Raw genomic sequence first — 57,671 nt, forward strand, 5'->3', positions numbered from 1 at the left:
GATTTACTAAACTATAGAAATTGAACGGACTGAAACGTCTGTCCCAGTCCGTTAGAATTATTTAACGATAAAGTTAATACCGATTGCTTGCGTAGGTCTTAGAATTCTGCTCGGATTCTATTTCACGGTTTCAAGCGACATTCACATCTCCCAGTTGTGTCTGCCTATGGCTTGCCGTGGGTTCGGGTATGCCGTGTTGAGCGTGACTTTTCTGACCTGCGCGGAAGAAATCATGAGTTTCCAGCACTTTTTCCAATCCCTTGCCGTTTTCCAAATGCTCCACATGGTCATGGGCGGTGTGATTGGTGCTTCCATTTACACCCGTGGTCTGAAATATTATATTCCCGACAACATGGCACGGTATGGGGCGGCGATAGACAATGTGGCTGCCAATGGAATGTCTATCCCACACTTCATGGAGGCGTTCATGTCGCAAATGACCGAAATCAGCGTCAAGCAAATTTACGGATGGGCTGCTTATGCTTGCATCTTGCTCTTTTTGCTGTTCCTGCTATATGATGCACCGATACGACGAGAACTTAAACAGATACCGAGTTGGCAGAAAATTAGGAAACAAATTATGGATACTTTCCTGACAAAAGATAAAACGATATAGTTTCAATCCGCTACCATTTTAGGGAAGAGACCTCCACATACCCGCCCTGCTCTTTGGCAAAAGAGATGAGCTGGCGGAAGGTCTCGTTGCGCGAAAGGAGGCCGGGGTTGCCTACGAGGAAAAGCTGCTCGCGGGCGCGGGTCAGGGCCACGTTCAGCTTACGGTCGATCACAATGCCTTCCTCTTCAAATACATTCTCGGCAAGGAAATCGAGCTGGTAATGTTGTTTAACCGTAAAGCCATATAGGATCACATCGCGTTCGCTCCCTTGGTACCGCTCGACGGTATCGATCGAAATACCGCGCAACGCCTCGATACCGAACCGTTCTATCTCTGAACGGATTACGGCGATTTGATTGCGATACGGGACAATGATGCCTATCGTCTGCGAGGCGGAGAACGCCTTCCCATTCGCGGTATAAAGCGACCAGATCTCCTTCACCAACGAAGCAATGAGCTTGGCTTCTGCCGAGTTGACCTTCGCCGGCTCCGTATGGGGCAAATAGGGCAAAGCAAAGAACGCCAACCGACGTTGGGATACGATTCGCGCTATCGTCGAAGTCCCTGGGTGGGGGAAAGAGAGCTCCCGCAACTGATGCGCCATCGGCACGGGTTTTAATCGGTGCCCATAAAAGAAAAGATTGGAAAAGAGGCTTACGGCCGGATGCATACGCCCCTGTTTCTCCATGCAAAATACGCGTGAAGGGTCTCCTTTCGAGAGGCGGAGCAGGCGTTCGAACAAGGACTGGCGGCAATTCTCCAACCCGATGGCGCGAAGCAACGGGTCGGCCACCTCCGACTCTTTTTCGCTTTGCTGCACCACCGCCGGGAGCTGCTTATGGTCGCCAATGAGGACAAAGCGGCGGATGGCGTTCTGCCCCTGGTGCTTGGCGCTCAGGATGCCAAGCAGGTGCGGCTCCAGAATTTGGGACGCCTCATCCACAATCGCCAGCGAGAAGGACTTCAAACCGAACAGGGCTATCTGCGAACTGAACGCGGCCGTCGTCCCTACGAAGATACGCATCTCGCGGAGGGCATTCTTTATATCCGAAAGGCGTGCATATCCTTCCATCCGGTTGCGGAGGAGGTAAGGTTTGTAAGCCGTATCACACGAAGCATCCGTCCCAATGCGGATGAAATCCAACTCCGTCCGCACGAGCTTGCTGCAGATCTCGTCCACCGCGCGGTTCGTATAAGAGAGCAAGAGGACAGAAGCTGCCTCGTCGTGCAATTCTTCTTGCAAGATGCTCATCAGCCCGAAGGAGGTCTTGCCTGTGCCTGGCGGACCAATCAAGAGGAAATAATCTTGCGCTTGCTTGGCGCGGAGTGCCAATTCATTAAATTCGGGACTGGCTCCATTCAGACTGTAATCGCCAACCAACCGGAGCGACTCGTCTACACGCGGCGTCCGCCCTCCCAAGAGGCATTGCCTCCTGTCTTCCTTGGCTGAAAGGAAGGCGTAAAGCCCACGATATAATGTTGTATAAGAAGATTCAATAAAGTCGTGCTCGATGGCCCAGCGATACGAGTCCGGCACATGAAACACGGCCTGGTTCTTCTGGGGCGCACGGAGCGAAAGCACGACCTCGTCCGTCCGCAAATCGCTAATACTGCAACGAAGCAACAAAGCGCGGCGCGCGTCGGGTTCTTCAGTCATCGGATAGGCATAGAGCAACACGACATCTCCCACCCGGAAGTTGGGCAGGTCGTTCTCCTCTTCATTGGGGATGAGGAGCGTCACCCGGTCGATGCCCGTGCCCGAGAGCGATTCCAACCCTTTCAGTAGCAGGCGGTCGAAGATATTCCCCGCTTGCCGCTTCTCGTCGAGCGAGGCATTCCAAAGCGAAGCGAAACCGCTGGCCTCTTGCGTCGCGTTGCCGAGCTTGGAAAGGATATGCTCTTTCTCGACAAAGGCAAAGAAGCGGTCGAAATAGGCACGTTCCACCTCCGACGCAGCATGGTACGGACGGAACAGGGCTTGGAGCTGCGGACGGGTATATTCCTCCCACAGCTTGCCCGAGACGTTCTTCACGTTCAATGCCTCCGGCGTCAAGGCGCGGAACACCTTCCCGGCCTCACCCTCGCCATAGCCCAACTCCAAGTGGACAATCTCATTCCGCACCCGGATCGCTTCGAAAAGCAGCTTGGGCGCGGCGCCTTCCTTCAGCAATCCGTCTTCATATTTAGAATATAGCAGGAAGCAAAGGATCTGCTCATTGCGTAATCCATAATTATAATGGAGCAAAGCGAGGTAGAGCAGCATTTGCACGTAATGCTTCTCCACGTGGCGGTTCGTCAGGTATTCCCGTTTGCCCGACTTCTGTTCCATCAGCACATGCTTGTCCAGTTGTAATAAATCCATACGCCCTTGTATGCCCAACATTTCGGAGACAAACGAAGGTTCCAGCACAAGCTGTTCCATATCGATTCCCGGTATCTGGCTGAATTGGGTTTGAATCATGCGATGGAGGTTCATTTGTTGCTTCCGGGCTTCGGTGTGGAAGGTCGGATCCATGTCCGGGCAAGTAACCAGGCTTAACGGATTATGTTGGAAGAAACGTTGCACGCTGGCTTTATAATCCGGTTCGTGTTCCGTTCCGTTATAGATTTCTTCATCTAATAGCTGGCTGGCAAAATTTCCCAATAAAATAGCTTTGGAGTTAGCAGCTGGCTTGATTTTGTTGACTAAATAAGTCAGCGGAGTGACGCCGTAACTCTCAAAGCAAGCCGCAATAGAAGAAATATCCAATAAGGAATCAGGCTCGACGATAATCAATTCCGGATAATATACGCCCTCTTCCAGACGAGGATGCACCAAGTTCAGTTGCGTGTGCTCCGTCAGTAAGGACCCGATATAATCAGTTCGTAAAGGCATAGCAGGCGCAAATGGTTTCAGACTCGATGCCGGTGGTTTTACCATAAATAAAACGTGCGTCCCAGCGGTCTACTACCATCCGGATACATTGGGGTTCGGAGATAGGATGCATTTCGTGGGAAACGTCTCCCGGCAATTCCTCGGCAAGTTCCTTCGGTATTTCGCAGGCATAGACAAAGGCAACGAACGTGACCAGCGCTTTTAAATCATACCGGTACGCTTTGCTTAAAAAAGAATCCTCGAAGCTGGACAATTCGCGGCAACGTGCACGGAAACGATTAATGTCTCGATACATTTCCGTGCTTGCCTCCTTCCGCTTGCAGATGAAATCCATCCGGGCAAACGGGCCGGCAAAACTCATCCCGCCTTCGCGCGTTTGTTCGTTCAATATCTCATTGAATATCCGATATAATTCCGTATAACGCGTCCGTAGGCTTCCTGCTTCGGCAAAATGTACGTCCGCAATTTCCTGCCAATAATTTACCTCACCTTATTTCATGCGCACAAAGATAAAGGAATTATCAGGAGAAAGCAATAGGCGGCGGGATGTGTCCGGCTATTTAAAATACAACTTTCAGCATGACAGGGAAATGGTCAGAAGGGAAATGCCCGTATTGTTGTTCATTCAATACGCCATATTTCTCGACCTCAATGCCATCTGTCACCCACACATAGTCGATGCGATTCTTCATCGGCGCGTCCAGGTGGAAACTACTAAAGGTGCCGACCGTACCATAAGGCGGTTCCTGGGTCATCTCGTAGGAATCTTTCAACAATCCATCGGCAGCAAGGATCGTGATGGGCTCGTCGGTCGGGACGGCGTTAAAGTCTCCCGTCGCAAAGACAATGGCTTTTTCACCAGCTATTTCCTTTATCTTCTTTAATAATAATTTAGAGGATTCGCGACGCGCCACAACTCCTTGATGGTCGTAATGCGAATTAAAGAAATAGAACACCTTGCCGCTCTCCAAATCCTTGAACTTGCCCCACGAACAGATACGGTTGCAACACGTCGCATCCCAACCTTTTCCCGGCACGTCGGGTGTTTCGGAGAACCAGAAGTCGCCTTTCTCCAGCACTTCGAAGCGCTCCTTTTTATAAAAGATAGCCGAATGCTCGCCTGCCTCTTGCCCATCGTCGCGCCCCGCGCCAATGTAAGCGTAGTTACCCAGTTCGAGTATTCCATCCAATTGATGCTTAAAACCTTCCTGCGTACCAAAGATATCGAAATCATGGAAGCGCACCAAACTCTTTACCATCTCCTTACGGTTGGGCCACGCATCGAGGCTATCATACGGCGTATCCATCCGCAAATTGAACGTTGCCACCTGCATCCGGCACTTGGCATCCTTATTCCCTTTTCCATTCATCGTACACGCTCCCAGCAATATAGCACTCAAGATAGCGGCACATAACATACTATAAACACGTTTCATTTGATATAATCTTTAATGGGTTTGACCAAAACTTGCTTTCTTGCTTATGAAAAGTTCCTTTCCTAACGGACTATTCTTCGCGTATCGTCGATGTTTGTACAAATATCGTCGATATTTGTGTATCTTTAGCCTAAAGATAAAGAAACATCGACGATATTTGAAGAAAAGATGCCTATCTCGGAAAGAATCCATCGGCACCTCGGGAAGTTTTCCTGCCGGTGCGATGGATTTTATCTTCTTACCAACCTGGATTTTGCTCCAAATTTTGATTCAACGTAATGGAGTTCTTCGGGATTGGATAATAATACTGGCGGTCGTCGTCGTACCAAATGCGATCGGGATCGTTGTCATACCAGGTGAGGTTTCCTGAGTTCGTACCCGTCAAGCCTTGGCGTGTTTCGCTTCCACCCGCCACGGAAATCGGTGTGCAAGAGGCAGGAAGGCCCGTCGGCGTTTCCCCTTTGTAGAAGATCACATCGGTCGTACCGTCGTGGTCGAGGTCCATTTGTACGTTCAAAGCAGGGACATAAATGCCCGTCCATCGCATCATCATCAGTTCGCCCCGCTTCCAGCGCAAAAGGTCGGTAAAGCGGAAACCTTCCAAAGCTAACTCGACAGAACGCTCACGGCGTACTTCGAGGAGGACAGGGTCGTTAATATCTGGAAAATAGGTTTCTTGCAGATATTTGTCCACCTTCGTCGGTTTGGTGCTCAAGCCTCCCGTAATCCCGGCACGTGCCCGCAAGACACCGATGGTATTTGCCCAATCATCGTCCGTCAAAGTACCCATTTCCGCTTTGGCCTCAGCATAATTCAACAACACTTCGGCATAACGGAAGATTGGAATCGCATTCGTATTGAAAGGACCACCGTCGTAGTAAGGATCGTCCAAGCTATACTTGATAGGTTGGTAGCCTGTGTAAGAATAGCCATTGAAGTTGGGAGCCGTCGGGACACCGTTGCGCGTATAACCCGGCGTGCGGATGGTTTGCGCCAAACGCTTGTCGCGGTTCTGGCATTCATCGTAAAATTCGATTTGCTCATGGTTCGGCTTATCCGTGAAAGGCGTACCGTCTGTCATCAAGAAAAGATTGATGAACGAACGAATCATACTGAAACGCGGGCCATACGTACCCGAAGTCCACCACCAGTTGGCTTCGCCCAAGACGCCTAAGCCTTCATCGGCCACGCTGGCCAGCATGACTTCGCTCGTAACAGGCGAGTTGCTGATGAACAAAGAGCGGAAAGAAGCATCCTCGCCTGCCCCCGTGTAGATGGAATAGCCGCTTTCGTTCATGACCGTCTGCGCAGCGTCGGCGGCTTGTTGCAATAATTCGTTGGCCGTATCCGCCAAGCCCAGCTCCGTATGGTATTTGCGGAACGTACCTTCGAAGAGGCAAACGCGGGACTTAAAGGCGTAAGCCACCCACTTTGTCACCAACGAACCCGTCTCATCGCTTGTCCGCGAGATATGTTGGCACGCAAAATCCAAATCCTCCAACATGTGCTGCACAACTACCGTACGTGGATCACGCGGAGCATAAAGCAATTCATCGTCTACGCCCAATGGATGGTCGATCCAAGGCACATCGCCAAAACGCACCAACTTCTCGTAATAGAAATAAGCGCGGAAGAAACGGGCCAATCCGATGTAATCGTTCCGTACGCTCTCGTCGATAGCGTCGCTCGTACAATTCTCGATAAAATAATTGATGTTGCGTAAATCGCCCCAATCCCAACCCGTGCTGACATCTGGAGAATAAGCGCCCCGACGAATGAAATCATCGTAATTGCCCACGGCACCGTAGTCGCACATAGCATCCTGACGGAAGCCATCGTCGACCGAAGGTAACATATTATAAAAGGAATAAGAATACGTCTCTAAACCTTTTTCATTGCTGAACACGGTTTCTTTATCCACCGAAGCCTGCGGTATTTCGTCCATCGAACAAGCCGAGAAAAGCAGGCAAGCGGACGCAAACGGAATTATCAATTGTCTTTTCATTTGTTCTTTCTTTTATTTACGGATTAAAATGTTACAGATACACCTAAGCTGATGCTCATCATTTGCGGATAACTCTGTCCGTCGCCACTACCATGGTCTACGTTAACGCCACCTTTGTTGTTATCCACATTGGCGCTGGTCAGGTCGGGGTCGGAACCATAGATGTTCGTCACGTCCAAATCCCGCGTATGTTTATAGAGCGGAGACCAACACCACACATTCTCGGCCGAGATGTAAACGCGGGCGTTCTGCATCCGCATCTTATCGACTATGTTCCGAGGCAGATTATATCCGACCTGCAAGTTCTTCAAACGGATATAGGCAACGTTCTGGAGGTAGCGCGTCTGCGTCGTGGTCTTAATAGAGTTATTATAGCCAGAATAACGAGGCAGGTAAGCATCACGGTTATCTTCCGTCCAGTAATTACCCAGATGCCAAGCCGGCAGGTTATTGTATGGACGATTGTATTGTCCCCAGAAGATACATTCATTACTTGGATACCAATCCTGTTTACCTACGCCTTGGAAGAAAGCAGACACGAAGAAGTTATTCCAATCGGCACTCAGATTGACGCTATATGTAAAACGTGGAAGGCTGTTGCCAATAATCTTCTTATCACCATGGTCGTCCAACGTATTGGCTCCATCGTCGATGACACCATCGTCGTTCAAGTCTTGAATCTTCACGTCGCCCACATATGTATTATGCCCTGCCGAAGATTGGATAAGCGTCTGGTCTGCATGATTGTCTATTTCCTCTTGGCTTTGGAAGAGACCTTCCGTCACGTAGCCCCAGATTTCGCCCAGCTCCATGCCTTCGTAATAATCGCTCAGATTCTTGGTCGTATTGTTGTAACGGTCGATGGTAGATTTGTAATCAGCCAATGTACCACGTACTTCGTAATTGAAGGGTTTATCGGCCAATTGGAATTGGTCTCGCCAGGTTAAAGTAATTTCCCATCCGCGTGTCGTCATATCGGCATAGTTTCCTTTCGGAGAACTGGCGCCGAATACATCAGGCAATGTCTGTCCTACCGTATACATATCGGTCGTCTTACGGATATAATAGTCTCCCGTAAAGCGGAGACGTCCGTCCAATGAACCAAAGTCGGCTCCAATATCAGTAGTTGTAGCGGTTTCCCATGTCAAACCATCAGGCATTACTGCTGGTGCACTGGTATATTTGTTCAGCAAACCGTTCAATACGCGGTTCGAAGTCGAGATGCCCAGCAATTCCATATAGCTATACGGATCGACATTACCATTTCCCAGCGAACCATAAGAAGCACGAATCTTCAAGTCAGACATGATCTTCGGATCTACTTTCCAGAATGCTTCTTCTGAAAGACGCCAACCTGCCGAAATAGAAGGAAAGAATGCCCATTGTTGATCCATCGGAAACTTAGATGAACCATCATAACGTCCGTTCACCTCTACCAAATAACGATCTTTGTAAGCATAATTCAATCGGAAAAAACCACCTGCAATGCGCCATTTATTGTAAGCGCCCGACGTCGTAATAGCGTCACCCAATGCTAAGTTGATGTTTTCTGAATCTTCCAGCAGCAAACCATTGCGACGGACGGTCAGCGCATCATACGTGGATTGCTCGTAATTGTATCCCACCATGCCTTTGAAGTAGTGGGCGTCGTTGAATGTATTCTCGTAATCCGCATAGATATTGGTGGCAATGTAGTTGGTCTGTGTCTTGTATTCCTGCAGGTCATTCGTATCTGAACCTAACATAGTGGTCTGTCCTTCCACTGTACTGTAAGGAACTGGGACACGGCGTTGCGTCTGTCCTTCGTCCGTATTACGGAAAGTGAAATCTCCACGGACATGCAATTTGTTCTCAAGAAAAGAAGCGGTGAAGCTGGTTGTATTCCTCAAGACACGGTTGTTCGTATCGATGCCGTTCTTTCCATAAATAAAGTCGCCCAATGTATAAGCAGCCGATTGCGTAAACGTTCCGTCTGGATTGTATATGGGCGAACTGGGATGTCCTTCGTCTGCCAAGTTACGCCAGATGGCGCCGCCTTCACCAATATTAATAGGATTATGGTAATCGTTGTTCGAGAATTCCATGTTGTTCTCGATTTTCAACCAATCGAATACTTGGATAGAACCTTTGGCACGAAGGTTCATGGCCTTATAATTATCTGTATTGTATTTAAACAAACCATCGTATCCATAGAAACGACCCGAAACATAGTAATTCAGTTTCCCATTATTGCCGCTAATAGACAAGTTATGGTCTTGTGCGAATGTGTTTTTCTTATACAATTCACTATACCAGTCAGTGTTCCCATAATAGGTATACTTTCCGTTCGCATCGATTTCCCATTCTTGCGTGATGCCTTGTTCTTTGCGACGTTTGAATTCTTCTAACCAAGCGAGTGAGAACTCCTGCGATTTGTTGATATTCTTCGGATCGGCCGAATAATCATTATACGCATGGTAAGCTTCATAAAAATGACTGGCGTATTCATATCCATCTGTGATAAAATCAGGTACGCTCGTCGGACGTTGCAAGGAAAAGTTTCCAGAATAAGTAATAGAAGTCTTATCCTTGTTCGGTTCTTTGGTCGTAATCAAGACTACACCAAACGTACCGCGTGCTCCATAAATAGCAGCCGATGCCGCATCTTTCAAAACAGATACACTTGCGATATCGTTCGGATTCAACATCGACGGGTCGCCTTCTACTCCGTCAATCAATACCAACGCATTACCACCCTGACCGATGGAAGTCGTACCACGCACATTAAAACTTGCCGTACGATTCGGTTTACCATCGGTCAATTGGATGTTCAAATTCGGGATTGAACCTTGCAAGGCTTGTGTCGCATTTGCCACGGAACGATTGTCGAACACTTCGCTGGTGACTTGTTCTACAGCTCCTGTCAAATTCACCTTCTTTTGTGTACCGTAACCTACTACGACAATCTCGCTCAACGCTTGAGAATCCTCTTTCAACTGGATGTCCAATTTTTCTTTTCCTTCTGTAGGGATTTCCAGCGTCGTATATCCGATATACGAAACGGTCAGTACTGCATCAGAATGAATACGAAGCGAAAAATTTCCGTCCATATCCGTTACAGTCCCGTTCAGTGTTCCTTTCTCTACGATATTTGCTCCAATGACCGGTATTCCGGCTTCGTCCACCACCGTACCCGTCAATACATAAGTACCTTCTTGCTGCACGAAATCCGGAATTTCGATTGGAACAGCGGCCCACACAGAAGGTATTCCTTGCAATGTTCCCGCTACACAAAGTACTCCGGCTGTGCGGAGCAGTTTACTTGATAACCTCATACTAAAACAAAATTAGTTTTTCTATTTAAAAAGTTTCGTCCTTTAGACGCTGCAAAGGAACAACCTTCAAATTATAAGAATATGTAGAAAACATTGCAATCCAAATACAAGCTTGTATCGATTTGATTACATCTAAAAATTCACCTGCATTTAGCAAATCCTATCTTTATTATAATTTTGCTGTAAACAAGTTACCAATAAAATAAAGACAACTCATACCTATATATTAGCTTTTAAGGATTACAACGATTACTTGAGAGATCTGTTTGAAAGATTTTCCTGATAATCCTTCACGATTTTCAGTAATTCCGCACCATAACGTTCAACTCTTTTATCGCCCATACCCGGAACACTTCTTAAATCCTCTTCGTTTTGAGGTAAAAGATTAGCAATGCCTAAAAGGACTTTTGTTTGGAGAATTACATAAGCTGGCACGTCTTTTTCTTTAGCCAGTTCCCATCGCCATGATTTTAAACGGTTAAATAAATCGGGATGCAATATATCGGCTTTTGTTATTTCTAAAGATTTCTTCTTTTCTTTCCCCGTCCAATCTGTTGCAATCGCCTTCGCCTTAGCCGAAAGATAAGCTTCAATAGAGAAACCTTCGCGGGAAGCCTCCAAGGTAGCACGTTTCATGCCCAAGCGTTCTTCCAGGGAGGCGAGAAAGGTATGTAGTTGTTTCCGGTTCTGCTTATTGTCCATATCCAACTCTTTTACTTTCAAAAGAGGCAGACATAGTTCATCCAACTTGGATAAGAAATAAGCGCATCCTTTTCGTATCCGTTCTTGCAAATAGTCATCTTGCAAATAATCGATAGACTGGGCAAATAGCTCTTTTAATTGCTTTTGGAAATTAAGACCTATGCATTCCACCTTTTTTCCAAACGTGTTCCGATACACTTCATTCTGTTTACAAAATTCAGTATACAATGTACCGATATGGCGACAACACGCACTTGTCAGTTGAAAAATAGCTTGATACAGCTCTTTAAAATCAAATAATTCCAACAAGAGATGAAAATAATATCGTTGTTGTTCCGCTTTTAATTGTGCTGGTGTGGGAAGATGGGCTGGCATTTCTTTGGTAAATTGCACAATCCGTTCATCATCTACGAAAAGTTGTGGCGAAATAGGCGCATTCAATACCAAGCCTTCCCACGTACGGCAACGGCTCAACGCTACATAAATTTGTCCATGCGTAAAAGCTTCCGAGACATCGATGATCGCCCGTTCAAATGTCAAACCTTGGCTTTTATGGATGGTGATTGCCCAAGCTAACTTCAACGGATATTGCACAAAAGTACCTACCAGTTTCTCCTCTATCGCTTTTGTGGATGGATTCAACGCATATTTCATGTTCTTCCACATCTCACGCCCGACCTGTATCTCTTTGCCTTCCTTATCCGTTACAATGATTCTCGAAGATGAAATCGAAGTAATCCGCCCTAACTTACCATTATAATAACGCCCTTCGCCTGAGGAGTCATTTTTAACAAACATAACTTGCGCACCCGCTTTGAGCATCAAGTTTTCTTCCGTTGGATAGTTATACGAAGGAAAATCGCCTTTCACCTCGGCTTGGAATAAAAAAGAAGAACCCGGGCATTGGTTTAAACGATCGTTATTTATCTGCTGGGCTTTATAATTATGCGTAGTCAACAAGATAAAATGCTCCGCCTCCGAAGGACGAAAGCCAGGCATATAACGTTCATTTAACTTCTGAAAAGCATCTACATCCAATCGATTCTCCCGCACTTGGTTCAATATCTCTACAAACGAAGCGTCCGATTGCCGATACACTTCGCGCAATTCAACTTGCCAATACATGCTCCGCTTCAGCTCGTGGCTATCAAAAAAGAAAGGCGAAACATAACGTCCGCACAACAATTCCCATTCATCCTCTTTGACCACCGGAGCTAATTGTTGCAAATCGCCAATCATTAGCAATTGAACGCCCCCGAACGGACGCCAATCTTGCCTATATCGTTTCAACGCATCACTTACCGCATCCAACAAATCAGCCCGCACCATGCTCACCTCATCTATCACCAATAAGTCCAAGCTCCTCACAATTTGCATCTTTTCTTTCCCAAAGCGATGAAACTTCTGTTCCGATTTCCTCGAGAAATTTCCCGAAATATAGGGTCCGAAAGGCAATTGGAAAAACGAATGAATCGTTACGCCGCCGGCATTCATCGCCGCTACGCCCGTAGGTGCCAATACAATCATTCGCTTCTGGCAATAATGTTTCAAATTCTTCAAGAAAGTCGTTTTGCCCGTTCCGGCCTTTCCCGTCAGGAAAAGATGGGTGTGGGTGTTCTTCAAGATCTCGAGCGCCAAGCGCATTTGTTCGTCCATTTGTACCATTTCTGCTGGTTCATAGCTAATCTGGCCTTCAAATTGTTCTCTGTTCATAGTCGTATTTATATGATTGGTTTCGGTTACAAAGTTATATCTTTTCTCCGGTTTTATCACTTTATCCCATTGATTTTTTATTTTCAATAGGAGAAAAACTTTCTTTCCCGCCGATAAATTCTTCACGTATCGTCGATATTTCTGTATATTTAGGCTAAAGATATACAAATATCGACGATATTTGTATAAACATCGTCGATACGTGAAGAAACCATCGTTATGTTTGGAAGAATGGATAACGGTGTCCGGAAGAAAACACCTTCTACTTTGAACAAGCCCCCCTACCCTCTTTTCTGGAAAAGACATTCTTCGTATCTTTGCATCATGATACGAAACCCGATAATTACACCGACGGCTGATTTGCAATTGCAATACAATGCGTTAGAGAAAGAATATGCTTATGAAAAAGAAGCGTATGAAGTCTCGTCGACCCAAGCGGGCATCGAGCGGAATGTGCGGAATGGCATTTGTTGGTATCCGGTATCGACGGGAAGAAGCTATTATAATTCGCTGAACCAATTAGTTGTCGAAATAGAAAGGCGCATGGCACAGGAGGTGGAACATGCCTTTGAATATGGTCGTCCGGTCCGCTTTTTCAAGACGGATAGCAGTGGGAAACCTGTGTTTTTCAATTTTACTTCGGTCGTGAGCTATGTACAAGACGACCGGATGGTCGTATCGCTTCCATCGCCCCTTGCTTTAGCCGAAATAAAAGCAGAGACGGATTTGGGCATCCAACTCTACTTCGATGAAACCAGTTATCGGGCTATGTTCTCTGCTTTGAAAGAGGTAATGGCCGCCAAGAAGGACAGGCTTGCCGAATTGCGGGATATCCTTTTAGGAAACCAGCCGGTGGCCAAGCTGAAGCTCTTCCCGATCCGATTCCCTTGGCTGAATGCTTCGCAAGAAAAAGCGGTCAATGAAGTATTAGCGGCAAAGGATGTGGCCATCGTACATGGACCTCCCGGGACGGGAAAGACGACGACGCTGGTCGAAGCCATCTATGAGACGCTCCATCGCGAGAACCAAGTATTGGTTTGCGCACAAAGTAATATGGCGGTGGATTGGATATCGGAAAAATTGGTAGATAGAGGCGTCAATGTGCTTCGCATTGGAAATCCGACGCGCGTGAACGATAAGATGCTTTCCTTTACCTACGAACGGCGGTTTGAAGCCCACCCCGATTATACGGAATTGTGGGGCATTCGTAAAGCAATCCGCGAAATCCAAGCGAATCTTCGGAACCGGAATGCAAACCAACGCGAGACGGATCGTAACCGACTTTCCAAACTTCGTTATCGCGCAACGGAATTGGAAGTAAAAATCGATATGGAGTTGTTCGACGAAGCGCGCGTAGTGGCTTGTACGCTGGTCGGAGCCTCCCATCGGTTGCTTGAGACACATCATTTCACAACGCTCTTTATCGACGAAGCGGCGCAAGCTTTGGAAGCAGCCTCATGGATTGCCATCCGGAAAGCCGAGCGTGTCATCCTGGCAGGAGACCACCAGCAACTTCCCCCGACAATCAAATGTCCGGAAGCCATGCACGAGGGTCTCGACCGCACCTTAATGCAAAAGGTTGCCGCCCGGAAGCCGGAGACCGTCTCGCTCCTGACGCTCCAATACCGGATGAATGAAGCCATCATGGGCTTTTCTTCTGCTTGGTTTTATGATAATCAACTGAAAGCAGCACCCGAAGTAAAGCATCGAGGCATCTTAGAATGGGATACGCCCTTGGTTTGGACAGATACTACCGGTTGTGAATTTGCTGAAGATATGCAAGCAGAAGGGCAAAGCCGCCTCAACCGGAAAGAGGCAGAATTGCTCCTGCTCCAACTTCAAATCTACATTGAACGCATAGGAAAGGAACGTGTCCTTGAAGAAAATATCGACTTTGGCATTATCTCGCCCTATAAAGCACAAGTCTATTATCTCCGGAGGCTATTGAAAAAGACATCCTTTTTCAAACCCTTGCGAAGACTTTTGACCGTGCATACGGTTGATGGCTTCCAAGGACAAGAACGCGATGTCATCCTTATTAGTTTAGTGCGCGCGAACGAAGCGGGAAAGATTGGCTTCCTTTCCGACCTTCGACGGATGAATGTCGCCATCACCCGTGCCCGTATGAAGCTCATCATCTTGGGCGACGCTTCCACACTCTCGCGACACGCTTTTTACCGGAAATTATATCAATATGTAGAGGAGAAAGGGAAAGTGATCCGGTTGGCGGACTAAAATATCTAAATTCCCCGTCAATTTGTAGGGTCGTATCAATATTATGTATATTTTTGTCGTGCTCAAATGAAATAAAGAGCAACAAAGTAAGAAAGCGTTTGAAGATATTATCCGTGTTCAGGAAATCCCCAATTTCATTAGCTACAATGGATAATGTTGATAAACGCTCCATAGCCCTATATGCGTAATAAGTATTGCCTCCGTGCAAGCTATTATAAATATAGGCGTGGGGCTTTATATTACTTGTAGTGAGTATGGGGATACTTCTGAACGGTAATATAACAGTTCCCACGCTTTTATTTTATAATACTTCAGATCTCTTTGGGAACAGAGCTGAAAACAAAAGGCAAGGAGCAATATGAAAGACGGTTCTGGTTCGTCGCCCATTTTCTATTTAACCACCTAGCCACATCGCCATGATGCGAACAAGTTCCGCATCGGCTTCGGTATTATAGCAAGATCATATTAAGTGTGTATTCAAATGGTTATTCTATTTCTTTTTGAATAAGACATATTGATAACCTTTTTGTTCTATTTCTTCCATATCACCTTCATAAATGTTGAACAAATCATTGTTTTTTTGATATATACCTATAGGTTTATCTCCCCGTTCTTCTCGATATAGAGTGTACGGATCGAAATTGCCTAAGCATATAAAATAGTCTAAAGATACCAATTGTTTGATGAAATTAATATCATGTTTACTTGCATATAAGTTATAAAGTCTTCCATGATTATCATCGTTTTCATGCCAATAGCTTCCAATTGGAGATTCTATAACGTTACCAGCAAAATCTATATATTTATGCTCTTTTTCCAATTTATCTATGTATTCGCAATATTCTTTATGTTTCTTAAAAAATGAAAATAGGCCCATGATCTTATTATATGATTGTAATAGATTATTTTTATATTAAACTTAGCAGGATAATACGTTGGATTTCGATTGTCACCATAATCTTATTTGATGCAAATTTAAAAGGGGACAAAGAAATCATCATCATTTTTAGTGAGTTTATGTATCTCCATTTTTTTACAAATATCGTGAATAGTTGATTTGTATCCGATCTTGAAAACTTCTAAATAATCTCCAGTTAATAGAAAAGGATACAAAGGAGCTGAATCTCTTTTAAACCTATTACTCAATTGTTCTTCTGAAAAATGCTGATAATGATTTTCTATTGAATTCTTTACAATTCCACCAAACAACAATAATTGGTTACGAATAATTTCTTCTGACTTATTGGGTAGAGACTGCAAGGAACCTCCTATTATATTGTACATAATAAAATTAATATTCTCACATATGATAACAAATGCTAATTCACATCCTCCAACTAAGTCAGCATATTTAGTATCAGTATGTGGTAGATCACTATATTCAAGATAATTTCTTAATAAGCAATAATATATTAACTTGATAATAGAACCATACAACGCATCAGAAAAGTTTAATTGATCGTCTAAATCCAATAGTTTATCCAATGCTTTCGCTACAATATAATAATGAGTAAGTCTACAAAATTGATTTTCATTTCTTGATATTCTATATGCAAGAAATTTGGCTTGTTTCAATAATGTTTCATTATCTCCTGAACCATAAGCAGCTAATAGATTTACAGCACATTCTTCTATTCGTTCCATAAAATTATACCAATTTTCTGTCCTCCTCAGTTCCCCAACATCAGACCCATTTTTTACTTCATATATTAGACAAAGGCATAAAATAAAAAAGCGTGGGAACTGTACTTCCCGCTTATCCCTCGGTTCAGGCCTTCGCATTGCCTATTGTACAAGGATAAGCAACGAAGAAAGCCCACGCCGATATTGTATGTAGTATGCGTTCCTGCACTAAAAAGTACAGGAAGCATAACTATACAATCCACACGGGCATCTACCGTTGCCTTGTCTCCTTGTACATGTCAAAGTTGCGAAGTTTGAACCGAAGAAGACAAGACGTTCAAGTAAACGCCTTTTTACAATATGTCCGCCTCCTTTTTATAGGAGACAGGGCAAAGGTACGAAACTTTATCCTAATAATTGCAAATATTTTGGGAAGAATTTTGCATTTATCTCAAATGGAAGACTAACCGGGACGGTGAAGCCGTCCAACGATGCTTAACCGGCGGTGGCGTGCCACCGTCGGTAACTGAATTCCTCCCTATCCCGACCCCAAGGGGGTCGAATAAGAGTAGCCCGGAGGAAGTTCGACCCCTTCGAGGTCGGAGAAGTGATGGGTGTTACTACCGAAGGTGACGCTTCGCATCACCCTCGGTTAAGCATAGTTAGACCCCTTCAGGGTCTTCCGCGATGCGACCTATTTAGAAGAGAATAAGGCCGATGCGAATCGCCCGCAATATGTTTTATTAGTGAATGGATGGCCCCAGGTTCTTCGGAATCTGGGGTTTTTCATGTGCTGTAGTATATTCGTTTGGCGAAATGATAGCTTGAAAAACGTTGGAAATGGTATTGCGCGGACGCAATTTCACTTCCAACGCAATTGGAAGCCCATTGTGCGGACGCAATTCCATTTCCAACGCGGTTGGAAGCCCGTTGCGTAGACGCAATTTCATTTCCAACGCGGTTGGAAGCCCATTGCGTGGACACAATTCCATTTCCAACGCGGTTGGAAGCCCATTGTGCGGACGCAATTCCATTTCCAACGCGGTTGGAAGCCTTTTGCGTGGACGCAATGGCATTTCCAACGTTTTTGGAAGGCGACATGCTATTGCTAAACAGTTACGGCACGAAGTCAATCGTCCCTTGCTTCGTGCCGTAACTATGTTTTTTTGTGTTTAAAAATTACCCAAACAAATCGAGGGTCAGCTGCTCGCGTTCGGCTTCTTGCTTGCGGAGGTGGCGTTTGCCTTGCGGCGTGACGATTTCCATCTTGTCGAACCGGGTGCGGATGACGGTAGTCACGATATAATTCGTATGAACCACTTCGCCCAACTCGGAGAGGCGACGCGAGATTTCCAGTACGCAATCGATGCACACGCCACTCGAAAAGGCAATCTTGTCGTCTATCATCTGTTTCTTGAACTCCTCGTCTTGCATATAAAAATCGATAGTCGCGCCGCCCCGGTTGTAGATGCCTTTCCAACGGTAGCGCGCATCTTTCAAGACGGGCGAGATGATTTCTATCGTAGCGTTCTTGTCGACCAACGGAGGCAATTCGTCGGTACGCAAGACGAAATAATCGAACTGTTCGCGCCGGACTTCCAGCAATCCGGAGCGGATGCGGTTGTGCTCGTTCAATTCGCGGAAGGAAACCTTCTTCACCTTCATACAGCCTCTGACCGCCTCAAAGAAATTCGATTTGTATTTACAGAAACGATAGGATGAAGCGAGGAGTTCAACCAGACGAGGCGGAACACCAGCTGCATGCAACTTCAGGTCGCGGCGGAAACGGGCCACCTCGCGTTGCATCAGGGCATCGTCGGCTTCGGTCCGTTCCGAAAGGCGTTGTCCACCGACGGAGAGCGTCGGGCGCACCAATATCTGCATCAACACATTCAGGATAACCGATATGCAACGCGGATTCTCGCCGGCGATGGCCCAAATCTCCCGGTATCCCTCGGGCATGGCCGCCGGTTCGCTATAAACCGTCAGCTTCACGTCGAACATGTCGGCCAGCGAGCGGATCATCGTCAGGATTTCTTTCTCGCACCGGTGGCGGATCAGGGCATCGAGGTAGTTCGTCTTCTCGTTGAAATGGTAGCGCAGTTCCAACTTATTGGAAAATGTCATGCTCCTATTTTTCATATCCTCTCCTTTTATTTAGTTTCATGCGGTTTGCGGTCGAAGAAAGGATTCTTGGACGAAGCACTGACCGGTATCGCCATGACACACCGTGCCTCCTCTCCCAAGAAATGCAATCGCTGGGCAGCCAACCCGGCACTGAACATCACCCGCGTATCGACCCGCATATCCGAAGCCATCGCGCAGGCAGACCCAATCGCAATCCCGACATCCACACTGTTAATCGCGCAAGGGACAGCCTCTGGCTTGGCCGCACAAGTCGCATACCCGCAATGACCGCAATTCAATCCCTGCGTTTGTGAGCGAGTACCTACCAAGACGATGGCATCGGCCTGGAGGATATTCTCCGCATCGCGCAGGAAAAACTTCAGTCCCGTCTCGGCAGAAATACGTTTCATCTCTTCCGAGAGGCGGGCGATGTCCTCCTCCGTCACCATCCCGATTTCCACAATATCAATTCCTTTCCCTTTCGGAGCCGTGCGTGCAGCCACCATCATGCGGTGAGCCGCTTCCCTTACCAATTGCTGGCGTATATCCCGTTCATTTGTTACCATAATGCATGTGTTCTTAAAAATACTTTCAAAGATAATTCTTTTTTTTGTATCTTCGTATTGTTTTTAAGGAAACAAGTCAAAATAGGTAGGATTATGGCTATAAAAATTGCATTCTTCGACACGAAGAGTTACGACCGCGAGTCGTTCGACCAGGCAAGCAACGGGCTTGCATACGAAATACATTATTATAAAGACCGCCTTTCGGTCCATACAGCCCAATTGGCTATGGGAAAGGATGTGGTCTGCATATTCGTCAATGACGAGTGCGACGCGCAAGTAGTCGACTTGCTGGCCTCGTATGGCGTCAAACTGATTGCCCTCCGTTGCGCGGGATTCAACAACGTAGACATGAAAGCGGCGGCAGGACGCATCCCGGTTGTACGCGTACCGGCCTATTCGCCTCATGCCGTCGCCGAGTATGCCGTCACGCTGATGCTTTGCCTCAACCGCAAGGTCTACCGTTCGGTCTATCGCACACGAGAAGGAAACTTCAAACTGAAAGGATTGATGGGCTTCGACATGTATGGCAAGACAGCCGGCCTCATCGGGTTGGGACGTATTGCGAAAGAGCTGGTCAAGATATTGCGCGGCTTCGGGATGAATGTCATCGCCTACGACCCTTATCCCGACCGCGACTTTGCCGAAGCACATCAGACGCGGCTCGTCTCGCTCGACGAACTCTATGCCGAAAGCGACATCATCTCCCTCCATTGCCCGCTGACCGACGAGAACAAGTTCCTCATCAACCGCGATAGCATCCAAAAGATGAAACCCGGCATGATGCTTATCAACACCGGACGTGGCAAACTCATCCGCACGGAAGACCTTATCGAAGGATTGCGCACGGGACAAATCGGTTCGGCCGGACTGGATGTCTACGAAGAGGAACAGAACTTCTTCTACGAAGACCGAAGCGACAAGATGATTGACGACGACAAGCTGGCACTCCTCCTCATGATGCCCAACGTCATCATCACCTCCCATCAAGCCTTCTTCACGCGAGAAGCCATGCACAACATCGCCACGACCACGCTCGAAAACATCCGCGATTGGGCCGACGGGCGCACATTGAAGAACGAAGTGAAATAATCCATGCCATCCGAAAAGGTACATATAGGCTTGCTGAAGCAGGGAAACCGGGAGACGTTCCGCACGCTCTTCCGGCATTACTACCCGCGCTTGAAGGCGTATGCGCTGACCCTTATCGGCGAGGATGCACCGGCGGAAGACATCGTGCAGGATACGTTCCTCTACGTCTGGGAACACCGCACGCACCTCTCGGCCGACGATAGCCTCCAAGCCTACCTGTACCGTTTAGTTTATACGCGCTGCATGGACCATTTCCGCAAGATGCAAATGGCCGACCGCTATTGTTCGGAGGTATACGAAGAATACCTGCACGATTGCCAGGAGCTTTTGCAGACGGAAGGCACGGCGTTCGACGAGCTCTTCACGAAAGATTTCTACCAACGCCTCTACGAACTGGTTGAACTGCTCCCCGCCCAGCGCCGCGAAGTGTTCCTCCTCGCCTACATCGAAGGACGGAAAGCCAAGGAGATTGCCGAGAAATTACAAATGCCGGTCCGGACGGTTGAAAGCCACCTGTACCTCGCCCTGAAATTCCTCAAAAGCAAAATGACGAAGCGCGATTTCTATCTGCTGCTTTGGTTGCCTGTTCTCCAGTTTCTGGTCTCAAAGGCTTGCTGAGATAGCCAGCTAACGTTAGCTGAAGAGTCCAGCTACTACTTGCTGAGGGGGTCAGCTAACACGTGCTAAGGTATCCAGCTAACACGAGCGGGCGTGTCCAGCTAATGCGTGCGGGGGACGTCAGCTAATGGTAGCTTAGGCATACAGCCTTAGCGTTCCTTCCGGGAAGCATCCAGCCGGAGGAAGATAAAGAGGAGCATCGTAAAGCCCAAAAGCGAAGAGCCCCCGTAGCTAAAGAAAGGAAGCGGAATGCCAATGACGGGCGTCAGTCCAATCACCATCCCAATGTTTATCGCCAAATGGAACAGAAAGATAGAGGCGACCGAATAACCATACACGCGGGCAAAGACGGTATCTTGCCGTTCGGCCAACGCAATAAGCCGCAGAATGAAGACGGCAAACAGAATCAGGACGGATGTAGTCCCCAAGAATCCCTGCTCCTCTCCTACGGTACAGAAGATAAAGTCGGTATCCTGCTCCGGGACGTACTTGAGTTTGGTTTGCGTCCCGTTAAGGAATCCTTTGCCCGTCAAGCCACCGGAACCGATAGCTATCTTGGATTGATTCACATTATAGCCCGCCCCGCTGGGGTCATCCTCCAATCCCAACGAGACCTTGATACGTATCTGTTGGTGCGGTTCCAATATCTCGTTGAATACGTAGTTGACCGAAAAGAGAAATCCAATCGATGCCAACGAGAAAAGGGCAATCAAGGCATACCGCCCTACCCATTGGTGAATGGCCATGCCTATCAGATAGGCCACATTCAATCCCAAGACGCCCAATACGACCCCATTCAAATCGAAGGGAAAGAAATAGCAAACTACACCTGCGACCAAGAGGACAGCAGCCGAACCATACGCCATCCAGCGTGCCGCCAGCTTATTTTTACACTCTACTGAAACCAGTACAATACTGATGAAGAGAATCAGGAGCAAGACGAGCAACGTTCCTAACGCGGTCTCTCCGACCATCACCTCCGCATACTTCATGCCCGTCACGAAGAAAATAACCGCACAGACTCCGGCCAAAAGGAAATAGCCCGACATGCCCTCTCGGTATAGCATCAGGAAAAAAGCCAGATAGACCAATGCCGAACCCGTCTCCCGCTGCAAGAGAATGCACACCATAGGCAAGAATATCAACCCCAAGACACACATAAAATTGCGGACGCGCGTAAGGACAAAGCCATACGTTCCCATCAAACGCGCCACGGCCAATGCCGTAGCAAACTTCGCAAACTCGGCCGGTTGCAATCGAATCGGCCCCAATACCAACCACGAATGCGACCCTTTGATATCGGGTGCCAGGAAGATGGTCGCGACCAACAACAACAAGATTCCTGCATAAATCAAATAGGCAAACACCTCGAAGAAATCCCGTTCAATCATTAAAATAGAGAATGCCACGCAGAGCGAAATCCCCATCCACATCAATTGCGTGGCCGGACGTCCAGTTGTCCCCAAGAGTTCTGCCGAACCAAATTCATAGCTGGCACCGCAAATGCTCAACCAGCCGGCTACAATCATCAGGATGTAGAGCAGGATGGTAAACCAATCTACCGATTTCCAGGCATCTCTTGTCTTAGAACGCATTGGGCAAAATATTAGCATTGAGTATATATTCTTCGATAGGCCGGCTCTCGGGCAGAATCGAATCCCGCAGATATTTCTCCATCATCAAACGGCCGATAGGCACGGCATAGGTGGCTCCAAAACCGGCATTCTCGACAAACACGGCAATGGCCACTTTAGGATGTTCGTAAGGCGCAAATCCCATGAAAATGGAATGGTCCTTTCCGTGCGGATTCTCGGCGGTACCGGTCTTTCCGCACACCTCAATATCCGGCAAATTAGCCCCACGGCACGTGGCACCCCAAGCCGACCCGACCACAGCGCCCCGCATTCCTTCGGCAATGAGCGGATAATATTTTGTATCGACGCCTGTATAACGCCGTTCCGTATATAAAGAATCCAATGGGGTATCCTGAATTTCTTTCACCACATGAGGCGTAATAAAGAAACCTCGGTTGGCTATGGTAGCCGCCAAATTGCATATCTGAAGCGGCGTAGCCAGAATCTCGCCTTGTCCGATAGCAATCGAAATGACGGTACTGGAGTTCCAGCGTCCCCGGTAAATCTTATCGTATACCTTGCTATTGGGAATATATCCTCGCTTCTCGCCCGGCAAATCAATGCCCAACCGATAACCATATCCCATCGACACCATGTAATCTTTCCATACGTCGAACGCCTGCTGGACACTCGGATAGCGCGAACGATCGTCCAACAAGTAATGTAATCCCCAAGGGAAAAAGGAGTTGCAGGAAGTAGCCAACGCACCTACCAAAGGCAATGGAGAGGGATGTCCGTGGCATGCTGGTTTTCCTCCCCGGTAGGTATAACCGTGGGCACAGGTAAAACGTGTATCTTCCTTAATGACACCCTCTTGCAAGAAAATCAATCCCTGCGTCGGTTTAAAGGTCGAACCGGGTGGATATTGTGCCATCAGCGGACGATTGAAAAGCGGTTTCAAGGGGTCTTTTTGCAAAGCAGCATAATTCTTTCCCCGGATACGCCCGACCAGCAGACTGGGGTCGTAGGTAGGAGAAGATACCATGCACAAGACTTCGCCCGTCTCCGGTTCAATCATCACAATCCCCCCCAATTTGTTCTGCATCAACTTCTCGCCGTACGCCTGTAGCTCGATATCAATCGAAAGCTTCAAATTCTTACCCGACACAGGCGCCACATCGTGCTTTCCTTCTTCGTAACGCCCTTGAATCCGCCCATGCGCATCCCGGAGCAGAATCTCGACGCCTTTCTCTCCGCGCAAGTACTTTTCATACGAACTTTCGATGCCGGTTCGCCCGGAATTATCCCCTATCGTATAATAACTATCCTTCTCCAAATCCCGTTTATTCACCTCGCCCACATTCCCCAACAATAAAGCCGCATTCGGATAAGCATACTCCCGAATGGTACGGTTCTGCACATAAAAACCGGGGAATTTGTATAGCTTCTCTTGCAACACGCCGCATTCTTGGGCTGAGAGCTGCGTCATAAAGACTTGCGGCGTATAGGATGAATAACCTGGATTCAACCGACGGTTCTGGATAGCCTCGATACGGTTCAGAAACTGTTCTTTCGTAATGCCGAGAATGTGGCAAAAATCCAACGTATCAAAAGGCTGGATTTCGCGCATCACCAACATGACGTCATAAGCCGGTTGGTTATAGACCAGCAATTTTCCATTACGGTCGTACATGATGCCGCGCGCCGGATAAACCGTCCGCTTCAGGAACGCATTGCTGTCTGCCCAGGCTTTATAATCGTTATCGACTATCTGCAAATAGAACAGACGGACGATAAATATAAGTACAATCACGATCACCGCGCCCCCAATGACGAAACGCCGGTTTTCAAACTGATATTTAAGCTTATTCTCCAATCTTTTGGGTCTCGAAATTAAATAATTCCACTACGCAAATCAGCAGGGAAGTCGTCAGCACGCTGGCAGCTATCCGTATGAATAAAAAGAGCGGATCGAAAAGTGTCAGGGCTTCTATCAAGAACAAAGCCAAATGATGTATCAATACAAACAACAACATATACCGGATAAAGCCTGCATAGCCCAACGCGTGATAGGATGGATACAATCCTTTCGGCAAATCCTCTCCTTTCAAAAAGACAAGCAACGGGTCCCGAAGGAATCCTGCCAGCGAACAAGCGGCCGCGTGCATACCGGGCGTATTCGAAAACATGTCGATGAGCAAACCGGTAAGGAAAGAAAATATCAGAATACTACTGCGAGACATCCCCACCGGCAGTTTCAGTATACAATAGACATACAGAAAAGGGGTGGCTATGCGCAAATAGTGAATGTTGTTCAATACCAAAATTTGCAACAATACGAATATCCCGAAATATACCAGTACCCGTACAATCTTGTTAATCATTTTTCCTTGCCTCTTTTTCTAATTCGATTTGTTCGTCTCGGTACTCATTCCGAATCACACGGACATGTTGCAACGAAGAAAAGGATGTCGCCAATCGAACACGTAACGCGTAAAAATTATCGTCGCGCTCTTTATAAAAGTCATCGACTATGCCGACAATAAGCCCTACGGGGAAAATGGCGGAATATCCGCTCGTGACAATCGTATCTCCTTTATGAAACTCGGCATGCCGCGGGAGCTCTTCCAAGATGGCATAATCGGCATCGCGCCCATCCCATGTCAAATAACCAAAACTATTATTTCCTAATACTTTGCAACTCAATTTAGACTTGGGATTCAACAACGAGATGATGACGGAGAAATGATCGGAAACATGGGATACAATGCCCACTACTCCCTCCTCGGACACGACCCCCATATCCGGACGGATTCCGTCTTTGCGTCCTTTGTTGATGGTAATGTAATTGGATAATTGCGAAATGCTGTTGTTGACGACCTCGGCTAAGACAAACTGAAAAGGAAAGACATGTGCCGAATCGCTTACACTTCCCTTAAAAGAAACCGTATCGGCCTGCATGACTTCAATTTGCTCTTGCAAATCCAATAACTGCATCTCCATCTGCCCGTTCTGCTCTTGCAAATTCCGATTGATGGTACGCAGATTTAAATAGGATTGCACATAACCTGCTACCGACAAGACATAACCCGACATGTAATTCGCCGAGTTAATCATCACACTTCGTTGGTAAGCGTTATTTCGATAAACCAAGGTAAACGATATGACCTCAAACAAAATCAACAAGAACCAATGCTTCTTCTCTAACAGAAAATCGAGCAATTTTCGCATACCTTTTCCATCACTAAAAGCTGGATATCAGGGAGATGCCCTACATATCCAACCTATCTGATTTACATTTTACCGAATCAGGAAATTAAATTTGTCTATATTCTTCAACGCTACGCCGGTACCGCGTGCGACTGCATGCAGGGGGTCTTCCGCTACATGGAACGTAATGTTCATTTTGTCGGACAATCGCTTATCCAGTCCGCGCATCAACGCGCCTCCACCTGTCAGGTAAATGCCGTTATGTACAATGTCGGCATACAATTCCGGTGGCGTCTGCTCCAAAGCACTCAGGATAGCAGCTTCCATCTTCGATATCGTACGATCCAAACAATGGGCAATCTCTTGATACGAAACCGGCACTTCCATCGGCAAAGCAGTCATTTGGTTCGGGCCATGCACGATGAAATCCTCGGGCGGGTCTTGCAAGGTGGTCAATGCCGAACCCACATGAATCTTGATTTGTTCGGCCGTCCGCTCGCCTACTTTCACGTTGTGCTGGCGGCGCATATATTCCACAATATCTTCCGTCAAATCATCTCCCGCAATTCGTATGGATTTATTCGACACAATACCACCCAACGAAATGACCGCGATTTCCGTCGTACCGCCTCCTATATCCACAATCATATTCCCTTCGGGCGCTTGTACATCGATGCCAATCCCCAACGCAGCCGCCATCGGCTCAAAAATCATATACACATCCCGTCCGCCGGCATGTTCGGCTGAATCGCGTACGGCACGGATTTCCACCTCCGTACTTCCTGAAGGAATGCCAATCACCATACGCAGCGAAGGCGTAAACCACCGGCTCCGATTGCCCGCCATCTTAATCAAACCGCGTATCATCTGCTCAGCGGCGTAGAAATCGGCGATCACACCTTCACGCAACGGACGAATGGTACGGATATTGTCATGTACCTTTCCATCCATTTCGCGTGCCGCTTTCCCGATAGCCAATACCTTGTCGGTACGTCTATCCAAAGCGACCATAGAGGGCTCGTCGACTACCATCTTTCCATTACAAGTAATGATGGTATTGGCCGTCCCCAAATCCATCGCTACTTCTTGAGTAAATGAAAATAATCCCATGCTATCTTTATTTCGTAAATGAACTATGTTTTCTCTTAAATATAACGGGAATCCCGACGGATTATCGTTTATTTTCCTGTCGAAATTCCCTACTTTTCTTTTTAATGTCTAAAATGGCGAACGCCTGTCTTTACCATCGCCAATCCATGTTCGTTGCAATAAGCCACCGATTGGTCATCACGAATCGAACCGGCCGGCTGTATAATGGCCGTAATACCCGCTTTGTCTGCGATTTCCACACAATCCGGGAAGGGGAAGAAGGCATCCGAAGCCATCACCGCCCCATTCAAATCGAAGTTGAACGACTTCGCCTTTTCGATGGCCTGCTTCAAAGCATCCACACGCGAAGTCTGGCCAATTCCACTGGCACACAATTGTTTGTTTTTAGCCAACGTGATGGCATTCGACTTGCTGTTCTTGACAATCTTATTGGCAAACAAGAGGTCTTCGATTTCGGGTGCCGAAGGTTGTTTTTCCGTCATCGGTTCCAAATCGACCTCTGTCTGGATGCTTAAATCCTTTTCTTGCATCAACACGCCGTTGAGCAAAGAACGGAACTGCATCGGGCAAGTCTTACACTCCTTGCGAACCAAGATGATGCGGTTCTTTTTCTGTTCCAACACCTCCAACGCATCCGCATCGTAAGCCGGAGCAATCAGGACTTCAAAGAAAATCTTGTTGATTTCTTCCGCTACCTCTTTATTGATAGTCGTATTGGTAATCAAGATTCCACCGAAAGCCGAAACCGGATCACCTGCCAAGGCATCTTTCCAAGCTTCCAATACCGTCGAACGGGAAGCAACACCACACGGGTTGTTATGCTTCAAGACCGCAAACGTCAATTCGTCGAACTCGTCAATCAAATTGACTGCCGCATCAATGTCCAACAAATTATTGTAAGAAATCTCTTTTCCATGCAATTGTTCGAACATATCGTTGAACTTACCATAGAAACGACCCGACTGGTGCGGGTTCTCGCCATAACGGAGGTGCATCGGTTCGTCTACGGCTGCCCGGAAATAGGAACCTTCCCGCTTGTCGAAGTAGTTGAAGATGGCACTATCATAACCGGAAGAAACGGCGAATGCCTCTTTGGCAAACCATTTACGGTCTTCCAGGGTCGATTCAGCCCCCTTCTCGTTCAACAAATTCAAAAGCGGAGCATATTGATGCTTCGATGCGACAATCAATACGTCTTTAAAGTTCTTGGCAGCTGCACGGATTAAGGAAATGCCACCTATATCTATCTTTTCGATAATCGCTTGTTCATCGGCTCCTGAAGCCACCGTTTCGGCAAAGGGATACAAATCCACGATGACCAAATCGATTTCCGGAATTTCATATTGAGCTAATTGCGCTTTGTCGCCTTCATTCTCCCGACGCGCCAAGATACCTCCAAACACCTTCGGGTGCAACGTTTTTACACGTCCGCCCAAAATAGAGGGATATCCTGTCAAATCTTCTACTGCCTCGCAGGGCATTCCCAGCGATTCAATAAACGTCTTCGTACCGCCCGTCGACACAAAAGAGACGCCCTGTTCATGAAGTTTTCTCAGAATTTCATCCAAACCATCTTTATGGAACACTGAAACCAGTGCTCGATTCATTTTTTTCGTTGCCGTCATTTTCTTTATTCCTTTCTGTTTTTTTAGAGGCACAAAATTAGTGATTTATTTTCAATTCGTTTCTATACCCGAAGAAAGAGGAGAAAATTTAACACCCTTTTTATACTTTCGTTACTTAAACTCGCGGATAAGCCGGTTCATGTGCGAGGTCGTCAACCCGGCATAGCGTTCGTCCAAGTCTCCTTCCATCGCTTGGGCATCTTTCGAAGACAGTACGCCCTCGCTCTCCAACTGGGATATCTGGCGTTTCTCGTTCGCCAGCATCATGCGGATGGACTTTCGCGTTACGGCACATTGATAGGAAGCCGGATAGTATTGAGCCACCTCTTCCAACACTTCGTTCATGCGGGTTATATTCTCATTGATTTCCACATGCAATTCAGCTAACGACTCTTTCTCCGTATCGGAAAGCACAGCCGATTGGGCAAAGTCGTCGACCAACTTCAACGCTTCCCGCTGGGCGATGATAAAACCTCGTCCTAAATCATATCCGACAATCACCCATTCGTGCGAACGATGGCTCCACCATTCCCGTCCCCAAGCGAATTGTTTCGTCCAACGCATGTAGAAGGGCTCTTGGAAATAATCATAAATCCACTTGCGGTAATGCAACGGAGCATGTCCATCGCGGTCGTATAGCTCATCTACGGCCGATATCAATACTTTCAACGAAAGATTAGAGATGATACCTTCGTCGAACAAACGCCAATAGATGGCCTTCTCTTTCTTCAGCACACGGATACGGACATCGGCCAGGACATCTTCCGGCGTCAGGCGTGCTACCTGGGGCGCCTCTTCCTTTTCAGGCAAGAACTGTTCGACCAAAGGCCAGTTCGAGGCTTCCAGCATCTCTTTCTTTTTCAGCTTCTCCAGATATTTGCCGGTATTGTCGGCAATCTGTTTGCGAATGCCATAATCCAACAGCATTTTGGCGGATGCTACTTTGGTCAATCCCAACTTCAAGAGGAACCAACGCATCGTAGTGGCATTGACGGCCAAGGTAAGTGTCACAATACCGCCTGTATAGAGTAATATCTGCCGACGGATATCTTCCGGAATAGCAACTGTATAGGAAACCATCAGGGCTAACGTCAACCCCAACGCACCGCGCAATCCGCCCCACGAAAGGATAAACGACTCGCGCATGGACAGTCCGTAACCGGTCTTCTTCATCAGCGGATAGAGCATCGCTACCATAAACATACGGACCACGTTTACGCCTACATAGACAATCAGCAAAAGCAACAGGCTGGTCCAGGTCACGTCTACCTTCAAGGCAATTACCACACCTACGATAATGAATATTAAGGTATTTGCCATATAGGCCATCAATTCCCAAAACGAAGCCATGAATTTGTTTACTTCCGGTTTCAATTGGGGACGACCGATATAGGAAATGGTCAGTCCGAAAGCGACCAAGGCAATCACACCCGATACATCCAAGAAACTTTGGGCCAGAATAAAGGTGATATACGACGATACAATAATCACACTATTCTGTACCGCCTCATCGCCTCCGACTTTCGATAAGAACCAAATCGTGAACCGGGCTATGACCCAACCTAACAACACGCCGCCGAATACCACAATCAGGAAGTTCAATACCGGCGATTCCACGATTCCTCCGGCCGTATAGACGCCAAAGAAAATCATAAACAGCACGATACCGGTTCCATCGTTGAGCATCGACTCCGCATCCACAAGGGTCGAGAAGCGTTTGCTCGTCCGCAGTTCCTTCAACAGTGCCACCACGGCTACCGGGTCGGTAGCACTAATCAACGCGCCGAACATGAGTGCATACGACCAATTCCAGCCGCTGCATTCGGGGAAAATAGCGGCCATACCCATGAGAAGGGCACCTGTCAGGAACATCGCTATCACCATTCCCGGACCAGCCAACAGGGTTGAATTCAACAACGACTTGCGGAACACGTGCAAATCCAACTCATACGCACCATCAAAAATCAAGAGAGGAAGGAAGATGTACAGAATCAAATCCGGGTCCATATTCCCCGCAAAATCAATCGCCGGCTTTACAATCCCCGCGTCCTGCAACACGCCGAAGCGGTCTAAAAGCCCCAGCCCGATACCCAACACGAACAATCCCACCGTATAGGGGAAATTCGTCTTTTTCAATACAGATTTCAAAATGGCACCGACTACCAAACAGATAACCACAAACATCAACGGTGCCAACAATGCATTCGTCTCCATACATTTATTCTATTACAATTACATCCAATGAACTCTTTGGGGCTGCAAAAGTAACAGAAATGTACGATATAAACTATTTTTTCGGGATAAATGTAGTGGGAAGTTACACGGCTTTTTCATAAAAAAACGGTAACCTTGTAGACCATAAGGGAACCCCATTCGGAACACCTGTATCTGCAGGCCTCGCTCCGCTTCGACCAGCAGCTATGCACAGAAGTCCTCTTCGAGGACTGTTTTATTACCTATATCGTACCTCGAAGAGGCACAATTTTCAAGTAGCCGTAGGTCGAAGCGGAGCGAGGCCTGCGGTATCCAATTAAATGAAAGAACCGTGTAGGAAGTTACGGTACGCGGACCAACGTAAGTGTCCGGTCGCAATAGGGGGAGATGGCCATGCGGTGGGTAATAAAGAGCATGGTCTTGTGAGGAAAATGGTGGGTAAGGCGTTGCATCAGGAGGCGTTCGGTTGTTTCGTCGAGGGAGGAACTGAACTCATCAAAAAGGAGGATAGAGCCTTTCCGGAGCAGGGCGCGGGCGATGGCGATGCGCTGGGCTTGCCCTTCGCTCAGTCCGCCTCCTGCCTCTTGGCAAAGCGTGTCGAGTCCTTCGGGAAGGGTATAGACGAAATCGGCTACGGCGGTATGGAGGGCATGGCGTATTTCCTCCTCTGTAGCCGATGGATTTCCGACCAGGAGATTACTGCGTATCGTACCGCTCAACAGGCTGTTCCCTTGGGGTACATAGACCAGGTTACAGCGGGTAGCGGGCGATACGGGAACCTGTTGCATCGAATCGTAGAGATAAAGATGGCCCTCTCCGGGCGACAACAAGGCGAGGATGAGGCGGAAGAGCGTGCTTTTCCCGGCACCGGTCTCACCCAGGATAGCGGTACGCGAACCGGGCGGGAAGTCGTAGGAGAAATGGGTTAATATGTCTCGTTTGCCTTCCGGATAACGAAAGGTGACCGCTTCCAGGCGAATACCGGCCGGCGCCTGTAAGGGATGGGGAGCAAGGCGCTCCTCCGCTTCGGCCTCCTCGATTTCCTGCAATCGGTCTACCGAGGCAGAGGCATGTAGAAGCGAGGGGAATTGCTGGCACATCCCGACCAGCGGCCGTTGGATTTGTCCGACGAGCTGCAAGAAGGCGGTCATCATGCCGAAGGTAATGCGCCCGTCCCGGATTCCTTCTACGCCCCAAAGGAAAGCCGTCAGGTAGCTCAACGCAAAGGCGGCACTCAGGAAAAGGCGCGAATAGGAACTGAACCGGCTCCGACGCATCACCTTCCCCACGAGGTCGCCCTGCAGGGTATCGAGGCGGGTAGCCGCTTTTCCCTCCTGCTCCATCGTTTGCAAAAGGAGGACATGCTGCAGACTTTCCTGCAGGAAACTCTGTACTTTTCCGTCGGATTCTCGTATGAATCGCGTCAGGTTCCGCATTCGATGGGTGATGAATTTCCCGAGCAAGAGGAACAGGGGCATGATGAGCAGGATGAGATAAGCCAAGTGTACGTCCATCCGGAACAGGAAGAGCCAAGCGGCCAGGAATTGGAGGCCGGTAGGGAGCAACGAGGGGATGGTATGGCTGAGGGCATCGGCTATCACGCGCACGTCTTCTTCCAACCGGTTGGTCAGATCTCCGGTATGCCGTCGGCTCAAGGAGAGGTAGGGAAGGCGGGTGAGATGGGCGAAAAGTCTTCCCTGGAGCTGGGTTTTCAGTCGGATATGGGTATAGCTGACGAGCTGATTCCGGAGGAAAGCACTGCTTAATTGCCCTACACTACACCCTACCAACAGGAGGACATACGTTGGGTAATCTATCGACTTTACTCCGGTGGCTCCATCTATCAACACTTTGCACAGATAGACAAAGAGCAGGGAAAGAACTACCTGCCCGAGCCCCAAGAGCATGTTCCCCATAAGGGCGCAGCGTATCCCTTGGGTCGCGCGGAACATCCATCGAAGTGCCGGCTGGGATTTCATTGGTGGAAAAGGGCGACTTTAAATCCGTGTCGGAGGGAATAGAACACGAACCGACCTACTTCGCGGGGAGCGAGGGAAAAGGTCTGGGCATACCAGGTTATCCGTTGTCGGAAGGCATACCATTTCCCGGCATAATAACCGGTGGGACGGACAGAGGCGGGCGAGAAATAATGCTTTCCGAAGTTTCCGCACCGGAATATCAACTCGACCACCCGGGCGGCTTGTTTCCGATAGCGCGCGTCGTAAAAGGGAAATTCGGCTTCGGGTAATCCCAAATAATCCACGGCCACGCAGCCGAACAGTTTCCAGAAACGTGTTAAGCGCAGGTAACGGATATCTTGTGCCAAGGTTTCCCGGTCTAAGGTGGAGGCATGGACATGCAGGTAGCGGGTCCAGTCGCATATCTGCCGGAATCCTATGCCTATGGCGAGGAAATGTTTCAAGAAGTGGTAGAACAGATAGACGGCATCGAAAGAGACGGGCGGGAGCAATACCTCCGTCCCTCCTATCGTTCCTACTGGGCAAGTCTCTTTTTGTTCCTGCAAATAGTGGCGGGTCCAACGCTGTATGCGCGTATCCAACGCAGGGTCTAAAGCATAAGCGGCGAGGCGATGTAGCTCGACCACCACCCCTTGGTAGGAAGCGTGGTAATGCTGGAGGCTTTCATGCGCGTCTTCCGTCCGTGCGCCGGCCTGCTGCAGGATATGGCAGGCAGCTGCATAATCGGCGGGTCCGACATACAAGTCGATATCACCGCATTGCCGCTGTTCGGGATAACGGTAACAACGGGCGATTCCTTGCCCTTTCAACAGGATGGGCTGGATGGAAGCGGCCTGTAGCTGAGGAACGAGCGTACGCAACACCTCGTTTAAGCGCGTATGGCTCCGCCGGAGCTGAACCAAATGGTGCTGGATGGGCCTCAAATAGGGAACGGAGGGGCGCAGGGTTTCGGGCAAAGCTCCTATCCCATCACTCACAATTCCTAACACGGTCTGCTTCTGGGCTTGGGAAAGAAGGAAACCCCATTCCGTCCCCGCATGATAGAGGGAAGGGTCCGGAGGGGTTCCCCAAAGTCCGGCGCGGAGCAAATCGAGGAAAAGCGCTTGCTCTTTCATTCGATGAGTCCTTCTTGCTTCCATACGCGACAGAGTGCTTGCACATCCGCTTCGGCCCTCGAAGCCGGGATGTCATACCGTTCGACCAGCAACTGCACCAAGGTATCGGTCGTAAACTCTTGGTCGGCCACTTGCTGCCAGAGATAGGCGGCAGAGGCATTCAGGCGGACGAGCTTGTCGAAGTTAATCTGTTCCAAGCCTTCGCCGGCCACCATGTATTCTCCGCATAATTCGCGGAGGACAAAACCTTTCTTTATCTTCATACGTCATGCTGTTTAATTAAAATGTGAGGGGGTGTCAAAATAGAAAAGGGGGCTGTGTCAAAATGCTATCTGAAAGAGGCTGTGTCGAAAAGATGCAGCCTTATTTTTTCTGAAAAAGTAGAAAAAGATAAAGGGAAAGTACATTGAAATAGGAAATAGGACGCAGATAAACGCGAACTAAAGCGCAGATAAACGCAGATTTTTTTAATGGCTACGCGATATTTACCGCAAAAAATAAAAATCTGCGTTTATCTGCGCTTTAGTCTGCGTCGTCTGCGTGCTATATACCCATTACGACACACCCTCTTTCAGTTACTTTCAGATAACATTTTCTTATTTATTTATGATACACCCTCCTATCTCATTAGGACACCCCCGATTTCCACTTTCAAGGCCTGATTCCGATTCTTCTGCCTATCCCTAAAAGATAACGGCGGACAGGGGCGAGTTTCATCCACCAGAAAGAGTATTGACGAAAGACCCGCCCGTCGCAGTCGATATACCGCCCGTCTCGGATAAGGGTCGCTACTTTGGCTATCACTTGCGCCTGGGTACAGGGTTCGATAGCACGTACATTCCCGTCTCCCATCAAGAACAACTGCTCGCCTTCCTGGCGGATGAGGCGATGGAGGACATAACTTCCCGGACGTATCTCTGCCAAGAGGATATCGCCCCGCCGAAGGATGCCGGGAGCCGTCAATATCACATTATCCCGTCCGCCCCGGATAAAGGGCCACATGCTTTGGCCTTTGGGACAGAACGTGACGCGCCTTCCGGCTTCTATCAATTGTTTGATATACCCTACCAACTCCCGGTTGGGTATTTCTCGGATAAGGGTCATGGGCATGGGGCTTTTATTTGCGTGAAACAAATCCTTGCCGCCGCTTCGTCGGGTAAACATTGCAGGAGGAAGGAGGGGACGCGGCGAACAACCTCCCCTACGCAACCATGCACACCGTCTGCCATCTCCCGGTCCCAACTCATGCAGGAACAGGAGGCTCGCAAGGAGGCATAAGCCGGCAACAGAGGAAGCGACGCCAAGTGGTTGGCGGGAGCCTGTTCCAAGCGTACGATAGCCTTCAAGGGTACCCGTTCGTTCCGGTAACAGGAGGTCTTGCCGCTCCAAGGCGAACCATAGACCCACGCCTCCCCTTTCCGCAGGCGTACCACCGGATTATCATCGTTGAGCAAACGGCTCCCCTCGATGTGCGCCAACCAAAGGCGGGCATGGGTACTCTTCCCCGTTCCGCTCTTGCCCAAAAAGAGGTAACCTGCCCCCGCCTGTTCGACGACGGACGCATGGACCAAAAGGGTATCGCGCGTAGCGGTATTGAATGCATAAAGAAGCATCATGCTATTGCTCAAGGCAAACGACAAGGGGCTGTCCAGCAGATGCAGATGCCCTCGCCGGTAATCTTCCGATACGAACAGCAGGCATTCGGGACGCTCCCGTTGGTTAGAGAATCCAAACACATAGGAGGCCGCCCGCTGATAGAGCCAAAGGTAGGGCGCTTCGTCGCCCAGGCATTGCAGCAGGTCGCCCGGCTCTGCGAGGGAAAGGGTCTTCCCGTCCATCACCTCGAGCTGGAACAAGGGTTCCTCCTCCTCTTCCTCCGCGAAGGGCGCGTAGGGTTCCAATGCCTCTGTGGTATCCATTCCGCCGGGACATGCAATCGCGAACGTATGTCCCGCCACGGTATATATCTTTCTTTGCATGTTATTTTCCATATCGGGTATTTCTCTCATAAGGTAAGTGAAAAGGGGCCGCACAGACCGCTGTCTGGCAGCCCCCCATCCATTCACTAATAAAACATATTGGACAAGCTCCGGCAACTAGCGAGTTTCACAACCCCTCGTCACCCTCTGCGCCTGTTTCAATTTCTTTACAGTCTGATATTATGATTGATAATATATATGAAAGTGGTATGAAACCTTTTATTGCACTTGTTGTTCTACGGTTGCCTTTACCGGGAAGTTCGTTGCATCGTCTCCCGTATTGTTCGTATATTGATAACCTAAACCGTAGGCGTATTCGGAATCATTATTTACCGTAGTCAATGCTGCATTCATATTTGATGTTTCTGTATTAGAAAGAGACGTTACCACTGTACTATTAGTTATCGTAGCATGTTCTTCTACATAGCTTTCTTCTTCACCAAATAAAGAACCGCTTGCACCTACCCAATAGCAACCATTAAATGTAGGGAATACCACATCAGTTTGGTTTTCATCTTCAAATTCGTAATTCAAGTTACGTTTTACTTTGTAGATTAAAGCCTTTGCAGTAGCATTATTAGCATAACATCCATAGATATCACCATAACTTTCACCGGCAAGCGCACCACCATAGTCTCCAGATACTGTACCCGTAAATGCACAACCTACCATTGTACCGTTGTTGGCTCCGGCGATACCACCACAGTAGCGGGCGTCTAAAGGTATAGTATTAGTTGCTGTTCCATTCACTGTGGCATTAGCTGTACAAGCAACTAACTGACCTGAGTTATTTGTACCTACAATACCTCCGACACGCCCTTCTGTTTGTATGTCATGATATGAAATAGCTGTATTATTCTGCACATGACAATTCTCGATAATACCTTCGCTATTACCTACAATACCACCTACAAACATGTGGCCTTCTATGGAACCACCCGATACAGTACAACTCTTAATACCATCTTCGCGTCCAAAACTACGACCAACAATACCACCGACATTCTCACCTCCACTTACAGTCGGAGTAATTACGTGACAATTGGTGATTGTGCCACTAGTATGATTGTTTACGTTATCTTCATTTAATAATCCAACAATAACACCCGCATATCCATCATCCGATGCAGTTGATATTTGTCCAGAATAAGAAGATTTCACTTGTGGCGATTCAAAGTTCATATTTTCAACAGAAGCATTAGCCCCCATTACATTAATAAATCCAGCATATTGCCGATTATCATCTATCTTAAAATTCTTGATTGTTACACCATCGCCTAAAACTATTCCTGTAAATGGGCTATCAGGCGAACCCACATTGGGCCACGTTCTATCATCTTCGGCAAAATCAATTTCACTAACTTCAAAGTCACAACCTAAATTAGACTCACCGCTTGCTACTCGATTCGCCCATTCATGCAAACAATTCAAACTTGTGATTCTCAATAAACCACTTTCTGTTAGACCACATTCATCTACAGATTCAAATGTTGCACTTTCCAAATAATAATGCTGAATATGATTTCTCTCAAACTCTATCAGGTCATCTTGCTTAATAACACACTGTTCACCTTGTTCATTTATTAATGTCAAAGTATAACCATTTTCAAACACCTGAGGAGCAAGCACAAAATAATAAGTCTTTCCTTTTAGCATTGTTGCTCCTGCATTGATTTGATTTAAAGAAATCTCAGTTCTTGCATTTTCATTATTTATAACTTTCGCAGCCCCATCACTCGATGTTATCGTAATCGTCACATCACCTGCTATCAATTCATTGTTATTTCCTTTAAAACGCATACTACGAATAAGATCTCCTTGATAATTCTCACTTATATGTACACATAAATAAGATGGAGAATGCAAAAACAATAAATCCTGAGCATCTGAATTTGACGATCTTGATACCGAAAGATTCATTCCAGAAGCATAGCTACTGGGCTCTGCATACTGGTGGTCATGTAAAACTGTATGAACGGTATTCCCTTCTATTTCGGCATCTGGATTATACGGATATAACGCATAATACGTATCTGCCGTTTGCGATACAGTACCTTTAAAATTGGTTACTATACCACCATCTTTAGTTATAAAAGGGTTGTTGCTTCCATTTGCAAATAGACTTATTCGGTCATTTGCAATCCATAAAACATTACCATTCTCACGAACCAAAGAACGTGTACTGACATCACTGGTCATTTCATCAATAGACGCAGAAAATGTCAATTCTATTGGTTCATTCGTACTATTCCCATTTTGTACGATAATCTCTTCCGTACAAGAGGTAGCCCCCATTAAAAGGGCTACACTCGATAAAATCAAAAAAATCCTTTTCATAATTACTCCCAATTTTCATTATCTTCTTCATCATCAATCCAGCCGTCATCGCCGCCTGAACCACTTTGACACAAAACCCCTTCCATCCGGAGTTCCATCACATCGCAAGCCGGAGCTTCATACGCTTCGGCTGCGTTCATTCCTGTTTTCAAAACTTCTTTTCTCATACTCGTTAATTTTAAAATGATTAATACTATAAATAAGAGGGACATAAGTCCCGATTTTCGTTAGGGATTCTCGCGAGAATCGCGTGCGATTCCTGTGAGTTTCGCCCGACTTCCCCGCCAGAGCTGGGCATTATTTTCCAGCAAGCGGAGAAGGGGTTCTTGGTGTTTTTTCTTCAAATATAGATGGCGCAGGGAGGTTTCGTAGGTACTCTGCCGGTGGATGTCGGAACCGGCATAGCTATAAGCCTCTTCTTCGAGTAGCCGGATGGCCTTCTTGTAGGGGAGCCGCCCATAGGTTCCGGCAAGCGACATCAGGTTCAGTTGGAACCGGATACCGCAGTCCCGCAGCCGCTCATAGTCGGTCTCTTCCATATACATATACCGCTCGGCATGGGCCAAGATAGGTTGGTATCCGTCCGTCTGGAGTTCATACAAGACATCTTCCAAATCCATCGGCGGAGCGAAATAGGAGGTTTCCACCAATACCTGTTGCCCGTCGAAGGTGAGCAATCCCTCCTGCCGATGGCGGGCAAAGGCGGCATCCAACATATATTCAGCAGCCAGTTGGAACTCGATAGGCGAAGCGATGCGGGTTTTCCATTCCGCGAAACGGGCCTGCAGGGAGGAGGCCGTATTCTCCCATTCCTCCATCACGTGCGGCGTAAGGAACATCCGCTTCACCCCTACCGATTCCAACCAGGCGACAGCCTTCCGGGCCTCGTCCCAGCTCTGGATGCCATCGTCTACCCCCGGCAACAGGTGGCTATGCACATCGGTCATGCCAAACAGCACGCCCCCTTCCAAGAGGTTTTTCTTCGGAAACAAAAAAGAAAACATAGCGCGTTATTTTTTCTTCGACGTGTTTCCATATCCATAGCCGTAGCCATATCCATAGCCGTAACCATACCCGTACCCATAGCCCACGCGTTTATGCTCGACGTAGTTCAGGACGACTGCCAAGTTCTTGAACGGGCCTGTACGATAGAGGTGCTCCAAATCCGGGAGCTGGCGACGGTCCAATACACCGGCACGGACCACGCAGATGGTCAAGTCGGCTACCCGCCCGACGATGGAAGCATCCGCCACCATGCCATACGGGACATTGTCTATGATCACATAATCATACCGCTCGCGGAGGGAGGCCATCAAAATATCCAACCGTTCGCTAAGCAGCAGTTCCGAGGGATTGGGGGGAACAGGTCCGGCATAAATCATGTCCAAGCCTTCCATCAGCGCGTCTTTCCGGATGATTTCGTCCAACGTGTTCTTATCCGAAAGATAGTTCGTGATACCGGCTCCATGTGCCTCTCCATGTCCGCTCAAGGTACCTTTGCGGATATCCAAGTCCAAGAGGACGACCCGTTTCTTCATCAATACCAAGCTGGCCGCGAGGTTGGAAGAGATATAGGTCTTTCCCGCTCCTTCGTTCAACGACGTAAACATGATGACCTTCATATCCGGGGCATTCACCCGCATAAAGTCCATGTTCGTACGTAAGATACGGAACGCCTCCGAGACCGCATCGCGACTGCCACTGCGTACGACCAGCTGCTCTTTTCCCTTCTTCCGCTCTTGCGCCGGCACCTCTCCCAGGAAAGGAATGGAGGTCGCGTGTTGGATGTCTTTGCGGGTACGGACTTTCGTATCGAGCGACCAAAGCAACCAGAGGATACCGGCCGGGATGGCACATCCCATCACCAGCGCCGCCAGCAAAATCATAGATGCCTTGGGCGAAACAGGCACACGGCTACCGGTAGCGGAATCGAGGACGCGCATATTGCTCTCCGTAATGGCTTGGCTCAAGGCGTTTTCTTCGCGTTTGTTCAAGAGGTACAGGTAGAGCTCCTCCTTGATTTTCTGCTGGCGTTCGACCGAGAGGACATATTTCTGCTGGCCGGGGACAGCGGAGATGCGGCGTTCCATCTGCGCCTCTTGGGCACGTACATTCTCTATATTGATATTCAGTCCGACAATCAGGTTATCCACCGAGCGGATGATGGTTTGCTTGAGGGCATTCAACGAATTATTCAAGTCCATGACAACCGGATTCTTGTTGCTACTGTTGCTAATCAGCCGGTCGCGCTTCAGCAATTGCGTGTTGTACTCTGCGATTTGCTGCTCGATGTTCACGTCCGAGAGCGTATTGGCGGGAAGCAAATCAGACGCCTTGTGCGGATCGGAGAGATATTCCCGGACATACTTCGCCATCGCCAACTGGTTTTCGAGGCTAAGTCCCTCTTGTTTGTACTTACTGGTATTCTGCAGGTACATGCCCGTCTCGGAACTGATGTCGGTCAGTTGGTTTTCCCGCTTGAAAGCCTCAATATTGGCATCCACATCGCCCAGTTCCTGTTCGATGATGACGAGTCGGTCGGCGATGAAATCGGAGGTACTGATGGTGACTTTGTTTTTATCGTCGATGGCGGCTTCATTGTAGACGGCAATCAGCGTATTCAGTACATCTTCGGCCCGCGAGATGGAGACATCCGACAGGCTCAGGTTGATAATCGTAGCCGTTTTCGAAGCGACGGTCGATTGCAGTTTGTTCAGATAAGCCCGTGCCACATTGCTCAGGTTCGACTTGCGTACCGTAATGCTCTTCCCATAACACAGGTCTGTATAATACAGGCTGGGAACCACTACCAGCTTCCCCACGGGCGTCGTAACGGTATCATTGAGCGCCACACGCTGCGCCTTCTCGATTTCCACCAGTTTGCCTTCCTCGTTTCGGGTAATAAACTTGGAGAGGACCACCTCTTTATCCGACATGGGCGTCACGGTCAGCGAGAAGCTCTGCCCCTCGCCTGCCTCCGGAAAAGAGAGTACGACAGGCGATTCGCGGTAAAGCTCCACCGTACGGAGCCCCTGCTTCACCGTATAACTTATATCCAGGTGCAACCGGCGGGCGACGGTCTCCATCAACCGGTAGGTCTTGAAGACAATCACCTCGTTGTCGACGTTGCGCTGCAGCGACAACATGTCCAAATCCGAGAAGCCATACAGCGAACGGCTCCTGCCCCATCGGTTTTCCTCCTTAATCAAGACCGACGCACTGCGCGTATATACCAGTGGCGCCTGTTTCAAATACAGATAGGCCAGCCCCAGACAAGCCACAACCGAGAGGACAAACCAATACCAATTCGCCTTCAATATCTGGAGCAAATCCCATAAGTTCAACGTATTTTCGTTCTCTTGCGCATAATCTCTTTGCGTATTTTCCCTATTATCAATCATACATCTATTTATATTTCTATGCAACCATCTCTTTCTACTTATTCAATACCACCGTCACAATCACAGAAGCAATCGAAGCCAATACCGAGAAAGCGGAGAGCCATACACTCATGGAATTATTCTGGTTAATGCCGCTCAGTTGGGCTTTCGTCTTGTTTGGCTCCACATATACAATATCATTTTGTTGCAAATAGTAGCAGGGCGAAGAGAAGATATCCGACGAACGAAGGTCGTGGAACAACACCGTGCGCTTCCCGTCCTTCTCGCGGATGACCGCTACCCGGTCACGACGTCCATAAATCGTCAGGTCGCCTGCCATACTTAACGCCTCCAACAGCGTGATGCGGTCTCCTTCGACCGTAAACGAACCGGGACGGGCCACTTCGCCCATGACCGATACCTTGTAATTGAGGAACTGCACCGTCACCACCGGGTCTTTGATTAAATCTTCGTCTATCAGTTTCTGCTTAATCATCTCCTTTAGCTGCAAACGGGTGAGTCCGGCTACATGCAATTTGCCCAATACGGGAAAATCAATATTGCCATTCACATCCACCAAATAACCAAGCACCTTCTGTTGCGGCATACTTTCGCTACCTACTTGGTACGTTACTACCGGCATGTTGAAAGGCAATGCCAACTCCGGGTCCTTGCTGTTCACGATAATGGCGAGCAGGTCGTCCTCATGGATGTACACTTCGAAATGTTGCTCTATCTCTGTCTGCTTCAGGGGAACTACATCTTGCAAATAGACCACGTCCTTCGGTGATTTGCAAGCCACCAAAGAGAGCAGGAAGAGAAAGGCAATGATAGGATATACGGTATGTTTCATGACATAAATGGATAAACGCGCGCAGATAGCGGGTTTCCTTCCGGATTCCCGGGAGATTCTTTTCGGATTCCCGGGAGAATCCTGCGGGAAGGGGCTATCTGCGTGCTGGATTCTATTATTCGGTTACGGTAAAGTTGACAGACTGTTCATAGCCTGTGACGTTATACTTCGCATTCACGTCGTAGGTACGGACCACCATGCGGTTGGGGAAGATACCATATTTGTTCACCAACACATCGCGTACCTTCTCGGCACGGCGGCGAGCCAAACGGCTGTCTGTTCCGCCCGTATTACCTACGATGGCAATCTTCGTATCCTTATACTGCATCATATACCGTGCGATACGGAAGATGTTCACCATCTGCAACTCTTCGTTGAACTCCGCCTTCTCGGGATAGAAGACCACCGAAGGAATCAAGAGGCTTCCGGCCGCCATGCGTTCCGTTTCTACCCGGACTGTATCGCCCGGAATGGTCTGTTCGCTGCGAATCATCGTGATGGCGCTATTCAACGCCGCCAACTGGGCTTGCGGAACCAGGCGCACCACCTTGTATCCCTGCTTGCCGATGCGGTAACTCAATCCAATCGTCCCGCTCAAGATACCGGAGAACTTATCGCCTTTGCCCAATTCGCCGGTGAAGTTCGCATCCGTAATCTCCCCGCCAATCGTGAGATGTGCCCCCAGGCGGTCGGTAATGTGATAGTTTCCAATCAAACCGAGGCGGAATCCCATCTTGACATTATCTTCCATGCCATGGTATTTAGCCGCGCGGAGCATCCCCACGCCGACATACCCTTGCGCTGTCCATTTGCGGTCCAACCGTTTCTGGGAAGTAAAAATGTTATAGAGATCGAAAAGGAAGTCGGCATTCAACTCGAAATACTTCATATCCTGCCGGTATCCGTTCTTCGTATCTACCCCTTCTCCTTCCCAATACCGCTGCACGGGGTCGAACTCGTCCGTCCAGCCGTCGTTGTAGGCATAGATGCCAGTGGGACCGTTATTCCATCCCTTCAGGCGCGAACCGGCAAAGTTCAAGCGGACCGCGAAATCCGGATGGAACCACTTCCCGACCGTGATGCCAAAGCCCGGTTTCAAGCGATCGCCAAACGAGAGCGACGCATCATCTGCCCCCATGAGCATCCGGCCGGCAAAGTCAGCCTCCACATAAAAATTACTCCAGAACGAAGAGGTATACCGGGTTTTATAATCCACCTGAATCGTATCCATCCGGACCGTCTGGTCAACCTCTTTCTTGGTTTGGGCCTGCATAGATGCCAATCCGCCCAATACCGCCATGATTGTTATGATGATCTTTTTCATATTGCTTACTTATTATTATCGTTTTCAATTAATCGCATTACGACGGCACGGTTCCAACGATAATCCTCGTTGTAGACGCGCTGGGTATCTCCCTTGGCATCCGTGATGAGGCGCGAAGCATCAATGCCGCATTCCTTCACCAGGTAATCGCGCACGGCGTTCACACGGCGCTGGCTGAGCTTAAGGTTATAGGCCGGATAGGCGGTCTCCTTGTCGGCATAACCTACCAATTGGAGCTTGGCCTCGGGATGACGCTTCAGGTAGCGTGCCATACGGTCGATATTCAACTTCTGGTCCTCCTCGATATTATACTGGTCGATAAAGAAACGGACTGCAAATGCCGTAACGACCTCTTCCGGAACTGCCTTGGGCACCTCTACCACGGTAGGCGGCTGGATGTAGCGCACCGACTCGTAGGTCACGGGGTTCACCTTGGCATACCGCGTGAACTTTCTACCGCCAAACTTATAGGCGAAACCGATGGTCAGGCCGGCATATCCCTCCAACGGACGATTGCGCTTGCCCGTCGTACCGCCAATCTGGCTGTCGAACGTCTCGTCTACGATATTCCCCTGGAACTCGGCAAAGACATCCCAGTTCTTGTGTACATTCACATTCAATTGCACGCCGGCATTGAAGGCAAACGAATTGCTGGCTGATAATCCTTGCGACCCGAAAGAATGGGCAAACCCCGGACCGGCAAACAGGATTACCCCCACCGGTTGCTTCTTCTTCACGAACCAGCGGACAACATCGGTCATCAAATCCACCGACCAATCCATATAGGTAAACTTGCGGTGGAACCAGGTCTGCCCATCCCGCTCGGAAAGGAAAGGTTTCATCTCATCGGGCATGACGGTATGATCCGTCTGGTCGTACATGTTATAAAAATTCGGCAAGTAGGAATGGCCCGACAATTTACCCACACCCATTTGTACACGAAATCCCCATACCGGCGTAAACCATTTGCCGACGCTCAGCCGAAACGACATTCGCGAACGATCGATGAAATTATCATACATTCGATTCGCTTCTGCTGCTAAGGAATTCACACCGCCGGAAAGACTGATAAACCAGTTGGCTGTTCCGTCTCCGGCCACCACCAAATCGGTCGTGTCACCGATTGATTCCAAAAAATCGGATTGCAGTTCCGTTCGAACCGTATCCGTCTTCAATGCTTCCTGGGCCATCGCCGCTGTAGACAACGAACCCAAAAGCAACCCGATAAAAATTGCTTTTTTTACCATAATTGTATATTTAGGAATTATTTAAAATCGAATCTGAAATGGTTTTGATTTAGGATCATAGTTCTCCGCTGAGAGGGTTCTCTCCCCGGGCAGCAAAGCTGGCCCATTGACTTAACCGTAGGTCGATGCGGAGCACGGCCTGCGGTATACGAAACAGAGACACAACATACCCTCTAGAACTGCAGGCCGCGCTCCGCTTTCGACCTGCAGTTACTTTTTGTTGGACCTCTGCGAGGCCCCTTTCCCGCTGAATATCTTCTTTATCAAGGTTCTCCCAATACCCGGACGATGCAATCCACCTGCCGGGGAGTCAGTATCCGCTGGCGGTCGTTCCATCCGGCCTGTACCAATTCTTCCACCAATTGCGGATTCCGGATAATCCACATCTTCAGTCGGCGGGAGGCTACAGCCGGCGTGATGTCCGGACTATACAGGCATCCCAACGAAAGATAGGAATGGCTATGGCTCTTCCATGGCTTTGCTTCTTGATATGCATTCATACCCACCTCCAATCCATTGTGGCCAATCGCCCTAACTGTCCGGAGAGCCGGAGCAGGTCCTGACGGCATGTCCGAAAATCATTCCATAATTCACGCTTCCGCGGGGTAACGGCCGGTTCGGCTTGTATCCATGCCATACCCTCCCGGAGGCGGGTCATCAAGCGATACTCTTCGCTCTCCGTCCGGCATACGCTCTCTATCCAAGCGCGAAACGGTTCGCGTCCCATCTCCCGAAACAGGCTGTCCGGGTCACTTCCCGGCTTGGGCAACGAAAGGATACGAGGTTCCATCCCGGCCTCCCAAAGCATACGGGCGGCCTTTTCGCTTCCCTTCCATCCCGCCTCATCGTGGTCTAACAGAAGCCATACGCGCGATACCCAAGGTTGCAGGCGGGCGATGTGGGCAGTGGTCAAGGCCGTTCCGCACAGTCCTACGGTCTGCGTAAATCCAGCCGCATGCATGGCCAACACATCTTTGTACCCTTCTACGAGGAAGACCTCCCGGTGCTGCCGGATGGAGGCCTGCGCCCGATCCAATCCATAGAGGAACTCACTCTTTCGGAATCCCTCGCGGGCCGAGGAGTTCCGGTATTTCGGCGATTGCGTGTCGGTATCGTCTGTGCGGCGGGATGCCAATCCGACCAATTGACCCTTCTCGTCGCGTAAAGGGAATACCAGCCTTCCCTCCAGCTGTTTCCAGGGCGGAGCGACCAGATGGGGCGCATACCCGATTCCGAAATCCAACCAAACAGGCGTCAAATCGCTGTCTCCGCTGGCTGCCGGCATAAGCTGCCGGAGGAACGCCTCCAGTTCCGCCGTAGTCGGGACCTTTTGCGGTGTGCCGGCGGTCTCTTTTCCGGTTGTCGGCGAAGCGACCTTTACCGACGGCGTGCCGGTCAGCCTGGCTACCGCTTCTGCAAACGAACAATGTGCTATCTTCTGGATAAACGCCAGCACGTCTCCCCGTTCGCCACAGGCATAGCAGCAGAAGGTGCCTCGTCCAGGGTGGACAGCCAACGAGGGATGGTGGTCATTATGAAACGGACATAACCCCCACCAATATTGTCCGGAAGGATGCAGACGGACATATCGTCCGACGACCTCCTCTATCCGGTATTTCTTTTTTAAGGAAAGTATGGATTGTTTTTCCATCTTGTTTTTTGTTTGTTTAGTAAAATTACGATCCATCACCGCAGGCCGTGCTACGCTCCGACCAGCAGCTATTTATTTTCGACCTCGTCGAGGTCAAAGCAATACGGAAACGACCGCTTCTCGGTAGACCGTTTTAATTATACACCAACCAGGATTGCCTATCCGTAGTATAATCCGTAATACGAGTGAAGGAAGCATTGTAACGGAAACGGGCGATGCCGGTCGACCCGTTACGGTTCTTCAAGATATAGAGCTTGGCGACCCCCCGGAGGTCTGCCCCGGTCTTCTCGTCTTGTTCGATGCCATAGCGCGAAGGGCGGTAGACGAACATCACACAGTCGGCCACTTGTTCGATGGTTCCCGAATCGCGCAAATCGCTCATCACCGGGAGATGGGCCCGTTCCGTACGGGTCTCGCAGGCACGGTTCATCTGCGACAAAACCAACACGGGGCAATCCAAATCCAAGGCCAATTGCTTCAGGGCCGTCACATTGCGCGCCACGAACTGCTCCAACGTATCCCCTTTCCGGCGTTCTCCGCCCAACAGGTGCAGATAGTCCACGACTACGAAATCGCACCGTCCCTGCCGCGCCAGGCACATCGCCTTCGCCCGGATGGCCTCTACGGAAGCCCCGGCGGTATAGTCCAAGTGAAACGGCAATCCCTCCAAGGTTTGCGCGGCTTTCTCCATCGCCGTCAGCTCCTCTTCCCGCGGTATCCCGACACGCAGGTTATCCGGATTCACGCCGCTGATGCCCACCAACACACGGTTGAGCAACTGGTAGTACGACATCTCCAAACTAAAGAAACAGACCTGCTTGCCACTTTGGGCGATATTCAGGGCCAGTTGCAAGGCCACCGCCGTCTTCCCGTCGGAGGGACGTCCGGCCAAGATGGTCAGTTCCGACTTATGGAAACCGCCCGTCACGTAGTCCAGTTCCCGCAGTCCGCTGGCTATCTGCATCCCGTTTGCCTCGTCTGCCTTCCGTTTCCGGTGCCATTCCACCGTCTGTCCGGCCAGTTCGCCCAAGGTCCGCACCGGATTTCCCGTCTGCATCCCTTCGCGAAGCGAGAGCAACTCCTGCTCGGCCTCCTCCCAAATCCGATCCGGTTCGGCCGACGCGTCTCCTGCCTTGAACGCATATTTGGAAAAACAGGTTCCCAACCGACGAAGGAAATAGTGGCGTTCCACCTCTTCGGCATACGCCTCCACGCTGCCGTCGTGGCGTACATGGAGCATCGCCGGAAGCAGGTAAGAAAGTCCCCCGATGCGGCGGTTCAATTCCGCGTCCTCCTTCTCCATTTCGATTTCCACCTGGACTTCATCCGGCTCTTTCCCTGCCAGGTACAACCGGCGGATAATCCCATACACCAAGCGGTTCTCCTCGCTTTCGAACATCTCCGGACGGATGCGCGTACACACCTTCTCCAACGCCTTGCCGGAAGTCAGCAAACAGCAAAGCAACGTCTGTTCTACCTGCGTATTCATACCCGGCCTCCTTTCTCTGAAAAGCGTTGTTCGTCCAATTCCAGGCTTCGTCCGCCCTGCATCCACTGGCTCTCGGCCTCCGACAGGCTGCAACCGCTTTCCGTCCCGGCCGATACCGGTACCGAAGGCGAAACGGCATAATAACCGCTCAGGTAGTCGTAATGCACCACCCGAATCCGGCTGCCCCGATGCAACGATTCCATTTCCAGTAGCCCCATTTCACACAACCGGCTTACATACTTGCGAAACATGGTGCCACTCAGGCCCACCATCTGCGACAACGCCTCCTGCGAACCGACGTATTCACCCCGCCTGCAGCGATAATCCTTGCCGCTTATCGTGACGTTCCCCTCCGTATGATACGCGCGAAAAGCCACACACAAATACACCTGGCCTAACATCCGTTTGCCCACTGTACCATCAAACAATAATCCTAACGTCCGCCGAGGTATTCGGAGGAAACCATTACCCAGAAAAGGCGACTTAGACTTACGATTTTTTCTGTTTTCGTCCATTTTTCTTTCGATTTTAGGTGGTGCGGTTAGAACGAACAGAATCTTCTGAAAATAAACAGCTGAAAAACAACCTCCTCTTATATATGTCAAATTGCAAAGGTACTTCCCAAAGTGCGTCCACTACCTTATATATAAAATAAGAAACATATCATAAGAAAGCCGCATTCTTTTTCCATTTTCATGGCATTCGATTCAGGCATAACCACCACCACTTATTTAACATGGTACAAAGGTACAACCGAAACATACAAACAAAAAAATCGAAAAAATCAGGTTTTTTTACAGGTTTAAAACAGACTTAATCTTTTGTATTCCTTTTAGTTGAGTCTGCATTTCCCTCCTTTTTTAGTCTGAATTCTTCCAACTGCCTGCATGCCGCCACCACTTTTTCGATGTCTTCCATCGTCGGACGAATCTCTTTCACCTTACCCAACACCGTATTCCGATTATACGGCAACTCGAAAATCTCCATGACCCAATCGGTCAGTTGCTCGAAGGAGCCTAAAAGCACGCATTGCCGAAGCAATAGGCCCAAAACGGCCAAAAAAGGGTTGGATAACCCAACGACATCTTCTTCCGGACGATACCCTGCGGCTGCCCACCGAAATAGGACAACAATTGCGGACGATACGTGTCCATAAATTGCCGCGACAGCTTCTTCCAACGCGCTGCCTTCCACTGCGTCTCGTCGCCCAAAACCAACGAAAGCACCAGAATGACCCCCTGCTTGTTTTCAGACTGCTCTATGGCGTTCTTCAACTTGGCAAATGAAAAATTATGCCCTGCAATACTCGCTACTCTGCGGATAACCATCTTCCGCAAATCATTTAGTATGTTCTTCATGTTTAAAAACTTTAAAAAATTGTCCACTCGATTCTCGGGAGAAACCCGCAGGATTTCCGTTGGATTCGCGCGGAAATCCCGGTTATTTCCATTGGGTGTCCCAATCTCGACAAGAGATATACCACTTGCGGATATCTCCGGTCTGATGCAATACGCGCTGCATATACTGATTACATACCTCCTCCCAACGGGACGAAGTCGTGGCCAACATGCCTAAATTAGCGGCTAAAGATTCCAATGGTGCCGTCCGCACATCAATATCTGTCACCACGACAAACACCACCTCAACCTCTCCAAAACTCGAAATCGAATTTATATCCAAGCATATACGCATGCTATTCATCAATTTGCCTTTCAAATCATATTTCCGGACTTGCGTTGCTATCGCTTGCTCCGAAACCGGCTCAGGCCGATGCGGATTATACAGGAACTCATTCCAACCCTTTATTTCCACAAAACAGAAAAGGTTCCTCTCCGAATAGGCCACCGCATCCACGGAAGGCGACGGACTATCCGCATGAGCATGAAATCTCCGTTCCACCGCATCAAAATCCAATACAGGCGTCACCGAAGCCGCTCCGCACCGTCTCCTCTCCGAACAGGGTTTATGCAACTGGCAAATCGTCGTTTCGATTCCCTCGTACCTGTTTTTGATGCCTTCATACAAAACCTTTGCCGTTATCTCCATATCATCCGCTCAACGAAGTTCATCCACATTCATGATTTCATTCAACGGCTCCGCCAGTTTCACAAAAATGCGATTCAAATCGCTCGACACATTTTCCATCGAAACCAAACCTCCGGATGGATTTGCCAAATAATAGTTCACAAATTTCTCCATCCGGTACTTGACGGAAAAGTAACGGACTCCCTGGATGAAATAGGGACTATGCGAACTAATCACGATGGGAATGCCCGACTGGGCCAACTGGACCAACACTTTGGCAAATTCAATCTGCCAACGGGGATGCAAATGGTTCTCCGGTTCGTCCCAAATCAATATCTTGTTTCCATTGATGGCGTTCGTGTCTAACAACATTTGGATGACACCAAAACTCTTGATGCCCGAAGCAATGTTTATCGGAGAAAAAGAGAGACCGTCTTTCGAGAAACACAAACTCCGGCTTTGCGCGTCATACGAGAAATGCCCCCCTACGACATCCTGTACCTCTTCCGCAATCGGCAAACGCTTCTGGCCCGATAAAGTAAATTTCATCATATCCAATTTGCTCGCCAAATCTTTGATATGGATAGGAACCATCGAACGAAAGAATTTTCCCTGCTCCATTTCCCGGTACGTAGAAGCAAACAAGAGCGTATCCAACAAATGCACATACAGCGGAGATTCTACGTAAGTTGCATCCTGCAAATACTCTCCATCCGATACCTGCACCGTCTCTTTAAGCACTTGGTCGTCTCGAATCGAATAACTCAACTCGGCCTCCCCCTCATCCATGCAAAACTTCACGCAAGAGCCCTCCGTATGGTACGAACAGATTTTATTCATAAACTCCGATTCGATGAAATATTGGATTTCTGTCGCCAACGCCGCACTTCGGTTTTGGCTCTCCTCCATGCAAATCCGGATATTTTCAATATCAGACAACAGTAAAGAACGAAGACGAGGAGTTACTTTCTCATCCGCATCAATGGCCTCGATACGCAATTGCAAGAAGTCTTTCAAAGAGGAAGCCTGTTGCATCCCCTTTACGAAATCATCTGGGTTTAACGGAAATAAATTAGAAGACCGCCCTTTATTCCATAACGACCAAGGCAATCTGCTAAACAACGAATGCACATGTTTTTGCAACAACGCATCCCGTTTGGCATCTGTGCGCACATCCGTATCAGCCAATGCCTTGATAGTCGAGAACAACAACTTCCCCACCGTACTTTTACCCGAATCATTCTCTCCGGCTATGACAGTCAGCCCTTTCAACAAAATATCGGCTTCCTGCACTTTATTTATATTTTTTAGCACAAACCGCATACCATACGTCTCATTTCTTAGCGCAAAGATACATATTTCCCCTCACATTCCCCTTCGATGCTCCCCTTTTCTATGTTTATCTGCTATAACTGTGGCTAACCGACGCTATCTGTTTCCGGCCCTGTCTACACACCCTACCTTTGTACTATCAAACAAACAACAAAAGCCTATGTCATTAATCTACACGTTAGTCAAACGCAAGGACATGTCTACAGGGGCAAGTCCGGACGCTAAGCTGTATTACGGCCAGACCAGCGTCACCAAACAACTGAAAATTAACCAGATTTGCACCCGCATCGAACGGCTCTGTACGGCCAGCCGGGGAGATATCCTGTTGGTCCTGGACGGACTGATGAAGGTCATGAACGACGCCCTGACGGAGGGCGAATCGGTCCATTTGGGCGAATTTGGCAGCTTCCGCATGGTCGCGGGCAGCCGGGGATGCATCAATGCCGAAGACTTCGACACCTCCCTCTTCAAACGCCCCCGCATCGTCTTCTATCCTGGTACTATGCTTATCGGCAGCACCAAGAACATTACCTTTGAGCGCTTTACGCCGAAGAAAGATGCGGCACTGGAAGAGGAGGAAGAAACGGTCTGAACCGCAGGTCCCGAGCAGCGAAGCTGTCGCATTCGATCCAAACCGAAGGCCGCGCTGCGCTACGACCCTCGGCTATGTACATTCGACCTCTTCGAGGCCAACGGTATGACGCTCACGGGAAGCAACGCTGACCCAATATGCTTAGCCGCGGGTCGAAGCCCCTGCGAGGCCTGCGGCTATACTTCTTCAACCTCTTCGAGGCCAACAGTATGACGCTCCCGGGCAGCGAAGCTGACCCAATATGCTTAGCCGCGGGTCGAAGCCCCTGCGAGACCTGCGGCTATACAGCCTCTGCCTCCGAGAGGCCAACGGTATGACGGCCTACGGTTCATACGATTCAAACAAAACTTAAAAAGTTATCTAATCCGTTATGCATCATGCAAAAAACATTTATTTCTACCTATTATTCGCTCGCCTGCCAAGCCGGAGAGGCCTTCCGCATCAATCCGGTTGTCATCTTGGCCCAATCGGCCATCGAGAGCGGATGGGGACAAAGCACGCTGGCACACGAGTATCGCAATTTCTTTGGCATCACGGGATATGGCAAAACCAACACGTGGTGGAAAGGGAACACAGCCGAACTGGGTCCCCACAGCCTGAAATTCCGTGTCTATGCCTCGGCTGCCGATTCCTTTATGGACTATGCCCATTTGCTCCGTACAGCCTACCGCAAAGCCGCCGACCAGAGTTTCCAGCCGGCCGCCTTCGCCCGGGCCATCTCATGCAGCCGTTACATCAGTGAAGTAAACGGCGATAACCGCGAAGCCTACCGTTCGCTCCTCATCCGCCTCTGCCGCAAGATAGAGAAGCAGGTAGCTGCGTTAATATCCCACAAAAAAACAAACAGTTTAATCACACATGAAAATCATTGAAATCATTCTCCGTATTTTTAAACTCATCGCCCGCATCTTCCGGCCGCGCCGCAAACGCCAACCCGCCGCCTCGGATGAAACTCCTCGTGATACTGTGCCTGAGCCTCCTCTCCCTCCTTTCGATCCTGAAGGGAATGCAGGAAGTAGCCTTAGCTACCGTCGGAACGCTCCTCGCTCTCCTCACGAAGGATATGCCGCCCGGAACACCGCCCGCTGGAACACCCTCGCCGGTTACGCACTGATCGTAAGCGGAATGGCAGGGTACTGGTACCGGTTGTTGTTAGGGTAAAAAGAGGATATGTAGTTGTAGGCCTCGCTTCGCTTCGACCGGCAGCATAGAGGGCTGTGTCAAAATAGGAAATGGCACACAGACACTGATTGAACAGATAACCACAGATTCTTTTTTATTAATTTATAATTAAATAAATCTGTGGTTATCTGTCTAATCCGTGTTATCTGTGTGCTATATACCCATTAGGATACACCTCCATTTCAGGACGCGGAACCCGAAAGAATCACGGTTTATAGGCCCCGTCTTTAGCCTCAAAGATAACAGACGGCTCCAGTACATGGACGGTATGCCATACGTCCGCCGGAATCTGCATCCCATACAACCCCTCCTGCGGAGACAACAGCTGGCGGGATACCTCCCGAAACGTCTGTTCGCCCCCCTCCTGTACGGCTTCATACAACACCTCCTCCAGTTTTCCCCGCAGGCAAACCACCGTCTCCGCGGTCTCTTCATGCCGATGCACCGGCACTTCCGTACCCGGCCAAAGCGCATTCAACATCCGCTGGGAGGTATCCGAAGCGGACGTACGCAAATCAAAGTGCTGACGCAAACGAGGCGAAACTTTCGCCTGGGCCAGCAAAGTATCCATCAGTTCGTTATTGAATAGCATATCGCTTTGCAAAAGTTGTATGGAATTAGGAGACATAGGGATTCAATTTACTTTTTCCAAATACAGAACATCTTTTATCTGATCCAATAGATCCATGACATAAGCATCATAGATAATACCCTTCATCAAGACACCATCTATTTTAAAACGAATTTCAACATGTAATGGATGATGAGGATTGCTGACAAGTATCGAAATATGTTCTAAATCAATATTTCGAATAACTCCAGCTGTAGCCAATGCCACCAATTTATCTTCTTTGCAAAATTTCAAACCAGCCTCTATGGTTGCTTCTCGTCCCGCTTTGTCGCAACGATAACAAGATATGCCTTTTTCTCCTTGGCGCAAGAATATAAAATTATCTTTCAACTTACCTGTATAAGGGTCTATATTACGAGGAGAAAACACCCACCTGGCAAGTAACTCTTCGTTCTCAATATCCAATGAAACGGGGAACTCCTGCATTTTACACCAAATCATTTATAGCTTGCACCAAACTTTTACAGTTTTCTTCGTTCCAATCCACAAACGAAAAATAACGCGTCTCATATCCTTTTCTACGTATAAAATAGGACATTTGCTTGTCACCTATCTCACACTTTAACAAATTGCCTGAAAAAGTTTGGGACTTCAACAAAATAGCACCATGATGTGTAGGCATAATTTCTATTGACATTCGTTGTAAATCAGACAATTTATGCAATAAAGAAGTCGTATTCTGAATAGCTTGCAAATGGACAGGCTCTGCGCCATAACCATCCCAATTCGCACCCAATCGAGCCAAATAGTTCAATAAAATTTGCTGATTTACGTGTATCTCGTCAAAATAATATTGGTAATCTCCTCCAGCCGGAGACATATTTTCTTCCTCTCCAATATGATTCGACAACGCAACCACACCCGCTAAAACGATTGCACCATATCCCTTCTTTTTATAAGAAGAAGGAGTACACCCCTCAAACGTATTAACCAATCTAAACTTCCCTTCTGAAGCCATTATTCCATCTCCTTTATGATGTTGTCGGTGACAGCCCAATGAAAAACATCAAACAATATTTCATTCAGCTGAGATAATACCTCATGCGCTTTCTGTTTCTCACAAGCTCGACTTAGCATAGTCGTATCTAATACCACAAACACATACCGATCATTATCTCTCATGGAATCAAATCCATATTTCAGATAAATAGTACCTTTTTCATGTTCAAAACAACAATCCGTATAATACGATTTCACCTCTTGTTCCAATTGGCTTTTTCCAAACTGGGTGCATCGAAGCGAATCTGAAAACATTTCATTCAATATCTCAATAGAAGGACCTTCCCCTTTTTTTTGAAAAGGTAAGATATTGATCTTCCGTAATTGAACCTTCAAAAAATCCCCTTCACACAAAATATCTAACATCCTACGGCAATTATCAAAAAGGCAAAGCATAGTTTCAAACCCACGATATCCTTGACAATCTGTTTGTATTGCCATAAACTTATTCGTAATCAAAAGACGAAAATAGGCATCTATGGACTTAAATATAAGTTTCTTATATCCTTTTTCCCAAAAACCACCTTGTCCTTCGAAGCTAACCATTAAAATATCCAACTTATCTTCAAAGTCTTTCACCTGAGGATATTCAACCATTAGTTCTACTTGTTGTAAGAACGAACGCCTGTATTTCTTTCTCTCTATATGTTCAAAATTCATGGCCTACACCTATTATTTAAGACAAAAGTAGCACATTTCCATTAGTTCCACAAACGTTTGAGTTTAATTTACACTAAACTTAAATCACTTTCTTCTCGCTATATTCTTGCTGTATCATCGTAGGTAATTCAAGCGTTCCTATATAATTGTTTTCAACAGGTCATCATCACCACCCAATGATTTCGGAAAGATATGGTCTATCTCCCATCCAAAAGGATTTTGCATGCCATATTTGTCATACATAATCAACGCTCCACAAGCATCCTTGCGAAACATCGAATCATCCAACCCTTCCACTTTACGGGCTTTATTCCATACTGACAATATCTCATTCGCCGTCATTGACTCTATTGTTTTGCTTGCAAATATAAATTCCTTTCAATAATTAGTACTTAGACCTCGAAATATATATTGTCTGGCCTTTCTTTATTTGTTCCTACTCCGTCTTAAACGTTACCTCATCCGTCCGCGGATGGACAAACTCGAATTCGAGGGTACGGGCTAAACCTTCGCCTAATGAATAAGGAGCTTGGAAACTAGAGGCAAGTACCTTACTGGCGTCAAATTCGGTGGTAGCACAAAACTTCTTCACACGCACAGAACTTACCGTTAGTTTTTTTCCCGTTATCTTTGCCAATACATCAAAGCCATATCCCCCTAACATCCCCAACCAATAAGGGAAATGAGTAGCCGGAATATGTTTATGTAATACCCTCTCCACATGTGCTACCAATTCATTCATCGTGAAATCCGGCTTATCGATGTAATTGAATACATTGTAACCGGTGGCACAATGCTCAATCATGTATTTTACAAAAGCCACGATATTCCCTACATACGCCATCGATTTCTTATTATTTCCATCGCCTACCATCAAGAACTTACCACTGGCTATCTGCTTCAACAGATTATACACATTCCCTCTGTTCCGTTCTCCGAAGATAACCGTTGGACGAATGATATTGATATTCCAATCCGAGTGTGTCTTATACCATTCCTGCAATACCTGTTCGGCTTGCCATTTCGATTTTCCATAATGATTGAACGGATCTTTCGGATGCTCCTCATTCGGATTCTTCTTATTCAACCCATATACAGCCACCGACGAAAAGAAAACAATCCGCTTGACACCGTTCTTCTCCATTGCACGTAATGTCTTTTCCATCCCGCCTACATTTGTATCATAATACAACGAAACAGGAGAGACATCATCCCGATGTTGAGCCGCCAGTAAAATCACCATATCCGCCCCCTTCAGCTTCTTATCCATTTGTTGCTGATTGCGTACGTCACCTATCTCCGTCAACTCATTAAAAAAATGGCTCGGAAGCAAATCTATATTCTTCAACGCATATTTACTATCTCCCTTTAACAAGTCCAACAATCTCGTTCCGACGAAACCGCTGGCACCGATCATTGTAATGTTCATTTCTTTAATTATATAACTTGCATAAATTTATCCAGTATTTTTTGTGCAGAATATTTTTCTTCCGCTAAACATCTGGCTCTTTTCCCCATTTCAGATAATAAAGACAATTTTTGCTCTCCTAAATTTTGAAAAAAAGAACAGATTCCTTTACTATCTTCAGATTCGAAACAAAAGCCAATTTTATTATCTTTGATTTCTAGTGCAATTTCACTATTTGTATCACCTATGAATAAAATAGGTTTTCCCGCAGCCATTATGTTATAAGATTTCGAAGGTACACCCAATCCATACATTCCCTTTGCTAATAAAACAATTGCAATATCACAATTATTTAAAACAGAACTTTGTTCATTACGAGTATACCCCTTAAAGAAATATACATTGTGAATTTTCTTTTCTTCTACATATTTCATCATTTCTTGTTTACAAGCTCCTTCCCCCCAAAAAGAAAAACGCAAACATGGATTTTCTATCGACTTAATTATATGAAGAAAGTTTATTAATCCTTGAACACGTCCGATATTTCCAGCATATTGTACATCTATCTTGGGATTAGCCAAAAACATATCCAAATTTTTAGTTTTATTAGGCATAATATAATCTGTTTCTGCCCAATTCTCAATAATTTGAATATCTGTATTTCGCTTGTTTGCACCTAACTTTTTTTTCATTACTTCTTTCATATCTCGTCCTAAAACAATAAGAGTATCAGCCTGGCGATATGCAAAATCAAATACTTTTTTTAGGATTTTATAGAGTAACGAATCAGAAGAAGTAATTATATTAGCAGGAATTGTATTTTCCGGAAAGACATC

At 48.0% G+C, this 57,671-nt stretch carries 51 protein-coding genes and 1 pseudogene (1 of these 52 running past the window's edge); 7 read left to right on the plus strand and 45 right to left on the minus strand.

The genetic code is table 11. The features are described from left to right. Positions 1-67: 67 nt before the first annotated feature. Positions 68-616 (plus strand): annotated as a pseudogene (locus B5F77_RS08320) (hypothetical protein); the annotation flags it as partial. 10 nt (positions 617-626) lie between these two features. Here the strand turns inward: B5F77_RS08320 and B5F77_RS08325 are convergent. From B5F77_RS08325 to B5F77_RS08350, 6 genes are all read right to left on the minus strand, one after another. Next, complete coding sequence (locus B5F77_RS08325; RefSeq protein ID WP_162607969.1) at positions 627-3,491, minus strand: AAA domain-containing protein; 2,865 nt, start codon at positions 3,489-3,491, stop codon at positions 627-629. Then, entirely contained in the window at positions 3,475-3,879 is a 405-nt protein-coding gene (locus B5F77_RS08330; protein ID WP_087329724.1) for a hypothetical protein, read from the minus strand. The genes B5F77_RS08325 and B5F77_RS08330 overlap by 17 nt, the downstream gene beginning before the upstream one ends. A gap of 172 nt (positions 3,880-4,051) precedes the next feature. Further along, a complete protein-coding gene (locus tag B5F77_RS08335; RefSeq protein WP_087329726.1) occupies positions 4,052-4,927 on the minus strand; it encodes an endonuclease/exonuclease/phosphatase family protein in 876 nt (291 codons plus the stop codon). Between the two features lie 238 nt (positions 4,928-5,165). Continuing rightward, a complete protein-coding gene (locus tag B5F77_RS08340) occupies positions 5,166-6,932 on the minus strand; it encodes a RagB/SusD family nutrient uptake outer membrane protein (protein ID WP_087329728.1) in 1,767 nt (588 codons plus the stop codon). A 23-nt stretch (positions 6,933-6,955) separates the two neighbouring features. Continuing rightward, the gene (locus tag B5F77_RS08345; protein WP_087329730.1) at positions 6,956-10,246 is read right to left on the minus strand and encodes a TonB-dependent receptor; all 3,291 of its coding nucleotides are present in this window, start codon (positions 10,244-10,246) and stop codon (positions 6,956-6,958) included. A gap of 249 nt (positions 10,247-10,495) precedes the next feature. Further along, positions 10,496-12,661 (minus strand): HRDC domain-containing protein, encoded by a 2,166-nt coding sequence (locus B5F77_RS08350; protein WP_239445873.1) that lies wholly within the window; start codon positions 12,659-12,661, stop codon positions 10,496-10,498. A 324-nt stretch (positions 12,662-12,985) separates the two neighbouring features. Here B5F77_RS08350 and B5F77_RS08355 point away from each other — a divergent pair, with 324 nt between their 5' ends. Continuing rightward, positions 12,986-14,896, plus strand: coding sequence for an AAA domain-containing protein (locus tag B5F77_RS08355; RefSeq protein ID WP_087329732.1), 1,911 nt, complete (start codon positions 12,986-12,988; stop codon positions 14,894-14,896). A gap of 490 nt (positions 14,897-15,386) precedes the next feature. On the opposite strand, the gene B5F77_RS08360 is transcribed toward B5F77_RS08355, so the two are convergent. The 5 genes from B5F77_RS08360 to B5F77_RS08380 form a co-directional block, all read right to left on the minus strand. Next, positions 15,387-15,773 carry a hypothetical protein gene (locus B5F77_RS08360; protein ID WP_087329734.1) on the minus strand — a complete coding sequence of 129 codons (387 nt, stop codon included), beginning with the start codon at positions 15,771-15,773 and terminating at the stop codon, positions 15,387-15,389. 98 nt (positions 15,774-15,871) lie between these two features. Next, complete coding sequence (locus B5F77_RS08365; protein ID WP_140392844.1) at positions 15,872-16,540, minus strand: hypothetical protein; 669 nt, start codon at positions 16,538-16,540, stop codon at positions 15,872-15,874. 722 nt (positions 16,541-17,262) lie between these two features. Further along, on the minus strand, positions 17,263-17,595 hold the full coding sequence (locus tag B5F77_RS08370; RefSeq protein WP_140392845.1) for a hypothetical protein: 333 nt from the start codon (positions 17,593-17,595) through the stop codon (positions 17,263-17,265). Between the two features lie 103 nt (positions 17,596-17,698). Next, complete coding sequence (locus B5F77_RS08375) at positions 17,699-18,661, minus strand: hypothetical protein (protein WP_239445882.1); 963 nt, start codon at positions 18,659-18,661, stop codon at positions 17,699-17,701. Between the two features lie 11 nt (positions 18,662-18,672). After that, the gene (locus B5F77_RS08380) at positions 18,673-19,212 is read right to left on the minus strand and encodes a DUF2148 domain-containing protein (protein WP_087329742.1); all 540 of its coding nucleotides are present in this window, start codon (positions 19,210-19,212) and stop codon (positions 18,673-18,675) included. Between the two features lie 93 nt (positions 19,213-19,305). Between B5F77_RS08380 and B5F77_RS08385 the strand changes: the two genes are divergently transcribed. Both B5F77_RS08385 and B5F77_RS08390 read left to right on the plus strand, forming a co-directional pair. Further along, a complete protein-coding gene (locus tag B5F77_RS08385; RefSeq protein WP_087329744.1) occupies positions 19,306-20,301 on the plus strand; it encodes a 2-hydroxyacid dehydrogenase in 996 nt (331 codons plus the stop codon). A 3-nt stretch (positions 20,302-20,304) separates the two neighbouring features. After that, a complete protein-coding gene (locus tag B5F77_RS08390; protein WP_087329746.1) occupies positions 20,305-20,919 on the plus strand; it encodes an RNA polymerase sigma-70 factor in 615 nt (204 codons plus the stop codon). Between the two features lie 149 nt (positions 20,920-21,068). On the opposite strand, the gene rodA is transcribed toward B5F77_RS08390, so the two are convergent. The 27 genes from rodA to B5F77_RS08520 all read right to left on the minus strand — a co-directional run bounded on the left by rodA (position 21,069) and on the right by B5F77_RS08520 (position 51,354). After that, entirely contained in the window at positions 21,069-22,514 is a 1,446-nt protein-coding gene (rodA, locus tag B5F77_RS08395) for a rod shape-determining protein RodA (protein WP_087329748.1), read from the minus strand. Beyond that, a complete protein-coding gene (gene mrdA / locus B5F77_RS08400; RefSeq protein ID WP_087329750.1) occupies positions 22,504-24,369 on the minus strand; it encodes a penicillin-binding protein 2 in 1,866 nt (621 codons plus the stop codon). The genes rodA and mrdA overlap by 11 nt, the downstream gene beginning before the upstream one ends. Further along, positions 24,359-24,877 (minus strand): rod shape-determining protein MreD, encoded by a 519-nt coding sequence (gene mreD, locus B5F77_RS08405; RefSeq protein WP_087329752.1) that lies wholly within the window; start codon positions 24,875-24,877, stop codon positions 24,359-24,361. The genes mrdA and mreD overlap by 11 nt, the downstream gene beginning before the upstream one ends. Beyond that, positions 24,870-25,724 carry a rod shape-determining protein MreC gene (mreC, locus tag B5F77_RS08410; RefSeq protein ID WP_087329754.1) on the minus strand — a complete coding sequence of 285 codons (855 nt, stop codon included), beginning with the start codon at positions 25,722-25,724 and terminating at the stop codon, positions 24,870-24,872. Before mreC ends, mreD begins: the two co-directional genes overlap by 8 nt. A 69-nt stretch (positions 25,725-25,793) precedes the next feature. Further along, on the minus strand, positions 25,794-26,813 hold the full coding sequence (locus B5F77_RS08415) for a rod shape-determining protein (RefSeq protein WP_087329756.1): 1,020 nt from the start codon (positions 26,811-26,813) through the stop codon (positions 25,794-25,796). Between the two features lie 101 nt (positions 26,814-26,914). After that, the gene (purH, locus tag B5F77_RS08420; protein ID WP_087329758.1) at positions 26,915-28,438 is read right to left on the minus strand and encodes a bifunctional phosphoribosylaminoimidazolecarboxamide formyltransferase/IMP cyclohydrolase; all 1,524 of its coding nucleotides are present in this window, start codon (positions 28,436-28,438) and stop codon (positions 26,915-26,917) included. 111 nt (positions 28,439-28,549) lie between these two features. Next, positions 28,550-30,652, minus strand: a complete 2,103-nt coding sequence (locus tag B5F77_RS08425) for a sodium:proton antiporter (protein WP_087329760.1) — start codon at positions 30,650-30,652, stop codon at positions 28,550-28,552. A gap of 341 nt (positions 30,653-30,993) precedes the next feature. Next, positions 30,994-32,568: an ABC transporter transmembrane domain-containing protein gene (locus tag B5F77_RS08430; RefSeq protein WP_239445893.1), complete on the minus strand. Its 1,575-nt coding sequence runs from the start codon at positions 32,566-32,568 to the stop codon at positions 30,994-30,996. 59 nt (positions 32,569-32,627) lie between these two features. Next, the gene (locus tag B5F77_RS08435) at positions 32,628-33,746 is read right to left on the minus strand and encodes a nucleotidyltransferase family protein (RefSeq protein ID WP_162607970.1); all 1,119 of its coding nucleotides are present in this window, start codon (positions 33,744-33,746) and stop codon (positions 32,628-32,630) included. Next, the gene (locus B5F77_RS08440; RefSeq protein WP_087329766.1) at positions 33,743-34,009 is read right to left on the minus strand and encodes a PqqD family protein; all 267 of its coding nucleotides are present in this window, start codon (positions 34,007-34,009) and stop codon (positions 33,743-33,745) included. The genes B5F77_RS08435 and B5F77_RS08440 overlap by 4 nt, the downstream gene beginning before the upstream one ends. A gap of 388 nt (positions 34,010-34,397) precedes the next feature. Further along, on the minus strand, positions 34,398-34,850 hold the full coding sequence (locus tag B5F77_RS08445; protein ID WP_087329768.1) for a S24/S26 family peptidase: 453 nt from the start codon (positions 34,848-34,850) through the stop codon (positions 34,398-34,400). Beyond that, positions 34,847-35,725 (minus strand): hypothetical protein, encoded by an 879-nt coding sequence (locus B5F77_RS08450; protein WP_140392846.1) that lies wholly within the window; start codon positions 35,723-35,725, stop codon positions 34,847-34,849. Before B5F77_RS08450 ends, B5F77_RS08445 begins: the two co-directional genes overlap by 4 nt. A 219-nt stretch (positions 35,726-35,944) precedes the next feature. Then, positions 35,945-38,062 carry a hypothetical protein gene (locus tag B5F77_RS08455; RefSeq protein ID WP_140392847.1) on the minus strand — a complete coding sequence of 706 codons (2,118 nt, stop codon included), beginning with the start codon at positions 38,060-38,062 and terminating at the stop codon, positions 35,945-35,947. A gap of 2 nt (positions 38,063-38,064) precedes the next feature. After that, positions 38,065-38,229 (minus strand): hypothetical protein, encoded by a 165-nt coding sequence (locus tag B5F77_RS15710; protein ID WP_162607971.1) that lies wholly within the window; start codon positions 38,227-38,229, stop codon positions 38,065-38,067. A gap of 60 nt (positions 38,230-38,289) precedes the next feature. Next, the gene (locus B5F77_RS08460; RefSeq protein ID WP_087329774.1) at positions 38,290-39,066 is read right to left on the minus strand and encodes a CpsB/CapC family capsule biosynthesis tyrosine phosphatase; all 777 of its coding nucleotides are present in this window, start codon (positions 39,064-39,066) and stop codon (positions 38,290-38,292) included. 6 nt (positions 39,067-39,072) lie between these two features. After that, positions 39,073-41,463 carry a tyrosine-protein kinase gene (locus B5F77_RS08465; protein ID WP_087329776.1) on the minus strand — a complete coding sequence of 797 codons (2,391 nt, stop codon included), beginning with the start codon at positions 41,461-41,463 and terminating at the stop codon, positions 39,073-39,075. Between the two features lie 34 nt (positions 41,464-41,497). Beyond that, positions 41,498-42,295: a polysaccharide biosynthesis/export family protein gene (locus B5F77_RS08470; protein WP_087329777.1), complete on the minus strand. Its 798-nt coding sequence runs from the start codon at positions 42,293-42,295 to the stop codon at positions 41,498-41,500. 115 nt (positions 42,296-42,410) lie between these two features. Next, a complete protein-coding gene (locus tag B5F77_RS08475; protein WP_087329779.1) occupies positions 42,411-43,619 on the minus strand; it encodes a hypothetical protein in 1,209 nt (402 codons plus the stop codon). A gap of 5 nt (positions 43,620-43,624) precedes the next feature. Next, entirely contained in the window at positions 43,625-44,866 is a 1,242-nt protein-coding gene (locus B5F77_RS08480) for an OmpA family protein (RefSeq protein WP_087329781.1), read from the minus strand. 263 nt (positions 44,867-45,129) lie between these two features. Then, positions 45,130-45,366, minus strand: a complete 237-nt coding sequence (locus tag B5F77_RS08485) for a DUF4248 domain-containing protein (RefSeq protein ID WP_087329783.1) — start codon at positions 45,364-45,366, stop codon at positions 45,130-45,132. Next, a complete protein-coding gene (locus B5F77_RS08490; protein ID WP_162607972.1) occupies positions 45,363-46,517 on the minus strand; it encodes a CHC2 zinc finger domain-containing protein in 1,155 nt (384 codons plus the stop codon). Before B5F77_RS08490 ends, B5F77_RS08485 begins: the two co-directional genes overlap by 4 nt. A gap of 133 nt (positions 46,518-46,650) precedes the next feature. Further along, a complete protein-coding gene (locus tag B5F77_RS08495) occupies positions 46,651-48,006 on the minus strand; it encodes a DnaB-like helicase C-terminal domain-containing protein (protein ID WP_087329787.1) in 1,356 nt (451 codons plus the stop codon). Continuing rightward, on the minus strand, positions 48,003-48,521 hold the full coding sequence (locus tag B5F77_RS08500) for a winged helix-turn-helix domain-containing protein (RefSeq protein WP_140392848.1): 519 nt from the start codon (positions 48,519-48,521) through the stop codon (positions 48,003-48,005). Before B5F77_RS08500 ends, B5F77_RS08495 begins: the two co-directional genes overlap by 4 nt. Before the next feature lie 298 nt (positions 48,522-48,819). Further along, positions 48,820-48,993, minus strand: a complete 174-nt coding sequence (locus B5F77_RS15715; protein WP_162607973.1) for a hypothetical protein — start codon at positions 48,991-48,993, stop codon at positions 48,820-48,822. Positions 48,994-49,022: 29 nt separating this feature from the next. Continuing rightward, positions 49,023-49,364 carry a hypothetical protein gene (locus tag B5F77_RS08510; protein ID WP_140392849.1) on the minus strand — a complete coding sequence of 114 codons (342 nt, stop codon included), beginning with the start codon at positions 49,362-49,364 and terminating at the stop codon, positions 49,023-49,025. 82 nt (positions 49,365-49,446) lie between these two features. Next, positions 49,447-50,052 (minus strand): hypothetical protein, encoded by a 606-nt coding sequence (locus B5F77_RS08515; protein WP_087329794.1) that lies wholly within the window; start codon positions 50,050-50,052, stop codon positions 49,447-49,449. A gap of 9 nt (positions 50,053-50,061) precedes the next feature. Further along, on the minus strand, positions 50,062-51,354 hold the full coding sequence (locus B5F77_RS08520; RefSeq protein WP_087329796.1) for an AAA family ATPase: 1,293 nt from the start codon (positions 51,352-51,354) through the stop codon (positions 50,062-50,064). Positions 51,355-51,523: 169 nt separating this feature from the next. On the opposite strand from B5F77_RS08520, the gene B5F77_RS08525 reads away from it, so the two are divergent. From B5F77_RS08525 to B5F77_RS08535, 3 genes are all read left to right on the plus strand, one after another. After that, positions 51,524-51,955 (plus strand): HU family DNA-binding protein, encoded by a 432-nt coding sequence (locus tag B5F77_RS08525; protein ID WP_087329798.1) that lies wholly within the window; start codon positions 51,524-51,526, stop codon positions 51,953-51,955. Positions 51,956-52,332: 377 nt separating this feature from the next. Continuing rightward, the gene (locus B5F77_RS08530; protein ID WP_087329800.1) at positions 52,333-52,827 is read left to right on the plus strand and encodes a glucosaminidase domain-containing protein; all 495 of its coding nucleotides are present in this window, start codon (positions 52,333-52,335) and stop codon (positions 52,825-52,827) included. Further along, complete coding sequence (locus tag B5F77_RS08535) at positions 52,814-53,116, plus strand: hypothetical protein (protein WP_087329802.1); 303 nt, start codon at positions 52,814-52,816, stop codon at positions 53,114-53,116. The genes B5F77_RS08530 and B5F77_RS08535 overlap by 14 nt, the downstream gene beginning before the upstream one ends. Before the next feature lie 226 nt (positions 53,117-53,342). Here the strand turns inward: B5F77_RS08535 and B5F77_RS08540 are convergent, their stop codons facing one another. The 7 genes from B5F77_RS08540 to B5F77_RS08570 all read right to left on the minus strand — a co-directional run. Continuing rightward, the gene (locus tag B5F77_RS08540) at positions 53,343-53,729 is read right to left on the minus strand and encodes a WbuC family cupin fold metalloprotein (protein WP_087329874.1); all 387 of its coding nucleotides are present in this window, start codon (positions 53,727-53,729) and stop codon (positions 53,343-53,345) included. 42 nt (positions 53,730-53,771) lie between these two features. Next, positions 53,772-54,209, minus strand: coding sequence for a hypothetical protein (locus tag B5F77_RS08545; protein WP_140392850.1), 438 nt, complete (start codon positions 54,207-54,209; stop codon positions 53,772-53,774). Further along, complete coding sequence (locus B5F77_RS08550; protein WP_087329806.1) at positions 54,196-54,726, minus strand: hypothetical protein; 531 nt, start codon at positions 54,724-54,726, stop codon at positions 54,196-54,198. The genes B5F77_RS08545 and B5F77_RS08550 overlap by 14 nt, the downstream gene beginning before the upstream one ends. Then, complete coding sequence (locus B5F77_RS08555; RefSeq protein WP_087329808.1) at positions 54,726-55,427, minus strand: TIGR04255 family protein; 702 nt, start codon at positions 55,425-55,427, stop codon at positions 54,726-54,728. Before B5F77_RS08555 ends, B5F77_RS08550 begins: the two co-directional genes overlap by 1 nt. A 138-nt stretch (positions 55,428-55,565) precedes the next feature. Then, positions 55,566-55,769 carry a hypothetical protein gene (locus B5F77_RS08560; RefSeq protein WP_087329810.1) on the minus strand — a complete coding sequence of 68 codons (204 nt, stop codon included), beginning with the start codon at positions 55,767-55,769 and terminating at the stop codon, positions 55,566-55,568. Positions 55,770-55,863: 94 nt separating this feature from the next. Then, positions 55,864-56,856, minus strand: a complete 993-nt coding sequence (locus B5F77_RS08565) for an NAD-dependent epimerase/dehydratase family protein (RefSeq protein WP_087329812.1) — start codon at positions 56,854-56,856, stop codon at positions 55,864-55,866. An 8-nt stretch (positions 56,857-56,864) separates the two neighbouring features. Then, positions 56,865-57,671 carry the 3' portion of a glycosyltransferase family 4 protein gene (locus B5F77_RS08570; RefSeq protein WP_087329814.1) on the minus strand. It continues 405 nt past the right edge of the window, so the window shows 807 of its 1,212 coding nt (coding positions 406-1,212); the start codon falls outside the window, past its right edge; it ends in the stop codon at positions 56,865-56,867.

The organism is Parabacteroides sp. An277 (assembly GCF_002159645.1).
Classification (GTDB): domain Bacteria; phylum Bacteroidota; class Bacteroidia; order Bacteroidales; family Tannerellaceae; genus Parabacteroides.

Coding starts and splice junctions, on each gene's coding strand:
- B5F77_RS08455 (WP_140392847.1), bottom strand. CDS start 38,062: ATGAAAAGGATTTTTTTGATTTTATCGAGTGTAGCCCTTTTAATGGGG.
- B5F77_RS08470 (WP_087329777.1), bottom strand. CDS start 42,295: ATGAAACATACCGTATATCCTATCATTGCCTTTCTCTTCCTGCTCTCT.
- rodA (WP_087329748.1), bottom strand. CDS start 22,514: ATGCGTTCTAAGACAAGAGATGCCTGGAAATCGGTAGATTGGTTTACC.
- B5F77_RS08380 (WP_087329742.1), bottom strand. CDS start 19,212: ATGGTAACAAATGAACGGGATATACGCCAGCAATTGGTAAGGGAAGCG.
- mreC (WP_087329754.1), bottom strand. CDS start 25,724: ATGCGAAAATTGCTCGATTTTCTGTTAGAGAAGAAGCATTGGTTCTTG.
- B5F77_RS08355 (WP_087329732.1), top strand. CDS start 12,986: ATGATACGAAACCCGATAATTACACCGACGGCTGATTTGCAATTGCAA.
- B5F77_RS08555 (WP_087329808.1), bottom strand. CDS start 55,427: ATGAATTTTGAACATATAGAGAGAAAGAAATACAGGCGTTCGTTCTTA.
- B5F77_RS08450 (WP_140392846.1), bottom strand. CDS start 35,725: ATGCAAAGAAAGATATATACCGTGGCGGGACATACGTTCGCGATTGCA.
- B5F77_RS08515 (WP_087329794.1), bottom strand. CDS start 50,052: ATGGAGATAACGGCAAAGGTTTTGTATGAAGGCATCAAAAACAGGTAC.
- B5F77_RS08365 (WP_140392844.1), bottom strand. CDS start 16,540: ATGGAACGAATAGAAGAATGTGCTGTAAATCTATTAGCTGCTTATGGT.
- B5F77_RS08495 (WP_087329787.1), bottom strand. CDS start 48,006: ATGAATACGCAGGTAGAACAGACGTTGCTTTGCTGTTTGCTGACTTCC.
- B5F77_RS08370 (WP_140392845.1), bottom strand. CDS start 17,595: ATGCCATTGCGTCCACGCAAAAGGCTTCCAACCGCGTTGGAAATGGAA.
- B5F77_RS08360 (WP_087329734.1), bottom strand. CDS start 15,773: ATGGGCCTATTTTCATTTTTTAAGAAACATAAAGAATATTGCGAATAC.
- B5F77_RS08340 (WP_087329728.1), bottom strand. CDS start 6,932: ATGAAAAGACAATTGATAATTCCGTTTGCGTCCGCTTGCCTGCTTTTC.
- B5F77_RS08530 (WP_087329800.1), top strand. CDS start 52,333: ATGCAAAAAACATTTATTTCTACCTATTATTCGCTCGCCTGCCAAGCC.
- B5F77_RS08460 (WP_087329774.1), bottom strand. CDS start 39,066: ATGTTTTCTTTTTTGTTTCCGAAGAAAAACCTCTTGGAAGGGGGCGTG.
- B5F77_RS08540 (WP_087329874.1), bottom strand. CDS start 53,729: ATGCTATTCAATAACGAACTGATGGATACTTTGCTGGCCCAGGCGAAA.
- B5F77_RS08435 (WP_162607970.1), bottom strand. CDS start 33,746: ATGAAAGAGCAAGCGCTTTTCCTCGATTTGCTCCGCGCCGGACTTTGG.
- B5F77_RS08500 (WP_140392848.1), bottom strand. CDS start 48,521: ATGGACGAAAACAGAAAAAATCGTAAGTCTAAGTCGCCTTTTCTGGGT.
- B5F77_RS08565 (WP_087329812.1), bottom strand. CDS start 56,856: ATGAACATTACAATGATCGGTGCCAGCGGTTTCGTCGGAACGAGATTG.
- B5F77_RS08390 (WP_087329746.1), top strand. CDS start 20,305: ATGCCATCCGAAAAGGTACATATAGGCTTGCTGAAGCAGGGAAACCGG.
- B5F77_RS08385 (WP_087329744.1), top strand. CDS start 19,306: ATGGCTATAAAAATTGCATTCTTCGACACGAAGAGTTACGACCGCGAG.
- B5F77_RS08430 (WP_239445893.1), bottom strand. CDS start 32,568: ATGGGGAACATGCTCTTGGGGCTCGGGCAGGTAGTTCTTTCCCTGCTC.
- B5F77_RS08560 (WP_087329810.1), bottom strand. CDS start 55,769: ATGACGGCGAATGAGATATTGTCAGTATGGAATAAAGCCCGTAAAGTG.
- B5F77_RS15710 (WP_162607971.1), bottom strand. CDS start 38,229: ATGAGAAAAGAAGTTTTGAAAACAGGAATGAACGCAGCCGAAGCGTAT.
- purH (WP_087329758.1), bottom strand. CDS start 28,438: ATGACGGCAACGAAAAAAATGAATCGAGCACTGGTTTCAGTGTTCCAT.
- B5F77_RS08375 (WP_239445882.1), bottom strand. CDS start 18,661: ATGAAAAATAGGAGCATGACATTTTCCAATAAGTTGGAACTGCGCTAC.
- B5F77_RS08490 (WP_162607972.1), bottom strand. CDS start 46,517: ATGGAAAAACAATCCATACTTTCCTTAAAAAAGAAATACCGGATAGAG.
- B5F77_RS08520 (WP_087329796.1), bottom strand. CDS start 51,354: ATGCGGTTTGTGCTAAAAAATATAAATAAAGTGCAGGAAGCCGATATT.
- B5F77_RS15715 (WP_162607973.1), bottom strand. CDS start 48,993: ATGGAGATTTTCGAGTTGCCGTATAATCGGAATACGGTGTTGGGTAAG.
- B5F77_RS08545 (WP_140392850.1), bottom strand. CDS start 54,209: ATGATTTGGTGTAAAATGCAGGAGTTCCCCGTTTCATTGGATATTGAG.
- B5F77_RS08345 (WP_087329730.1), bottom strand. CDS start 10,246: ATGAGGTTATCAAGTAAACTGCTCCGCACAGCCGGAGTACTTTGTGTA.
- B5F77_RS08415 (WP_087329756.1), bottom strand. CDS start 26,813: ATGGGATTATTTTCATTTACTCAAGAAGTAGCGATGGATTTGGGGACG.
- B5F77_RS08325 (WP_162607969.1), bottom strand. CDS start 3,491: ATGCCTTTACGAACTGATTATATCGGGTCCTTACTGACGGAGCACACG.
- B5F77_RS08525 (WP_087329798.1), top strand. CDS start 51,524: ATGTCATTAATCTACACGTTAGTCAAACGCAAGGACATGTCTACAGGG.
- B5F77_RS08485 (WP_087329783.1), bottom strand. CDS start 45,366: ATGAATGCATATCAAGAAGCAAAGCCATGGAAGAGCCATAGCCATTCC.
- B5F77_RS08425 (WP_087329760.1), bottom strand. CDS start 30,652: ATGGAGACGAATGCATTGTTGGCACCGTTGATGTTTGTGGTTATCTGT.
- B5F77_RS08335 (WP_087329726.1), bottom strand. CDS start 4,927: ATGAAACGTGTTTATAGTATGTTATGTGCCGCTATCTTGAGTGCTATA.
- B5F77_RS08510 (WP_140392849.1), bottom strand. CDS start 49,364: ATGAAGAACATACTAAATGATTTGCGGAAGATGGTTATCCGCAGAGTA.
- B5F77_RS08445 (WP_087329768.1), bottom strand. CDS start 34,850: ATGACCCTTATCCGAGAAATACCCAACCGGGAGTTGGTAGGGTATATC.
- B5F77_RS08550 (WP_087329806.1), bottom strand. CDS start 54,726: ATGGCTTCAGAAGGGAAGTTTAGATTGGTTAATACGTTTGAGGGGTGT.
- B5F77_RS08480 (WP_087329781.1), bottom strand. CDS start 44,866: ATGGTAAAAAAAGCAATTTTTATCGGGTTGCTTTTGGGTTCGTTGTCT.
- B5F77_RS08440 (WP_087329766.1), bottom strand. CDS start 34,009: ATGAAGATAAAGAAAGGTTTTGTCCTCCGCGAATTATGCGGAGAATAC.
- B5F77_RS08535 (WP_087329802.1), top strand. CDS start 52,814: ATGAAAATCATTGAAATCATTCTCCGTATTTTTAAACTCATCGCCCGC.
- B5F77_RS08465 (WP_087329776.1), bottom strand. CDS start 41,463: ATGATTGATAATAGGGAAAATACGCAAAGAGATTATGCGCAAGAGAAC.
- mreD (WP_087329752.1), bottom strand. CDS start 24,877: ATGATTAACAAGATTGTACGGGTACTGGTATATTTCGGGATATTCGTA.
- B5F77_RS08350 (WP_239445873.1), bottom strand. CDS start 12,661: ATGAACAGAGAACAATTTGAAGGCCAGATTAGCTATGAACCAGCAGAA.
- B5F77_RS08475 (WP_087329779.1), bottom strand. CDS start 43,619: ATGAAAAAGATCATCATAACAATCATGGCGGTATTGGGCGGATTGGCA.